This window comes from Leptospira stimsonii (genome assembly GCF_003545885.1).
Classification (GTDB): Bacteria; Spirochaetota; Leptospiria; order Leptospirales; family Leptospiraceae; genus Leptospira; species Leptospira stimsonii.
The window spans coordinates 115,344-173,014 of record NZ_QHCT01000004.1 but is presented as its reverse complement, the minus strand read 5'-3'; the positions used below and the strand labels follow the sequence as shown (position 1 = coordinate 173,014).

Here is a 57,671-nt window from a genome sequence, read left to right as displayed (position 1 = left end):
TTCTTCTTATAAAAAAAATAATTTTGTCTTTTGAATGCGCCCGAAATGAAAGTCATTGGAACCGTATAGTGTATGGGAAATATATTCATTACTCCGGTTGCGAAAGTTGAAGACCGCCTCGCCGTTGAAGGGAAGACAAATGTAGAAACATTTTTGATCCCGGAAAGATATTGGAAAAGACTGAACGCAGAGGAGAAAGTTTTTCTCCGAAAGAAAATCCCGGTCTTGATGAGAAGATATGGAAAGTATCTTCTCTCTTTAAAGAGGATCAATCCGGAAGTCGGCAAAACGATGTATCAAAAAAATCAAGGCACTCTGAAACGGATCAACGTAAGAATGGATTTTGGGACATGGGCCGTTCTGAGTTCTTATGCAACAGCCCATGGTGTCTCCCGTTGTTTTCTCGTAAATTATATGCTTTGGCTGGAAGAAATTGGAGTTGGAGAATCTATCAGTGAAACTTTAAATGTGGGAACTCCACCATTTTACGATTATTACCGCAATATCTTGACCTTAGATTTAGTCTCAAACACGATTTCGAGAGAATTTATTTTCGCTCCGAATCCAATTTACGCAAAAGACCGCATTCAATATTACTAAGATTCTTCGATTCCCGCGAGAACGGTTTCCGGATTCTCCTAACAACGCATGGGAGAAGGGCCGAAGTTTCCCAAAACCTCCATTGACTTTTTCTCAAATCATAGATCGAATGGACTTTCCAATCCAGTCGAAGAAGAAAAAGGAAAAACAAAAAATGTTCAAACGAAAACTTCCGATGACTCCCTTCCTTGTCCTTTTGCTCCTCACATTTTTTACCGGAACCGTATCCGCATTCGATCACACGCATTCCAAATTTTCGAACGAACTTAAAAAATACGTTCAAAACGGAATGGTCGATTATTCATCCTGGAAAACAAATCGTTCCGCATTGGATTCTTATTTACAGAATTTGAGCGCGGTCGACGAAAAGGAATATTCTTCTTTTTCGAATTCGGAGCGACTGAGCTTTCTTATCAACGCGTATAACGCGTTTACGATTCGTTTGATTCTCGATCATTATCCGCTGAAAAGTATCAAGGATCTCGGTGGGATTTTTTCCGGACCCTGGAAAATTGAATTCTTTACTCTCCTAGGAACCAAGAAGAATCTGGACTGGATCGAGCACGAAAAACTCAGAAAGGATTTTCAGGAACCCAGAATTCATTTTGCGATCAACTGCGCCTCGAAAGGATGTCCTCCGATTCTGAACGAGGCTTATCAAGCGGCAAAACTAGAAGAACAAATGAGTTCCGTTGCAAAAAAATTTCTCTCCGATTCTAAATACAATCGATACGATTCATCGAAAAAAATTCTTTACCTTTCCAAGATTTTCCAGTGGTTTCAGGCGGACTTTACCCGTAAAAGTGGGAGCCTAATTTCCTTCTTCAACGCAAATTCCGGACTTCCCCCGGTCCCGGCCTCCGCGGAGATCCAACATCTGGATTACGATTGGAATCTGAATCAAAGGAAATAATCCGGTCGGTTCTGAAAAAAAAACTGCAAATCTGAAAAAAAGGCGAATTCACTCTGTTAACTTATGACAGAGAAGGCTGGAGCGGTCGCGGAATTTACTTGAAATTGGGTTTCCCATCTTCAACGTAGTTCCAATGACCTCCCGGAAAGATTTTATGGATGCTCTCTATCGAGAGTATAGTGGAAAGATTTTTGATTTCCTCTATAAATATTCCTCCGGGAATCCTGAAGTGGCTATGGATCTCATGCAGGATACGTTCCTGAATTTTTTCAGGAAGTATTCGGATTCGGACCTGGATAAGGAACAAGCGATTCGTTTGCTCTATACGATCGCTCGAAACCGTTCCATCAATCATTCGCGGAAATTTTCGACCGTAAAGGAAAGCGGGAATTCCGAGATGCAGGACTTTCAGGAAAAGAAGCTTTCCTTCGTTAGAAAAGCCGAGCTCAAAGATCTGGAAGAACGCCTCCTGGTTTGTTTGGATGAACTGGAAGAAGACGAAAGATATGCTCTGATCCTTCGGTTTATGGAAGATTATAATTTGTCTACGATTGCTGAAATTATGGACATTTCGGTTTCGACCGCTTCGCGGTTGGTCGTGAAAGCGACTGCGAAGGTGACTGAAATCGCGGAAAAAAAGAATTTGAAGCCCTGATTGAATCATATAAAAAAAGTTGGAAGCATCGGGAATGGAAAGGGAAGAGAAGATAAAAGAAATTCTGCTGGAAGGCAAGCAGAACGAACTAAGTCCATCCGTGGAATGGCTCGGCAAAGGTCTGAGTAGTTCTTGGGTTGAGTATTCTCCCAAACAATCAGACTTTGAGTCGCTCTATACCCGTGCCCAGACATCGAAAGTGGTTCCCATCTCCCGCTTTGCAAAAAATAAAATCGTAATTTCACTTTCTGCCGCGGCTATTTTTTTAATGGCAATTACATTAGGATATTATTCTATTCTTAAGGATAGCCCTCCTCTAAGCTTGGAAAAAGGGGGAGTCGAGATTTCTCAGGTAGAAGGAGAAGCCTATTTAACTTCTACCGATCCGAAAGATAAAATTCTTCTCAAGCCGGGAGTTCGAATCCAAGAAGGGCAAAGAGTTGTCACCTCTTCAAAGGCGTTTTTGAATCTGAAAGTATCCGAGGGAATTGCGGTCCGTGTGCTCGGGGATTCTCAAGTTTCATTCCGCAAGATCGATCTTTCAACTCATTATAAAATCGGAATCGATTTGGAAAAAGGCGAACTTTTAGCTCATATTCATAAGAATCTGAAGAAGGAAGAATTTTCCGTACGTTCCGAAACTGTCAGTGCCGAGGTTCGTGGGACCAGTTTTAGTTTTCAAAATCTTCCCGGCGAAGGAACCAAGATTCAAGTTTTAGAAGGTAGAGTCGCCGTCAGCGCGAGAGCGGATTCTCAAAAGACCGCGCCGGAAGGGGAGCAGGTTTTAGAACCGAACCAGGCGATTTTTGTGAGTCCAAAAGGTTTTGTTCGGAGTCTTCTCAAGGAATCCGAAAAGGATCTCTTAAATTCCGAATTCGATAAGTTGCCAATCGAAAGCATTCCTCGGGATAAGAATAAGGGATATTCCAGTAAACAGGAACTCCTGACGGAATTTCAAAGAATGGAACGGATTGTCCTCTTGGATGGAAAAACAATCGAGGGTGTCATCGTTGACATGGACGAAAAAGCGATGTATGTTCAAACTCTCGAAAAGGAAATTACGATTCCTCGAGAGTCCGTATCCGAAGTGATTCAAGTCCACTAAACGAAATTCTCTTTGACAGGGGGCCGCTAAATCGGGAAATTTAGTCCTCGAGGACCCCGCATGACACAAGACGACCCCGGTAAAAAGAGGATTTTTAGCAACTACATCATCGACCGGGATTTCCAACTCAAATTCTTACTGAATTATTCTTTACTCATTCTTTTCGGACTTCTTTTGACCGTCGGCTTTCTCTATTGGTTGAATTATACAAAATTTGACAAGGGTGTTGTATTCCGTTTGAGAAACGATCCCGTCAAAGTTTATCAAAAAGGTTTCGAAGAACTAAACGGAGTCGAAAGAGAAAAGTTCGTAGAAAGAGAAATCTTTCTTCCGGACTACGATCACAGGCTGGATATGTTTACGATCCAAGTGAACGGGATTCTTCTTTTATCGGGTTTGTTTCTGGGAATGACCGCAATTTTTACCGTAGTCTATTCGCATAAGATGGCCGGTCCGGTTTACAATATCAAAAATCATCTCAAAAGATTAGCGGATGGAGAGAATCTCAAAAAGATCAAAATCCGTAAAGGGGATGAATTTCAGGAGCTCGCCGACCTTCTCAATCAGGTTATAGAAAAGAGGATCAACAATCCAAAGAGTTAAACTTTTCACGAACGCGAAAGAATTTACATGTTCCATGAGATTCTTTCCGTTTGAACATAGGCACTTTTGGAAATTAATTGTAGATTTTTTCCCAAACCTATGTAAACCTTCTCGGTATGATTCGTAGCGTTTTACTTCCTTTTTCTTTGATTCTTCTTTTTCCGCATTTCGTTTTTGCGGAGGAAGAAGTTGCGATCGCTCTCTTTGTAACGGGAAAGGTTCAATATACTCTCAGCGGAAAGACGGAAGCCCTCAAAAAGAATGTTGTTCTCACAAAGACCGCAAAGGTGGAAACCGGAGACGGGAAGGCGGATCTTCAATTGGGCGCAAATGCTGTGGTTCGTCTCGCTCCTTTCACCAAGATAGAAATTTCGGAACTCTATTCCGATGGAACCAAAAATAAAACCAAGGTCAATCTGGTTTCCGGTAAACTTTTTGCCAACGTTCAAAAATCGAATAAAAAGGAAGACTTGGAAGTCTCTTCCGTTTCCTATACCGCCGGTGTTCGTGGAACTCAGTTCGTTATCAGTGAAGATCAGGAAACTGCTCCGAAAAACGAGGACTCTTCAATCCCGAACGGGGTTTTCGTAAACGAAGGTCAGGTTGCGGTCAATTCTTCCTCCGGCGGCGAGTTGGACTTGAAAGCGGGAGAACAGGCCTCCTGGAACGGAAAGGAATTACTTCTCGAACCTCTCAAAGAATTCATGAAGGAGAAGATGAAAATCATTCAGACTTTTAAGACGATCAAGGCTGAGAATTATCAGATGCTCAAAGATCAGAAATTGAAGAATAAAGAACTTCTCGAAAACTTTCCAAAACCATAATATTCTTTTATTGGAATGTTCTCGCCGCGTTCTGCGAACGCGGCGTTGTCGTTACAAACGCCTTCCACCCCTTTCAAATCCAAGTTCCCACAGACGAACCGAATTCTTCTATGATAATTCAAGGATTTTCGGAGATGAACTTTTTGATCGCCTCGGCTAATTCTTCGCCTTTGTCTTCCTGCAAAAAATGTCCTGCTTTTGTGATCGTAATGTGTTTTTGACCTTTGGTTCCCGGAACGAGTCTTCGAAAGAAAACGTCCGCTCCTTTGGTAATCGGATCGCTGTCGCTAAAGGTCAAAAGAAACGGCTTCTTCCAAACTTTTAAAATTTCCCAGGCTTTTCGATTCGCTTCGGAGGCGGGATCATCCGGAGTGATAGGAACCAATGCCGGAAATTTGCGAGCTCCCGCCTTATATTTTTCTTCGGGAAAAGGCGCGTCATAGCCGGCGACGATTTCTTTGGAAAGATCGGATACACATCCGTTTTTTACGATCGATCCGATCGAAAGTCGTTTTACGTTCTGAGAAAAATGCCTCCACTTCAAAAAGTCTTCCTTCGGTGGAATGTCCCCCGTGGGAAGAAACGTATTTGCCGCGACTACTCTGGAAAATCGATCCGGATTCTCGGCTACAAGTCGAAGTCCTAAGAGTCCGCCCCAGTCTTGACAAAAGAGGGTCATATTCTTGAGGTCGAGCCCGAGAAAGAATTCCTTTAACCAATCCATATGACTTTGATAAGAATAGAATTCGGGGTCGCTCGGTTTGTCGGATTTTCCAAAACCGATGAGGTCGGGTGCAATGACTCGATAGCCCGCGGCGGCCAAAGGGGGGATCATTTTACGATAGAGAAAAGACCAGGATGGTTCTCCATGAAGTAAAAGTATGGTCTCACTCGCGTCCTTTTTTCCTTCGTCTACATAGTGCATCCTCAGGTTTTGAATTTGATAGTAGTTCGGCTGAAACTTGTAACCTGGAAGATTGTCGAAGGCTGAATCCGGTGTTCTTAAAATTTCCATGGGGTTTTAGAATGCGCGAGATATTCTTTCCGGGAAGCATTTTTCTCTGCCTTTCGTTCCTCGTTTTTGGAAAAAGGGGTTGCCTGCCGGTTTTTGGTCACCGACACTTTTTCGGTTTGAAGATGAGATTCCATTCTGGATTTCAAATCTTCTTCTCTTCGGTTCAGAATTTTGTAAAAGAGAGGTCTTTCCGACTTTTGTAAGAAGGCTTTGAGAAATCCTTTGTAGGATGTCTTACAACTTCGGAGTATTCGAGAGACACCTTTCGTTCGTTTTTAATGTGACATAAGATACATTATCGGAAGTAATACATTCTGTCTACTTTATGTATTTGGCTCCCCTCGACCGAATCTTTTATACTTTTCGGCGCTGAAAACCCCGAGGTACTAAAAACCTCGGAGATATTCCAATCAAAACCTCAAAATGGAATTTCTCACTGGGAAGAGATTTTTCCAAAAAATTTACGAAGTCTTCGGTAAAACGATATAGCGCAGTCTTGGAAAATGAACGTGAACCAATCCGGTTTTCGGTGTGTCGTTTGCGAGAACAATCGTCTCGTCATCCAAGTGGACCAACTTTCCGAAAATTCGTTCGTGATCGTAATTTTCCGGATGAACGATCACTTCCTGCCCGGCTTTGAGGTCGTATGGTTCGGGTACGACATTCGCGGAAACGATCGGGTTTGGAGAACTTGCAGACGCCGTTTTGAGCGCGTCTTCCGCGGTTAACAAAACGGATTCTCCGGCGCCGAATGTTTTCATTCTTGCAAACCATTCATGCAGGTTTTCATGACCGGGGACGAGAGGTTTGAATTTACGAATCGTATTTAAGAACCAAAAAATTTGATAGATCGCGAAGTCTCCTCGGGCCGGAATCTCTCCGCCGAAAAACTGTTTTTTCGCCAAGGCCTTTGCGAACTCGGGAAGAATTTTGGAAAGGCTGAGGTGGAGATACGGAACCAGCTTCTCCATATTCTCCCTCGTTAATTTTTCTTGAGGTTGCATCGCCGCACGATCGTCGACGAGTTCTTGCGGAAGTTTTTGCGCATAGGATCCCATCACGAATTTCGCCACTTTCAAGAATATGTCTGCGTCTACTAATTCGGCAAAAAGGTTAGCCGATGCCGCGTCCGCGTTTTCACGCGAGATCGGAGGCTCCGGAAAAATTCCATTGAGTTTTTCAATGATCAATCGTGAATCGCAATAAAGATCGGATCCGATCTGCAACACGGGCGCCCTTCTATATCCTCCGGTCAAAATCGTTTGATCCGGTTTAGGCAACGTTACGGGCGTGATTACGGATAACCAACTCGCTTTCTTGTATCCTAAAAAGAGTCGAACTCTTTCGGAATAAGGAGAAGCCGGATAATGATGAAGAATGATTTCTTTTTCTTTGGTCATTCTTCAGAGGATAGGAAATTGCTTTCTTTCGGACAAATCAATTTCTCTTTCGAAGCCGTTTTAACGTTGGAAAAGATAGGTCAAAAATTCTTATTTTCGCTTCTTTCTCATAGGTTTTAAATCGAATGAAAGACCTATTTTATCTTTTAGGCGTTCCACAGCTCGGTTCATTTTGATGTCCTTCGACGGAAATTTCGAGTTTCTTTTTTCAGTTTGTCACGGAGGAATGCTGAAAATTCTTCCCATCCTTTTTTCCGTATCAGTCCATATCCTATCACTCTTTTTTTAAAACGAACAAGGTATTAGAATGAAATATGCAGTCATTACGGGCGGAACGGAAGGAATCGGTAAGGCGACCGTCTTCGGACTCGCGAGCAAAGGTTGGGCGATTACGATGGTTGTTAGAAACTCCGATAAGGCCGGAAAGATGATCGAAGAGGTTCAAGCCAAAACGGGAAACAAAAACGTCGACTTCGTTCTCTGCGATCTTTCCTCTCTTTCACAGGTAGCAAAGGTCGGTAAAGAATTGTCGAAAAAACTCCCGAAGATCGACGCATTGATCAACAACGCAGGTTTGATCTCTCCGGTAAGAACGCTTTCCGTAGACGGTTTCGAATCGAACTTTGCAGTCAATCATCTCGCTCACGTTCTACTTACGAACCTTCTCCTCGAGAATCTGATCGCCGCTGACCAGGGAAGAATCATCGCCGTTAGTTCCAAACTCTATAAGAACGCAAAGCCGGACGTTCAAGATTTTCAAAAGGAAAAGTCGTATTCTTGGATGACCGCCTATTCCGATTCCAAATTGTTTAATATTTTCTTTATTCAAGAACTCTCTGAAAAACTAAAGGGCACAAAGGTTACGGCTAACGCGCTTCATCCCGGCGTAGTCAGCACCGAACTTGCAAGAGAAATAAAGGGACCGATCGGATTTATCTATTCCGGTATTCAGAAATTGTTCTTTCTGTCCCCGGAAAAAGGCGCCGAGACCTCGATCTATCTCGCGGATTCCCCCGAGGTTTCAGGGATTACCGGTCAATACTTTGATAGTAAGAAGCGACAAAATTTGACCGGTCCGGCGTTGAATTCTTCCCTTAAATCGAAACTGCTGGAGGAAACGAACCGAATTCTCTCCAAAACATATTAGATTATTCTAAAATGTTCCTCGAAGAGAAAGTCGAACGGAGCGAGGGGGTGAAGGTCTTGTATGTATATCGTTGTATCCACCTTCTTCCGGTCCTTCCGCTTCGTGTTTCAGGCGGGAAGCATAGTAGTAATCGATATCGCTTAAAAAATCCTTTCAGAAAGGGCTAACGATGGGAAGATTGCATGCCCGAAAAAACTATAAAATATCAGGGATCCTTATCGCCTACTACCCCTCACGACCACGTTAGTCGTTTTTAAGTTGGAAAATATTTTTAGATCATTGAGTTCGAGAGAATCAATGTACAAACTCCAATGGAAGTTCTTTGGATCTCTCTAGATTTTAATCAATCCGGAGCGAAGAGAGCGAGCGATTGAAAACGGCGTTCACGAAACTCAGTCGATTCCGAGCATTCTATAAACTTTCGTTATATCTATGGAATTGCGAACGTGGTCCGCGAGCCTATCCAGAGCCTTTTCAACACCGTATTGATTTTGAATTTCGACTAACGCTTGTTTCCCCTTACGAATTCGAATCTTATCTATAAATTTTCTTCGGAACTCGTCTTCGTCAAAAACCCCGTGAATATAAGTTCCCCAAATTCTTCCGTTTTTGTGGCCGTGACCAAGAGAATCCTCCGTTTCTTTTGAGAACAATTCGATCGTTTGTTCGAACGCTTTCGATCTACCATGGTGAATTTCGTATCCGCGTACGAGATCGCCCGTCGGTAGATGAGTTGCGGCAACTTGTCTAAGAGATTTAGATAACTCTAATACAGTTGAAATGTCCAGAAGTCCTAATCCTTCGGAGATTCCTCCATCGGTTTCGATTCGATGTGGATCGGCGATCGTTCTTCCCAGCATCTGATAACCGCCGCAGATCCCCACGATTTCCGTTTTTTCATTCCGTGATAGAATACGAATTCTTTCTGCTAAACCGACATCACGAAGATGTTCGAGATCGGCGATGACGTTTTTACTTCCCGGGAGTAGGATCACATCCGGTTCACCGAGATCCGTCAGGCTTCGAACGATCCGAACTCGAACATCCGGCTCCGCCCTGAGCGCGTCCATGTCCGTATGATTGGAAATATGCGGTAAGTCGATTAGGGCCACATCGATCCTATCTCCGAGGTCGGAGCGATCGTCTAACGCACCGGATTTGAATTCGAGGGAGTCTTCTTCCGGAAGCTCCAAATTCTGAAGATGTGGCACGATTCCAAAAACCGGTTTTCTCGTGTATTCCTCGAGATATTCGGTTCCGGTCTTGAGGAGTTCTTTAACACCTCGAAAACGATTGATCACGAAGCCTGAGATAAGTTTTCTTTCCCATTCTGCGAGAGTCTCCATGGTTCCTATAATGGAGCCGAATAAACCTCCGTGATCGATGTTCCCGATCAATAAAACTTTCGCTACGGCATACTCCGCCATTCTCATGTTTACGATGTCGTTCTTTTTTAGATTCACTTCGGAGACACTTCCCGCTCCTTCTATTATAATTACGTTATATTCGGAAGCAAGGGAGTCGTAGGCTTTTTTTACTTCGGCGAAGGCGGTCGTTTTGTATTTGGAATAGTCTCGGAAATCCATGGAGGCGACTGGTTTGCCGTTGATGACAACCTGGGCATCTTTCTCACTCGACGGCTTGAGCAGGATCGGATTCATCCGAATGTCGGGAAGAATTTTTGAGGCCTGAGCCTGTAACGCTTGAGCTCTTCCGATCTCCCCTCCTCCCGGAGTTACGAAAGAATTGAGGGCCATGTTCTGGGCTTTAAAGGGCGCTACCTTAAAACCGTCTTGAACTAAAATGCGACAGAGAGCGCTCGTAAGAATACTTTTTCCCACGTTAGACGCCGTCCCTTGAAACATCAAGGCCGGCGTTTTTCGGCGAACTTTCGGACTTTCCCTTTTGTTAGAGTTTAGTAAGCTCAAGGCGCCGATCAGTTTCTCGTTTTCTTCCGGAGATTTGATTGCAATTCTGAAAAAACGATTGGAAAGTCCGTTGAAGTCTTCGTAAGGACGGATCCCGATTCTATGTTCTTTCAATAAGAATTCAGAGACGGCATTTCCCGTTTTTTCATTCCTTGTCTTTATGAGAAGAAAGTTTGCCTCTCCAGGAAATACTTTCAAAAAATCTAAATTAGAAAGATTTAAAAATAGATTCTCTCTCCAAAGAGTTGTCAATCGCCTCGAATTTTGAAAAAATTCCTCGTCATCGATCGCTTTTTCGAAGACGGACGCCGCCAATGTGTTGACGTTCCAAGCGGGAAGCCTACGCGATATTTGGGAAATAATTTCTGGAGATGCGAAACAAACTCCGATCCTAAGTCCGGGAATTGCGAGAATGTTTGTCAGAGACCAAATGAGAATCACGTTTTTCGGAAGTCTCTTCCGAAAAGAAAGTCCTTCTTCGCAAAAGTCGATCGAAGATTCATCGATCGCAAAGATAGAATTCGGGAATTCCTCGGTTAAAGATAAAATTTCGGTTGGGACCAGGCTTACCCCGGTCGGGTTGTTCGGATGACCGAAAAAGAGGAGAGCCTTCCGTTTGGGATCTTTGTTCAGAACGGTCCGGATAGAATCCGCATCGAGGCGGAACGAATCTTCTTCTTTGAGTCGTATTTCTTGAACGGGGATTTTAGCGACGTCCAAAGCCTTTTTATATTCTCCATAGGAAGGCACGGGTAGAACTGCAAAATCGAATTCGGAAACGAAGGGGATTTGACGGATCAGTTCGGAGGCTCCGTTTCCGAATACAATCTGATCAGGATAGATTCCAAATTTAGAATATAGTTTCGCCTTAAGTGAAGGATATTCCGGGTCGGGATAAACGACGAGTTCGCTGATCTTGGAATGAATCAAGGGGCGTAACCATTCCGGAAAACCGATTGGGTTGACGTTTGTAGAAAAATCCAAAATCTCTTCGGGGTTATAGCCGGTAATCTTCACAGGTTCATTTAAATTTACATCGTGCTGGAAAGGTCGCATATGCATTCTTATCTTGGAGCCGAATCTATTTCGAAACGCATCCGTTTCCGTGCACTCAAAAAAGATTCTTTCGGCATAGGAAACGATCGTTTTCTTGTCTTTTTTGAAAGAATCAAGTTAGTCGCCCGGATTTTGTTTCCAAATTCGTTCTTTCCGATTCTCTCGTAGAAACGGTGTAAGGTGAACGGGAAATATATTTATTTCTTAAAAGAATCTACCTGAGAGAATGTAAAGCCGCGTTTTCCTTTTTCGCAATATCCGGAGCCATGGAAATCGGACGTGTGTTTGACGGCGGCGGATCCCCGGACCGATTGGAACCGCCTTCCCCGGACTACGAAAGGAGAGGTCTTGGTTCCAATGAAAACAGACCGCAAATCCAGCGGTGAAAGAATCGATTCTATGGAATGGATTCTATTCATCCGAAATCGAAAATGCGAAGATCTTTTTTTTTCGAGTTGTTCCGATTCGATTTGTATCCTATGATAAAGGTTGGTTCCAAATATTGGACACGGAACGATAGGATCGAAACGAAAGATAAAACGATCGAATCGAGATTTCCGGAAAGGCGTTTGAAGATTGAGTATTTGTTCGGGCTTCTACGATAGTCGACGATCGTAAGAATCCTGCTTGACCTCGACCACAAGAAGTTTATACATTCCGCATGTTTCTTCTCGCACAAGCTCGTCCCGTTTTAGTCTGGCCCGAATTCTCCTGGATCCCGGTCATCAACGGAACCATCTTCGTCGTGCTTCTGGTACTTGCGGGATATTGGCTTGAAAAAAGGTTTCGCCGCTCAAACGAGCTTCGAGCCATGTATCGAGCGAGAATTCTCAAAAAACTTCCTCTCACCTATCTCAACGGAAGAGACGTTATACACATCCATACTTTTTTAGACCAGGCAAACGTTTCGGATCTGAGGAGGATGGTAGAATCCCCTTCTTGGTTTCAGGATGTTTTGCTCCCGGAACTCGCGATCTATCTCGCGCACTTAGGAGAACTTCCCGCTTGGAGGGACGTTCTGATCTTCAAGAGGTTGCAACACCTTGTTCACGATTTGGGTCCTCATCCGAAAAAGATCGTTCCGGTCGTATTCTTAACGGATGGAGAAGAAGCATTCCCCGGTTTGATATATTCCGGTCCGATCGTCCCGGAGTCGGTTCAAAAAACCTTTCATGCAAAGGTCTTTACGAAAAAAATCTACCACTCGTTTCCGATCGGAGCCGGAGAAAAAATCCATGTTCTTTTTTCCGGAGACGATCGAGAATGGATTCGTTTCGACGCGACGATTCTCAATGTCAAAGGAAACGATATCGGAATCCAAATTCTTACGGCGCCGGAAAAAGACGCCGAAAAAACGAAAACCTGGGGCGGGGTTCATATGGCGGGTGCAACCGGCCAGGATGATCAACCTCTTCCCGACGAATTTAGAGAGAGCCTTCATCAGATTCTAAGATATTCCGGAATGAGTGCATCGGCGACTGCGGATATTCAAAAAAGGGTCAACGCTTTCAAAGAACATCCGGGTCTCGTTCGGAAGGATCACAAGCCGGAAGATATTCAGACGTTTTTACAATTGTATGCTTCTTGTTATGCGAAGTATCGTTCTGACATTTCACCGATTCCAAAACCGGTTCTTTTGTTCCTTCATTTTTTCTTTTTGGATGAGAATCTACTTTCTCCTTCCAGAATCGTTCAACTCTACTCGACCTTGGAAAAATTGAGAAATCGTTCCGAAGAACCGTATCCGTCTAACCACAATCTTGCGATCTATCTTTTACCGGAATGGTTGGGTCTGATTCTTTCCGGAAAAAAAACTCCATCCCGAAATCATCTCGCCCAATCTTACGAACAAGTCAAAGCTTCTCTCGTTCGTAAAACCGGTAAGGACGACTCCGCCGATCAAAGCGGGATCGAGGACCTCCTACATCTTCTGGACTGGGAGTTGAGCAATCTTTTATACAACGGGATCATCGGGGTTTCCACAAATCCAACGCTTGCCTATCCGATTCTTTCCGAGGATCAGATGTACGGAGAGACGGATGCGTTTTTGATGACTCCGGAAAAACTCAAGGCAGTCGTAGATCACGTTCATAAGATAGACAGACATCTTTTTCACAGACAGATCACCTTCGAACCGGAGCAAACTCCGGGAAAACCCGAACTTGCTATGAAGGAAATTTTTCCGGATTGTATCATTCTTCCCGTGTTCGGAAACAGAGGAGTCCTCTGGCAAGAGGTGACTTCCGGTTTGAGTTCGAGAGGAAGACTAGTGTTCCCGCAGATTCTCAACGAAAACATGACCTTAGCGATCACGAGAACCTTGGGAGAATTCCGCTGGGAAATTGAAAGAACGGTTCGAGGAAGGAAGTGGAAGGATTCTTCTCCTCCTTCGTTGACCTCCGAGTATTTTTTATATCTGGAGAATTATCGTAAGTCGCCGGCTCTCACACCGGACGCGAAAAAAGGAATCGATCAGCAATTGATGAAGTATAAGAAGAATCTAAAGGACATCTTCGGTTCCGATTATTCATATTGGATTTTATTCGAGTCTTCCGGGAAGCTCCGACTCAATCGCGTTTGCAGAGACATTCTAAACCGTTATGTGCCCTTTGCTCCGGAGATTCGGACGAATCTTCGAAAAGATCCGGTTCTCCGGGAATCTATGGATTCCTTTGAGGCGAGAAAACGTAGACTCGTTTCCGGAATCAAAAAAAGATACAACCCGTATTTTCAAGCCGGCAATGTTCCCGTGGAAGTTCAGGAAACGATCAAGTTATTCGAAGAAATGTAAGAATATTATAATAATCTTTCAAAAGCCGAGGTTCTATAATCCTTCGTGACGAAGAATTTCGCGCTACAAACGGGACAAGCGTAGTTCCCGGAGCTCTGAATTTTCAAAAGATGAAAGCAGATGGGACAATTCACCAGAACCGGAGATCCTTCCGAAAAACCTTGGTCCTGAGCGTCGTCCTTTGCTATAAGATGCGACTTTGCCGATTCTCTGTCTTGAAAAACGGGAATGGAAGTTTTGCCGTCCGAAGAAAGATCGATTCCGTCCTGAACCGTACAAATGGCGAATTTAGAATCCGGAAAACGTTCCGGAAGTCGGTTTAAAATCGAGGCTCCTTCGAGGGTCGCTGAGTTCAAGCCGGAAGCGTCCAGTAAAATTCTTCTTGGGGCTTCGGAAAGTTCTTCCAACTTGGAGAATAGGGCTTCTCCGAGTTTAAAGTCCAAATCCCCTTGGAGGTTGATGATAATTTCTTTCAAAGTGTACCGATCTAAAACCGATTTATTCTCCTATTGGAGTGGGGCAAGAAAAGAATTTCTGCAACACATTTTTCGAATCGGTCAAAAATCGGCGTTCGTTATTTCAAAAAGATTGGACTTTTAGGAACAAGAGGATTTTATTTCCTACATGCTCGGTCAATGGAATCGGAGAATGTGGATTTTCCCTTTGGATCTTTTGTTCATGGGAATTTCTTTCTTTTTGGCACATTGGATCCGCTTCGAATCCTTCGTCTTTTTAGTTCCACCCGAAAGATTTATAACTTCTCTCGTCATCGTAATTCTTGTACGCGCGGGAGTTTTTATCCTTTCGGATATTTACAGATCGATCTGGGCGTACGCCTCGATTCACGATCTGGTGGAAATCATCAAGGTGACTTTGCTCTCTTCCTTGATTTCGACCACCGCACTTCTCTTTTACAATCGTTTCGAACAACTCTCCAGAATGGTTCCCGTTCTGGATACGTTACTCCTTCTCAGCTTTTTGTGTATTCGTAGTTTTTCTTGGAGAGTGTTTCGAGATCAGTACATTCTTAAAAAATCAAAGGAAGAAGGAGTTCCTACTCTGATTCTAGGAGCCGGAAAAGTGGGCGCCACACTCCTCTCCGAAATCAGAAGACACAACGAACTCAAACTCAATCCGGTCGGTTTTTTGGACGATAACGTCCAGAAAATCGGGGCTCATATCCAAGGTGTTCCGATTCTTGCGAAGATAGAACAAGCCGAACAAATGATCAGCCAGTTCGGGGTCAAACAAGTCATCATCGCCATTTCCAATCCGGATGGAAAGTTGATCAGCCGTTTGATCCGTTCCTTCGAAAACTCGGACGTGAAGTTCAAAATTCTTCCTTCACTGGGTTCTTTGTTTTTTGATTCTCCCAAGTTGAATCAACTTCGGGAAGTTCAGGTCGAAGACCTTTTGGGTCGTCCGGTCGTCGATCTCGAAATCGAATCCATTCGTTCTTATCTAAAAGGTAAATCCATTCTTGTCACCGGAGCCGGCGGTTCGATCGGTAGCGAACTCTGCAGACAAGTCGCGGTGTTCGAACCTTCTCGGATTCTTCTTTTGGATTCCGCAGAAACTCCGTTATACGAAATCGAGTACGAACTCAAGAAAAAATTACAAGGTCAGAACATCGAACTCGTTCCGATCGTAGCCGATATCAAAAATCTTTCTCGTGTGAGTTCCATCTTTGAAAGACATTCTCCGCAAGTTGTCTTTCATTCCGCCGCTTACAAACACGTTCCGATGATGGAAGTCAATCCGACCGAAGCTGTCATGAACAATATTCTCGGAACAAAAAACATCGCTGACATCTCTCGTCTTTCCGGAGTCGAACGTTTTGTTTTGATCTCGACGGACAAGGCGGTCAACCCCGTGAACATCATGGGAGCTTCCAAACGCGCCGCGGAATTATATCTGCAACACGTTTCTCGCGAAACGAGAACCAAGTTTATCACGGTTCGATTCGGGAACGTGCTCGGTTCCAACGGTTCCGTGATTCCAAGATTCAGAGAACAGATCGCAAACGGCGGACCGGTGACGGTAACTCATCCCGACGTGATTCGTTATTTTATGACGATTCCGGAAGCGACGCAACTCGTACTCCAAGCCGGAAGTATGGGAGAATGCGGAGAGATCTTTATCTTAGAAATGGGCGAGCCCGTAAAAATTCTCAACCTCGCGGAAGAGATGATTCGTCTTTGCGGACTCAGGCCTCATGTCGATATTCCGATCCAGTTTACCGGACTGAGACCAGGAGAAAAATTGTTCGAAGAACTTCTTCTCGATTTGGAAGGAATCAAAAAAACGCATCATCCAAAAATCAAAATCGCATCTCCTCTGGAGAATCAGGAACCCACTACCTTCGTCGCCAGATTCAACGAACTTCTCAATGCGGGAAGAACCAACAAGGACAAGGAAATTTTTCTCGCCTTCAAGGCTCTGGTTCCGGAATACAAAATTCACGGCGACTATCTCAGCGAAGCGAACGTGGAAGGTCCGGACCGCAATTTTAAGAATGGATAAGGGAAATCTAAAAGAAGAAGTTCTGAGTCTCAGAAAGTTCAAGCGACAACTGTTCGATCTCTACTGGGACGGATTCGGTACTTTCTTTTTGCACGCCCTTCCTCATCCCAAACTCGTGATCGGCAAACGAGGATTAGTCGGAGACGAAAAAGAATCCGGGATTGTCCTTGTCTTTAGTCCCAAAGGCGGCGTTCGAAACCTCGATCTTCAGGAAGAATGGATCTACGCGGAACTTCAATTCGGATACAACTGGGAAGAAGTGTTTATTCCCTGGGACTGCGTCCTTCGTTATTTTGATAAAACGCAAACAACGCTAACAAATATGAAAGTTTTTACGACCGAACCGGAAGAACTAAAACATTTCCCTCAGGTCGAAAAGACGGTTTTAACAGAGAAAAAAGAGGGTGATACGAAGGACGACAAGTCCAACGTAATTCAAGTGGACTTTGGGAGTAAATCGAAACAATGAGCCAGAATAAATTCAAATGGTTTGTACTTGGGGACTTGGACGGATTTTTCGGTCTGATGATCGACAATCTGATTCAGATTCTTGTTCTTTCTTTTTTGCTGACCACACTCTGTGGTGTCCCGGGTGACTTTGTATATAAGGTCATTCTTCCGGGAACGGCAATTTCTCTTTTGCTCGGAAATCTGTTCTATTCCTGGCAGGCGCATCGCCTTGCCGAGAAAGAGAACCGAAACGACGTCACCGCTCTTCCTTACGGGATCAACACCGTTTCCTTGTTCGCTTTCGTCTTCTTTATTATACTTCCCGTATATAAGAAAACGGGCGATTACAAAATCGCTTGGCAGGTCGGGCTCGTAGCGAGTCTTCTTTCCGGATTGATCGAAATGTTCGGTTCGTTCGTCGCCGAAAAGATTCGGAAGGTAACTCCGAGAGCCGCACTTCTTTCCTCTCTTGCGGGAATCGCGATCACCTTTATTTCGATGGACTTTTTGGTTCGTACGTTTCAGAATCCGTTGATCGCGTTTCTTCCATTCGGAATCATTCTTCTTCAGTATTTTGCAAGAGTCGTATTTCCGTTTCGTCTTCCCGGAGGCCTCGTTTCCGTGGTATTAGGAACCATTCTCGCTTGGTCACAAGGAGTTTGGGGAAATCCGATGATGGACGGCGCTCTTCTGAAAGCTTCCACCAGTCAGATCGGATTCTACTTGCCGGTATTATCGATCACAGATTTGTTTTCCGCGTTTCAACTCGCGGATATTCGCGAGTATCTCGCGGTGATCATTCCGATGGGAATTTTTAACGTGATCGGATCTTTGCAAAACATAGAATCGGCGGAAGCGTCCGGAGATACATTCAACACAAGAGATTCTCTTTTGGCGAACGGGATCGGAACGGTCGTGGGTTCCTTTTTCGGATCTCCGTTTCCGACGACGATTTATATCGGACATCCCGGTTGGAAAGCGCTCGGTGCGAGAGCGGGTTATTCGACTTTGAACGGAATCTTTATGACGTTAGTCGCTCTTTTCGGGCTTCTCGCGTTTATCCAAGCACTCATCCCCGTGGAAGCCGGAATGGCGATCGTTCTTTGGATCGGAATCGTGATCGGTTCCCAGGCCTTCGAGGCGACACCGAGTCGACACGCTCCAGCGGTCGTGATCGGAATTCTTCCCGCGCTCGCAGGTTGGGGAGTTCTTCTCGTTCAATCCACATTCAACTACGCGGATCGATCGATCGCAGGAATCTTAGAAAACGCGGGTGTAAAAGAGAGCGCGCATCTTTGGATGTCCGATGTTCCTTTGGGACTTCCCTTTCTTCCGTATCCACTCGGCGGACTTCTGAGTCTTTCTCAAGGATTCTTAATCTCTTCTATGATCTGGGCTTCCATCGCGGTCTTTGTGATCGATAGAGATTTTAAGAAGGCTTTGATCACTTGTTTGATCGCGTCCGTTCTTGCGGCTACGGGTTTCATCCACGGCTTCTCCTTAAGAGGAAACGACATTCTCAGTCAGTTCGAGCCAGGGTTTAATTCTTTTGTGACTGCGTATATTCTGCTCGGATTCTTATTTCTTCTCGCTTCTTTTTTTAGAAAGGAGCCGAGAAAGGTTTAAAAACGATTCTCCTTGTTTTGCGTTCCAAAATCGCGTCGCGGGAAAATCGAACGCCAAGAAGAATTTTACGGGAATTGCGACTAACGAAAGTTCACTCTGGGAATTTTGGATCAGAAGAAGTTTCCGATTTACCGAAACGGATCGGAACTTTTCCGGAAGAAGGTTTTTGTTTTTTTGTTAAAAAGAAAGAATCCTGCTTCCGGAACCTTTTTCAAAGGGATCGAAAGTCACTTTGAAACGGTCTAATTTGCGAACTCGCAAAATTGTCTTTATGAGACGTCGAGCGACTTTACAAAAACGAAGGGGCGAAGAATTCCGAATTGAATCTGGTAAAGAAGAATCGAACGAAAATCCGATCTACAAAACCTGCGACCCGTGAAAAAATAGAAATCGTTCTTAGACCGACTGATAGTATATAAAAAGAAGATGAATAGGAGAAACCAAAATGTGGTTTAAACGAATTGGGTTGTTTTTGCTGACCAATATCTTGGTTGTGGTTACGATTTCGATCGTAACGAGCGTGCTCGGAATTGGACCGTATCTCAACGCAAACGGACTGAATTACGGATCCTTGATGGTGTTTGCCCTACTCTGGGGTATGGGCGGATCTTTTATTTCCCTCCTCCTCTCAAAGTTCATGGCGAAGACCATGATGGGCGTCCAAGTGATCAACCGTCAGTCCGCAACCGGAGTGGAAAGAGAATTGTATTCCAAAGTAGAAAGACTCGCAAGAGCCGCGAATATTCCGATGCCCGAGGTGGGAATTTATCATTCTCCCGAAGTCAACGCGTTTGCGACCGGACCTTCCAAGTCGAGTTCTCTGGTTGCCGTTTCTAGCGGGCTCTTACAAGTGATGGACAGTTCCGAAGTGGAAGGAGTTCTCGCTCACGAACTCGCACACGTCGCGAACGGAGACATGGTGACTATGACTCTTGTGCAGGGAGTAGTTAACGCATTCGTAATATTCTTCTCGAGAATCGTAGGTTACGCATTGAGCACTCTTGTAAAGGACGAAGACGCGCAATATACAGTACGTCTGGTTGCGAACATAGTGTTGAGCATTCTGTTCAGCATTCTCGGATCGATCGTGGTCGCGTATTTTTCGAGAACAAGAGAATACCGTGCGGACGCGGGCGGCGCGAAGATCGCAGGACGTCAGAATATGGTGGCCGCTCTTGAAAAATTAAAACGTACTTTCGAAGCACCGGAAGATCCGAGAGGCGGAGAAGCTCTTGCAACTATGAAGATTTCGGGGCACAGTAAGTGGTTTGCTCTTTTTTCCACTCACCCACCGTTAGAAGCGAGAATCGCCGCTCTGAAAAATTCCGGATATTGATTCCGAAAATTTTTTGAATTCCAAAATAAGCCCGGTTTTGCCGGGCTTTTCTTTCTTGGGAATAAAAAAGAATTGTTTGAAATGTCTCCGGTTTTTTGAATAGAACCCGTAAATTAAAAATCCTGGGACGTAAAACCTAGATGTCTATTGTTAAATCCAAAATCAGAACCATACCTGACTATCCAAAACCGGGAATCTTGTTTCGCGATATTACTTCACTCCTTCTCGATCCGGAAGGACTTGCCCTAACGATCGGAACCTTCGTAAACAGATACCAAGGAAAAGGAATCACGAAAGTCGCCGGTATCGAAGCGAGAGGGTTTCTCACCGGAGCGCCCGTCGCTTTTCAACTTGGGGTCGGTTTTATTCCCATCCGTAAAAAAGGAAAACTTCCCTCCGAAACCGTTTCGGAAGAATACGATCTGGAATACGGAAAAGACGTAATCGAAATCCACAGAGATGCGGTTCAACCCGGAGATAAAATTCTCGTGATGGACGATTTGATCGCCACCGGCGGAACGATGGTCGCCGCGGTAAAACTACTCCGAAAACTCGGAGCCGAAGTCTACGAAGCGGGAGTGATCATCGATCTTCCGGATCTGGGCGGAGGAAAAAAACTCAAAGAAGAATTGCAAGTCCCCGTATTTGCGATCTGCGAGTTCGAAGGACATTAGAAAATTCTAAAATTTGAATATTCTTTTTGGAGGGCCCATTGACGGCTAATCTATCCGGTTTTTTAAGAATTGGGGTCAAGAGAAGTCGCCAACTTCTTCTTGTTTCGGCGATTTTGTTTTTTCAAACGAAAACAAACGCGGTCGAGGGTCCTCTTCCCTTTGACGAACTCCGTAAAGGGGTCGTACAAATTCGAGTTTATTCCCAAGCGGTAAATCCGTTTTCGCCTTGGACAACGGACGCGGTTCGCGCGAGCTCCGGAACCGGTTTTTTGATCGGGAATAAAAGAATCATCACGAATGCGCACGTAATCTCGAACGCAAAGTTCGTTCAGGTTCAGAGATACAACCAAACCGAATGGTATGGAGTGAAAATTCTCCATATCGCGCATGACTGTGATTTGGCGGTTCTCGAAGCGGAAAGTCCCGAATTCTATAAAGACTCGAGAGATCTTCAACTCGGAGAAATTCCAGAACTCAATTCTCCCTTGATCGTGGTCGGTTATCCGATCGGTGGAAATAAGGTTTCCGTGACGAGGGGAATCGTTTCAAGAAAGGATCAATCCGTTTATTCTCATTCTGCGGTGGACAGTCATTTGGTTCTTCAAGTCGACGCGGCGATCAATCCGGGAAACTCCGGAGGACCTGCAATCCAAGACGACAAAGTTGTTGGGATCGCCTTCCAAGTCGCGACTAAGGGTGAGAATATCGGTTACCTCATTCCAACCAACGTTATACGCCATTTCCTAACCGATATCGAAGACGGAAAATACGACGGATATGTGGAACTCGGGGTCCGAACTCTCAATTCGTTCAACGTTTCTTTGCGAAAGGCAAAGGGGATTCCGGATTCCTTGGAAGGAGTTTTTGTTTCTAAGGTTTTAAAAAACGGCTCCGCAGAAAAGTATCTGAAAGAAGGAGACTTTCTCGTGGAGATCGACGGAAATCCGATCGGTAAAAACGGTACCGTGATGCAGGACCGGGACGCGCGAGTGGACTTTGTCGAAATCGTCGACAACAAACACGCGGGAGATAAGATTACTTTCAAATTCTATAGAAACGGAAAGGAAATGAACGTTTCTTTTCCGGCGATTCGTATGCCCGACTTTGACTTTATGAGAAATCAATACGATAAACCGTATGATTTCTCGATGATCGGAGGACTTCTTTTTCAGGAAATGTCTCGAGATCTGATTACGAGTTGGAGTCGAGGTGGAAACACTTCCGGAGGAAGCCAACTCTTATACAGATTTTTTTATTTCATCGAGGACGGTCTCAACAGAACCAAAAAGACGGACGTCGTTCTGTATAGAAAATTATCACATCCGGTCAATTCTTCCTCCGATTACTTCGTCAATTTGGTTTTGGAATCCGTAAACGGAATTCCAGTGACTCAATTGGAAGACCTCAAAAAGATTTTGAGCGAATCAAAGGAAAAGTATCTTCGACTGAAGTTTTTGGACGTTCAAGTTCCCTTGATTCTCAATCGAGAAGAAGCGGAAAAGGCGGACGAAAAAATCCGTAAGACATACGGCCTGGAATAAGAACATGAAAAATAGAATCTTAAAGTTCGTCGTCTTCGGCGCAGTGTTTTCTCTTTCGTTTGCAAGTTTCGCGGAAAATTCTTTTGGAAAGAATGGAACTTCGATTCTTGTAAAAAAGAATCGTTCCGGTTCCAAGGAAGTTTCCAAAAAAGGAAATACGAGTCCCCTGACTCCCCCTTTGTCGAAAGGATCGGAAGAATATCAGAAAAGTATCATACAAGTCAAAGTGACCTTTCAGGAACCGGAATACCATCAGCCTTGGAAGAAAAAAAGTCCACGCGTGAGAAGAGGTGTGGGTTTGGTCACGGAAGGAAATCGAATTCTAATCCCTTATACGTTGCTTCCGGATGCGACCTTGATCGAGGTCAAAAAATATTCTTCTTATTCCGAAATCAAAGCGGTCGTTTTTCGCAAAGATCCGGAATCCAATTTGGCGCTTTTGAGAGTGGAGAAAAAGAACTTCTTCGACGATCTGGCGCCTCTTCCGCTTTCGCCGATCGTCGTTTTTCCGAAACAAGCGAGTGTCTATCAATTGGATAACTCCGGTTCGATTCAATCCACGTCTGCGACTCTTTTGAGCATGGACATGGACCAAATGCCTCTCGGTCAAATCGAACTTCCGGTCGTCGATATTAGTTCCAGTGAAGGCCTGAACGGATTCGGAGAAATCGTAATCGAATCGGGAAGAGTGGTAGGACTTTTGTATGACTTTACGACCGGGAAAAACGCGGGAAGAATCATTCCTTCCTTTATCATTCAAAAATTCTTAAATACTCCCGGGATCGACCTCTTTGCTCACAAGGGATTTCGGTTCCGTCCCATCACCGATACGACCGTAAAAAAATACTACGGGATGGAAGAATCCGATTCCGGAATTTTAGTCGCGGACGTCATTCCCGGTTCTTCCGCGAGCGGAGTTTTGAAACTCGAAGACATCATCTTGGAATTCGGCGGTAAAAAAGTGGATTCCAAAGGATACATCGAACACCCGTTATACGGGAAACAAGTTCTTTCCTTTTTGGCGCACGCGGGTGATTCGTTCGGATATTCTTTGGGAAAAGAAATCCCGATTCTTATCCTAAGAGATAAGAAAAAGATTTCCTTGAATATGAAACTCAAACCCTTTCCACATGAAGCGGTGAGAATTCCATTTAAGAATACGCCGATGAAAAACGACTTCGCTGTGGAAGGCGGGTTCGTTTTTCTCGAACTCTCCGAAGCCTTGCTTGAGGAATGGGGTAAGGACTGGAGATCAAGGGTCGACAGAAAACTCCTTTATCTCTTCGACTATGCGAAGTTTCACGAAAAGGAAGGAGACGTAGGAAAGATCGTTCTTCTTTCTCAGGTTCTTCCGGACGAATCGAACAACGGTTTTCACGATCTAAGTTTTAAAATCGTGGAGAAATTGGACGGTAAAGAAGTGAAGTCGGTGAACGAGCTAAAACAAAATCTCAAGGAAGGGAAAGGGAATTTTGCCCTGATTTCTTTGGACGACGGAACCGAGATCGCTCTGGAAAGAAATAAACTCAAGGAGATCAACGATCGGATCTACAAGAGTTATAAGATTCGAATGCCGGAGAATTGAAAAGGAACTCCGATTCCGCGGCGTGGAACGCGCCGCAAGCGGTGTGTCTCTGTCGTGTGAGCTCCTACACAACGAATTCTTCTTGGTAAGACTTACGACTGCGTAAAACTAGAATTCTCCGTAATTATCTTTGATGCGGACTTTAAGTCCGTTTCAATTCTTTTTTGCAAAAGCGTTCCTTTGTCGGAAAAATCTTCTTTCTAAAAAGATTTCGTATTTACCGTTTGATCCAAAAATTTCCGAAAAACATACCTTCGGAGTTTTTAAAATTATTTCCAAACTTCGTAATTGAGAGTTTTGGAAATAAAAATCAGCTTAAACAAAAACAAAAATAGAATGCTTCCCGTTACGAGCCAATAGAAACGATCGCGGATCGTTTCGTCTTCCAGTTTCCAAAAGATTAAGAAAGCGATGGAGACCGTAAACATTCTCGAAACGTTTTCGTATGAAGACCAATAAAGAACATAACCGGCGGAAAAGATCGAAAACATCACTAAAAAGAAAGAAAGCCGGTTACCCGGAGCCTTCCTCCAATCTCCGCTCATAAGAACAAAAAAACCCGAAAGAAACAAAAGAAAAAGTGGAACTCGCGAAAACTTTTTTCCAAACAAGATGAGTTTGGTTTCAAAGTCGGGAGCTTCTAAAAAGGAAAACGGTGAAGGGTCGTTGATTTCCTTCCAATATCCAACAAAGCCGTCTAACGGAGCAAAGAAATCCGTAAATCGAGTCGGAGTCCATTCCGGAATCTGAATTCTTAAAAAAATTCCCCAGAGGACCGGGAGTGCAAGCGTGGACAGAACCCAAAGGGAAGTTTTCCATTTTTTTTCCGATAAACATTGAAGTCCCAAGGGAAAAAGTAAGAAGAATGACTGTTCTTTTGTGAGAATCGCAAACGCGCCGACAAAGGAAAACAAAATCCACTTTTCCTTTTTATAAAGCCAATACACAAAGACGAGGAGACTTGTAAGGACCGCGTCGCTTACCAAGAGCGCATAACTTCCCAAAAGAAACGGTGAAAACAAATACAAACTGGAGTCGATCCGATATTGTTTCCCGCAGAGATCACGGAGTAAAAACCATGAAGATAAAATCAGACTCAAGTTTACGAAGAACATTCCGAAAACGGCTCCCCAGGGACCGAACCAACCGAAGGGAGAAATCAAAAAAGGATAACCGATTCTTGGAGCGCGAATATTCGTTTCGAAACCTTTCGGCCATTCCAAATTGAATTCGCTTAACATTCTCGAATAAAAGTAAAAGATTTGTCCGTCGTATCCTGCCCCGAGATCTCCCGGTTGACTTTGAAAGACGACTGCTCCTTTCGGTGTTTGTTCCGGATTCTGAACTGCGAATTGGATCCCGAAGTTGATCTGAGAGCTCGGATTCCATTCGTATTTTCTCCAAATCAAGAGGGATGAGCTGAAATAGAGAATGAAAAATAACGGGAGAATGAATTTCGGATTCTCAAATAAGGATCGAATCCGCAAAAAAAACGAATTCAGATTTGTATTCACTACTTTTTCCGTTCGGAAGGTTTGAGGAATTCTAAGATCGCATCCGCATACAATTCGGAACTTTTATGCGCAGAGTTGTAAGTCAAATGATGCGGATCTAGAAAGAATTTTTTGTCAGGCATAGAATCTTTTAGATCGTAAAATCCGAAGTTCGTATCTTTTTGAGATTCGAAAAAATTCAAATAACCGCTATACCAATTTCCATTTTTGTAATACTTACTCTCGATCGGATTTTCGGGTGAATTGATAACTACGAGTTTTTTGCCCTTCGCTTTGAACTTTGCGATCGCTTTTTCCAAAAACGTAAATTCGGACCAGGTAAAAAATTCAGAAGATCCGAGGATCTCTTTATTCCTTTGGACTTTCTTGAGTCGGTTTAGGGCGCCTTCGTTTTCCGGATTGTAGTAAAGACGTCTTTCGTAATCTTTCAGATATTCTTCGTCCGACATATTCTCCACTCGATCGTCGTCCAAGCCGTGGATTCTTTCGTAAGAGATTCCAGTCCTGATTTCTCTTCTACAGAAATTTTGCGGAAGGCGAATTCCATACGTGGCAGGGGTTCCGAAAATTCTTGCGTCGACTTCTTCGGAACTGGTTGTCGGTGATACGGTGAATCGTAGGGTTACGGATTCCTGTTTTTTTCCGAACTCGTCTTCGAATTCCAAAAGGAGAGGTTTCCAACCGGGTTTTGCAAAGGTTTCATCGAGTAAGGGATATTTCAGGGGAATTCCGTTTTCTGTGATCTCCTCGATTGAGACGCGGACGCCGGGTTTTTGTGTGAAGATATCTTCCGAAAGTTTTCCGTCCTTGAGTTCGCATTCGATCGTAAACTTTGGAGGCGTCCAACCGCGAAGAAAGATCCCTTCCTTCGGCATCGCTCCGGTATAATAGTGATACGAACGCATCGTCCTCGTATGGTGTTCCAAGTATTCCATCCAAGGATCATAAAGAAAACTTCGATAACGATTGAGAAGAATTCCGGCTTTTGCGAGTTGAGCAAAAAAATCTCCTTTGGAATAACTTTTCCAGTGATCCGCCAAAAATTCTCCCGGAAAAATAAACCGATTCTGATGACGAACTTTGTAGTCTTTGATTCTTGCGTTTTCGTCAAAGCCTACGAGACCGGATTCATTTTTTTGAATATAATCTAATTGTAAATCGGCGGGATTAAAAACGTAAACCACCAGCTCCGGATTTTTAGAGAGAATATCGTCCGCGTAATAATATAAATCCGTTGGGGACATCGCGGGATGAGAGTAGAATTCCGCGCGGAAGTTCGAGGAATCGATCTTGGAAGAATTGAGTTTTTCTGCAATCTCATCGGGATAAGAAGAATACAACGCTACGCTACTTCCCGCGATCAAAATCCCCTTTTCGCTCGGCTCAAAACGGATGTTTCTTCTTTTGTGAAGAAAGTTGTACCAAGGAGAAGTATCCCATTCGAGTTCGTTCGGAAATTCAAAAAGCGCGATCGGAAAGATCACTCTATCTAAAAAAACGAATCCTAAAAGAAGAAGAAGGGAGATCCAAAAAGTTTTGAATTTTACTTTTGATTCGGAATTCATTTTACCTTGGAATTGCAGTCGGAACAGGTTCCATAGAGAATGATCTCATGGGTGTCCACCGTAAATCCTTTAGGGCTTTTGTCGAGAGGAAACGGACAGATTTCAATATCGAATACACGATCACATTGTTTACAATGGAAGTGATGGTGATGATGTAGATGACTCGCCTCGAACCGGGAAGATTCTCCGGGTAAGTGGATCTCATTGATCGCACCGGTTTCCATGAGATGATTGACTGCTCTGTAAACGGTGGCGATTCCAAGGTTGTCCAGATTCTTACGGGAAAGATCGAAAATTTCTTTGATGGAAAGGGGACCCTTAGCGGCTTCCAGAACCTTTAAGATTTCCCCTTTCTGTTTCGTGTTTCTAAGGGCGGCTTTTCCTGCTTCTACTTTCATCCAAAAAGGTCCGGTCTTCCGAGAATTCCTCTTCGATATCGATTTCCCAGTTGGGAAACGGATCCGAAAAAGAACTCCATCTTTTTTGACCAAGGAGCATTTCTTCATCGGTCAAAAGACAGTTGTTCAATAATTCTCGGATCCCATCCTCATTCATGTCAACTCCAATTAGCACGATCTCTTGTCTGCGATCGCCGAAACGTTCCTCCCATTCGGATTCGATTTCCTCCAAATCTTCGAGTTCAGTTGGCCATTCGGACCTTGGAATTGCGGCCCACCATCTTCCGATGTTTTCGGTTCTACAGGAGGGACCAGCCTGAGACCAACCTCCGACCCAATCCATACGGGATGCAAGCCAGAAGAAACCTTTCGAGCGGATCACTCCAGGCCATTCTTTCGATATGGTTTCATAGAATCTTTCCGGATGGAACGGTTTTCTCGCGCGATAGACAATGCTGGAAATTCCGTATTCTTCCGTTTCCGGTTTGTGTTCGCCGCGAAGCTCTTTGAGCCAACCCGGAGCGTTTGAAGCGTTTTCGAAATCGAAAAGTCCTGTGTTCAATATTTTCTGAAGCGGAACCTTTCCTTCCTGGATTGCATGGATATGGGCTTCGGGATTCAATTTTCGGAGAATCGAGCGAAGGCGTAGGAGCTCCTCTTCGGATATCAGATCGATTTTATTGATGAGAATCACATTTGCGAATTCCACTTGCTCAATGAGTAGATCCACGATGGTTCTTTCGTCGTCTTCCTCGGAGTTGAGATCTCGATCTTTGAGATCTTCTGAAGAAGAGAAATCGCTCAAAAAATTCTTAGCGTCAACGATCGTGATCATCGTATCCAACTGTGCAATCTGAGAAAGGGAATTTCCTTCCTCGTCTTCAAAGGTAAAGGTTTCTGCAATCGGAAGCGGTTCTGCGATCCCGGTGGATTCGATCAAGAGGTAATCGAATTTTTTTTCTCGGGCAAGCTTTCCTACTTCCTGAAGAAGGTCTTCTCTGAGCGTACAACAAATACAACCGTTGCTCATCGTCACGAGTTTTTCTTCCGACCTTTTGAGGTCGGCCCCTCCCGAACGGATCAATCCCGCGTCGATATTGACCTCGCTGAGATCGTTTACGATGACTGCGATTTTCAGTCCGTCCCTGTTGTGAAGAATATGGTTGAGGACGGTTGTCTTGCCTGCTCCTAGGAAACCGGAGAGTACACTTACCGGAAGTTTGGAACGAGAATGAGTAGGAGAATGATTCATTGTATTTCCTTTTTTCCTCAGGCTCGATTTACATTTATCATTGTCAATAATGAAAAATCATTATCAATAATAATTGTGCGAGCTCCTACATTTTCTTTTCCGGAAAAGTCGTTCTCTCTGAAAATAAGTTTGATTCTCAGTATCAAATAAAAAGAATTGTCACAGTATTGTCAGGAGATACGCAATGAATTTAGCCACTTTACTTCGAGAAGGAACCTCCGAGGAACACAGATCCGCCGAAAGTTCCGCTTTCATCCGCTGTTTTATGAAAGGAATTTTAGAGAGAGGAACGTATTCGAGACATCTGGAAGCCTTCTACTTTGTTTACGAAGCCTTAGAAAGAGAATTAGAGCTTTCTTCCAAGGATCCGGTGCTTGGATCGATCTATTTCCCCGAACTCAATCGGAGAGACACAATTCTCAAAGACCTTCAGTATTTTTTTGGATCTTGGAAACCGGAGGAGCACAAGCCGACGCCTGCGACGCAGGTTTACGTAGATAGAATCCGGAAGATTTCAGGGACACAACCAACTCTCCTTGTCGCCCATTCTTACGTGCGTTATTTGGGAGATCTTTCCGGAGGGCAAATTCTAAAAAAAGTCGCGGCCCGCGCACTTTCCCTTCCGCAAGGAGAAGGAATTTCCTTTTACGAGTTTCCGCAAATCACGGATATCAACGGTTTTAAACAAAATTACAGAGCCGCGTTAGACGGTCTTGCGATTGAAGATTCCGAAAAACAGGATATTCTTTCCGAATCAAAACAGGTCTTCCTTTTGAATCAGGGGATCTTTTCCGAATTGGAAAAGGATCTCATCGCGGCAATCGGTAAGGAAACGTATGACTCCGTCCTCTCCAAAGGATAAAAAAAAAGGATCGGTTTATTTTTTACCGGGGGCGATCTTTTTGGCGATGCTTCCGGTAACGATGATCGTTCCGGTATTTAAGGAAATTGTAAAGGATCGATTTCAATCGGGCAACAGCGAAGTTGCCTGGTTCTTGAGTGTTGCGATGCTCGGATCCTTTTTCTTTTCTCCGATCGCGGGTTTTCTCTCGGATCGATTCGGAACGAGAAAAAAGATCATCATTCTTTTTTGTTTTCTGGATGCTCTCCTTTTGAGTCTTCTTCCCTACGCGGAAAGTCTTCCCGTCCTTTTGGGTCTTCGATTTTTGGAAGGTGGTGCACACGTTTTTGTCATCGGTTTGCTTTTGGCATCCGTTGCCGATTTTGAACACGGAAGTTCCACCTTACAGCTCAAAGGTGGAACTCTAATGGGTATTTCCGGGATGCTTCTTTCTCTTGGAGGGGCGGTCGGAATCTCACTCGGATTTTTAGGAAAGGAAAATCCCTATCTTCCTTTTTATACTGGTTCAACGATCCTTTTGTTTCTTGCATTCATCGTTTATCGTTTTGTTCCGGAAGTGGAAACCTTAGCTTCTAAAAAACAGTTTACTTGGAAAGAATCCGGACTTGTTTTTCTTTCCCGCCCTCTCCTTTTGTTTCCGATGGCGTTTCAATTTTTAGATCGATTCACATCCGGTTATTTTATGAGTTCTCTCAATCTTCGACTTCGAGAAGAATTCTTTCTCAATCCCTCCGAGACGGGACGACTGCTTTCTCTCGTTTTTCTTCCGATGGCTCTTTTATCCTATCCTGCGATTCGACTTTCCAAAAAGACGGGAAAGTATTTCCCGGTAGCAATCGGTTCTCTGATCTATGGGATCGCCTTGACTCTTTCAGGAACGTTTCATTCCATCGGGTGGATCACGATTTCGCTTCTTTTTTGCGGTTTGGGAGCAGGTCTTATGTTTGCGACGTCTCTTCGATTGGCATCTTCTCTTTGTAATCGGGAAAACAATGGAATCGTAATGTCCGCCCTGACCGGAATCGGATCTCTCGGTTTTTTTCTTGGTCCCATTTCTTCCGTAGGTTTGGATCGAATTTCCGATTCGATTTCTTTTTTTCGAAGTTCTTCTTTGACCGCGGTCGTATTCGGTTTGGCTCAGGTTCTCCTCGTGGTCGCAAGCATTCCTTTTTACAGAATTTTAAATAAAAAAGAATATTAGAATATATTAAAGAAATAGAAGTTCGTAGAGCCTGAATCGATCGGAAAGGGCAAGTTCGCGTTTTCAATGCGTGTCCGTTTCAGGGAGCGTTTGCCAAATTTTTACGATTTCCTTGTTTGATCTCTTCTATTCGTAAGAATGGAGTATAAAACCTCGGAAAAAAATGTCTCCAATCGATCGATGAGCACGTTCCCAAGGAAACGTTTTGATTGGATCCGAAGCCGGTGAGCTTTGGTATAGAAATCATCTTGCGTGCAACGAGACAAGAGGAAGATTCTTCTTAAAAACCTCTGAATGAGCATCGAAACAAAATGCTTCTTGTTTTTTTACTCTGGCGGATCGACGATTTCGCACCCAAGCAAAAAATCATCGGGAATTAAGCGTGGAACGTTTTCGGCTTCGGAAGTTTTGGTTGTTTAAAAAAGTTTTCGTTAAAAAATAAAAATTGAGGAAAGGAATCGTAAATTAAGAATTATGAATATTCGGAAGAAGGAAACTATTTTACTAGGCGTTCGATCTCTTTTTTATATTTTCAGATCTGAGTGGATTCTTCTTGCGTTTGGGGAATCGGTCGACTCCGAAGAAGTTTTAAAATTGCGCTGAAAATCCGCCGTAGAAAAATCTCGGTCTTGTAGGATTGTAAGCGAGTTCGTATTCGTTCAAGAGATTGTCCACACCGACGAACAAAGCAAAGTGTTTCTCGAAAAATTTCTGTTCCATTCTTATATTGATGATCGTAAAGGGCTTTCCGTAGGTTACGGGCGGGTTTTCGTTCAACTTCACTTCCGTAGGAATAAAATCTTGCCCCGCCGCGGAAAGACTGCTCGTCGAACTGTAAAACGGTCGTTTGTCTAAGTGTTTTCCTCGAAGATTGAATTGAAATCCTCCGGGAGAATTGTAGATAAAATTCGCCGAGACTTGATGAAGCGCTCTTCCTTCCAGCGGACGATCCGTTGTCAGATCTCTCGTATCGGTTTGATTGTAGCCGAGTTCCAGAGTGTAGTGTTTTAGAAAACGATATTGGACTCCGAGTTCTCCACCTCGCGTATATGCTTTCGCGATATTCTGTAATTGAAACTGAGAATATTCCCTTCCCTGATTGGAATCGAACTTATATTGGATCAGATTGATGACGTCGTTTCGATACAAACTCAAGGAGAATGTGAGAAAAGAAAACGGACTGTATTCGAGATCGGAATTGACCGTGATCGATTTCTCCGGTTTGAGATTCGGATTTCCGTCGACCACGTAACCCACGGCGGGGTTTTCAAAACGAAGATATAATTCTTGGAAGCTCGGTGGACGAAAGCCTCTTCCATAACTCGCCCTCCATACTAAGTTTTGAAGAATGTCATAACGTGCGGCGAGTTTTGGAGTTGTCTGATTTCCGAACTGAGAATCGTCGTCGTATCGAACTCCGGGAACGATTCGAATTCTGGGAGAACGGGAAACGGTCCATTCGTTCTGAATGAAGGCGGCTCTTCGTGTACGATAGACAAACCGATTCTGTAAACGATCGGATTCCAATTCGTTGGCAAAGGATTCCACGCCTGCGGTAATAAAATGTCTTTCCGCGGCTTCCCAGTCGAGTTGAACGGTTCCTTGCGAAGTCAATTCCGCGTTGAGTTGTTTTACGTCCAGCTCGTCCGAGCCTCTCTGATTGTTATAGTATTTGTTTTCCCATTTCGAAATATTTCCTCGGAAGGAAATTAGATTCTTTCTACCGAAGCCGTATTCCAATGCGCCCGTCGCGAGAAAGTCGTGGGTCTTGTTGTTGCGATCAAAGACCGCTTTGGACTGTGTGACGTCGACTCCGTTTTGATCTCGGTGTTGATAGAGGATCCTTGTCTTCGCTTTGAACTTTCCATCCGGGTTGAAGATCAAATTCATACCCGTGTTCAAATCCTGATACGCGTTTCCGGTCGTCGCTTGAGAATCGGGAACCAATCGATAACCGGGGTTTTTGTTGTAACCGGCGGAAACGTTTCCGCTAACGAGCTCGTTTCGAAAACCCAAATTCGCCGTCGTATTGAATTCGCCTTCGGTGTTGAAGTTCTTTCGATTTCCGTTTCCGTAGGTCGTTCGCATCTCGTAGCTGAGTTTTTTATCACCTTCTTTTGTGATGAGATTGATGACTCCTCCGATCGCATCGGCTCCGTAAAGAGCGGATGACGCACCTTTTACGATTTCGATTCTTTCCAAGTTCTGGACTTTAAAACGGCTCAAGTCGACTGCGTTGTTGAGTCTTCCCGAAATTCTTTCTCCGTCGATAAGAATCAGGACATACTGTGAATCCATGCCCAACATTCGAACTCGAGATCCTCCGAAAAAGGGGACCACGTCGATCCCCAATTGAGTTTCTAAAACCTCCGCGGCGTTTCTCGCGCCGCTCGCTTCGATCTTTTTACGAGAGATTACTTCCGTCGCAACGGTAGAATCCTTAAGTCTTCTTTCGCCGCGAGAACCTGTGACGACGATTTGAGAATCATCCTGTACGTTTTCCTTTTGAGAATCCGAACTGTTCGTATCGGTCTTCACATTGGTCGTGTTCGACGAATCTTTCTCAGGAACGGAAGTTTCTTTTTTTGTTTTATCGTCTTGCGCTTGAAGAGGAAATAAAAAAAGAATTAGGAACAAAAAAGAAATTCCACAGTGTTTAAAAAGTTTGCGGATCAAGGACATGATGTGGATCAGTAAGGAATCTGTTTCCATCGAACGGTCGGGTAAGCGGCGGTCCCTTCGGAGCTATAATAGCCGGTGACTTGGAAAAGATAGTATTGGTTTCCCGTGCTGGATCGTATTACGAAAATCTTATAGTTCGGTTGTAAAAATGCGAGAGTATAATTAAACCATTTGTTGAGGACGTCGCTTCCCACGTAATCGGTCTGAACTCCTCCGGAAGCGAGCTCGGAGACGTTCGTGTCCGCTGAAAAATTCGCGTTCGCACAACCCAAAGCCGTCGAAGAACTTCCCGAGGCCACGTTAAAATCCGTAAGGACTGGATTGGTCATACAAGCACCGCCGCTTCCCGAAGGATTCGTCGCGCCGCTGTTCGTCTGAAGTTTGAATCTCTGAAATCCGACATCCCAACCGCCCGCGGAATCGGGAACGGACGCCTGCGCTAAGTTTGCAAAATTAAATTTGACCCAAACGTCATACGAGACCGCTCTCACCTTCGTGGTATAAGATCCGTCTCCGTTGGATTCCGTTGAAAGAATTTTGGATGTCGCCGCTTCTTCCAATTGTTTTTGAAGAGCCAACAAGGCTTGTCTGAAAGCGAGTTCGTTTTCATCGATCGCCGAATGTTGTCTCGCACAGGAAACAAAGAGAAAAATCCCGAACCCCAGACAGATTTGTTTCCAAAGAGGTTTGAAGTTCGAGATTCTTTTCATTACAAATACCAAGAAGAGTTTAGTTCTTGAGGGTGATTTGAAACGTAGTAGTCGGAGGTTCTGCTGTTCTGCTCGCTAAATAGAAAACGAAATAGTAGTCTCCACCTTTCGTTGCGTTGAGCGTGTAGACGAAAGGCCCGTCTCCCGCCGCAGTGCCGTATTGCCCTTCACTCGGAGTCGTATAAGTGGCACGTGTAGAATCATACGCGGAGTCCAGTAATGGGCAGGAAGCCGTGTTATAGACAAGAGGGGCGTTGGTGTTTCCAGCCGTACCTTCGTCAAAGTCCGCTACGTTTCTTCCCCGGAACGTGATCTGATCTCCCGCTTTAACGTTGGAAAATTTGACCGCCGCGATCGAATGATTCACAAAGGGAACCTTTCCGTAGACAAGAGTTTGGACCGAAGTGGTCGCGGTCATTGCCGGAAGACCCGCTACTCTTCCTCCGACGGTTGCAGAGCAATTGTAGCCGTTGGCGGCAAGTCCCAAGAGCAGAAGTGTAGCCGGGTCAACATCCTCTTTGTCGTCTTTCTTACAATGAGCGAGTGTGCCTAGGATAAGGCCGATAATAACGGTCGTTTTTGCAATCTTTTGGATGGTTTTCATGAATTCTCCTTCTTATTTTTGGTACCATTCTTAAAATATGAAGATGAGAGTCAAACTCAATATCATTCAAAAAAGGGAATCTGGGTAAGAATTGGATCGAATGAGCGATTCCGCGTGACGTGCACTTTCTTTGAGAATTGTAAAGGAGAATAGAATTTGGTTTCTCTTTCTTTGAACCCGGTTCTCAATCGTCAAAGAATGACTCCGAGGAACTTGACTTTTAGCGTTCAATCCATTCTATTTTTGCTCATTCTTACGCTTTCTCTCTCTTGTGCGATTTTAGATAAGAATCCGATTTCCGGAGCGATTCCTGTTTTTTCGAGAGAAGGGAAAATTCTTCGATATTATCCCTATCAGGTTCGCTGGATCGGTTTTGACGAAAGTGAATTTCCGGACACGGCGCGTCTGAGTGAATTTCGAAATTTGGTTTCTCTGGAAATTTTGCATCCGGAGTTCGAAAATTTGGAAGAATTGAGCGCTTTGAAAACGGTTGGTTTTTTGAACGTCAACGGGACCAAAGTAAAGGATCTGCGTCCACTTTCCAAACTCCCCCTCCTCCATAGCCTTTATTTGAACGAAACTTCCGTGGATGAAAAAGATCTGGCCGCTTATCCGGGCGTAGGAGCTCTAACAAAATTGGGTTTGTACAAAACCAAGATCAGGGATCTTTCCTTTATCGGTCCGGAATGTAAGCTCAGGCAATTGGATATCCGCGGAACGGAAGTCTCTTCTTTGGAGCCGATCGCGGGGTGTAAGAATCTTCTCGAGCTCAGGATCGGAAACACAAAGATCAAAGAAATCAAATATATCTACGAAATGACCGACCTTCGTTATCTCGAATGGTCCGGTTTGGATATCTCTAAAGAAGAATTAGACTGGATTCGGATTCAACTTCCTTATCTAAAGATAGTTCCGATCTATTCCAGTAATTTATAATATTCTTTTTTTATTAATAAGATAATGGGTTTGATTCTCCGGGGTTCGTATAAAGAAGAATATCCCCTTTGTTCACAGGAATCCCTTCCGAAGTGACTTGTCCCGTTGTTTCGATCGTTTCCAAGGCTCTTACCGGATAACGTTTTCCGTCTTCTTTTTCTAAAACGATCGAAGCATTTTTACGAACACGGGACAAACGAAGTCCCCAGACTTCGAGAATTTTTCCACCACTTTCCAAAACGAGTGCACTGATTCGGTTCGGATCGGAAGAGATCGCCTTTCTATATTCTCCGGAGGGAGTTCCTGGGATAAAATCCGGTTGGATGGAAATCGAATTCGGTTTTTTCGATTCCAGTTCGAAAACGAGATGATCACAGTCGTAGGCTCGCACGAGTGCCCAACGATTTCCCGATTCTCTGTTCGTAAAAACTCTGCAAGATTCCGGTGCGAGACGGAATCCCGTTTTTGTCGGTTTCGCGATTCCCTCGATTCTCGTTTCTTCCCGATTTTTGCTTAGGGTCACGCTCAGTTGTGTGAAGATAAATTTCGGATTCTTTTTTGTTGTGTTTGCGTCCAGAAACAACTGTCTTACGAAATAGCCCTCTTCCAATTTCTGAATTTTGGAATAGTATTCTCCCGAGGCGATTTTTAAGAATTCGATCGGATTCTTTTCGATTCGATTCTCACTCGAGGAACAGGAGGAAATCGTGAGGATCCAAATTCCTAACAGAATCGAACATTTCGGCCGTTTTAGAAAGGAATCGAGAGGAAATATTTTATCCAATGTTGGTTGCTCCTGATTTGAGGAAGAAAGATCCTGACAAGTTACGGGGGCAAGAGAGAATCTCAATCAAGTTTCCGGTCTCTTCCCTTCGTTATCAAAAAGTATGTCGGGACCCTTTTTTACATCCTCAGGACCGTTCGCTCCGAGTCAACGTTCTAGATTGTATGTCTTTTTTCGTCTAAGAATTTCGATGGAGCGGAAATCTCGAAACAATCTTGGATTTTTTTCGGGTCTTCTTTTCAGTCTTTTTTTTCTAAACGCCTGTTCCTTGGAAGGTGTTTTTCCATCCCTGTTTCCGAACGAAAAACAAAAGTTAGGCGCTCAATATGTCCAGGCTCTGATTCTTACAGCCGTTAGTTGTAGCGGTCCCGGAAAGTTCTGGGTTCGAGACATTACAAAAAATGCATCTTATTGTCTTCAGGCAAGTCTTGTCGGAGAAGGAGATACCGTTTCCGTTTACGCGGAATATGGACAAGAACAGAATCTAGATTACAAAAGTATCGTTCGAGAATTCGATCAGAGAATTTTTCCGAAACTCGGCGCGGCGTTCGGACCACCGTCGGACATGGATCAGAGTGGAAAGGTTCATATTCTTTTTTTGGATATTCGCGATGGAAGTAAACCGGGTGGTTCTTTCGTGGCCGGTTTTTTTGATCCTTATGATTTTCTTTCGGACGATCCTCGATCGAGCGTACGTTCCAACGGTAAGGAAATTCTTTATATCGATTCGGTTCAGTTGAAAGAATTGGCGGAGAAAGATCTGGCCTCGGGAAAGTCGGACACCCTTCTTTCTACGATCGCTCACGAATTCCAACACCTCATTCGATTTCAATATGAACTTCCGGAATATCTTTCCCAAAAGGCTCGAGATGAAACCTGGTTGAACGAAGGCACAAGCGAGGTTGCGAGCGATATCGCCGGTTATTCTCCACAAATGAATCGGATCCAGTGTTATCGAGGAAACGTCGCCGGTGTTTGTGCAAGAGGTGTGAACGGTTCTACCATTTTTGGGTCCTCGAATTTTTCCTCGGTTGTAGATTATTCTTTTGCCTATGCCTTTATGAAATATCTTTATACGGTTTCCGGATCGAATCTTGAGGAAAGAAATTCTTTTTTTAAGAAGACGGTTTCCGGATCTTCGGTTCGAGCCAAGGACGCGCAAAGTTTATCCGAAATATTTCTTACTTCAGCCGGAGTGACTTCACTTTCTGCGTCTCAAAAAAACGATCTCGGAATTTCAGGGGAAACTTCTTTCATCCGTCTCTTTGCCGCCTTTCTCTGGTTGTCTACGGGAGAATCGACTCTTGCGGAAGCGCAGTTGGGAGTGGACTCGGCGGGAGCGGCCGGTTTTAAAACTGGAATGGAATCCGTTCTTTCGGCCTTTCCTTTCCCGCCAACAAATCAGGATGGAGGAGAACTGAGAAAGTTGTATGACACACAACCGCTTCCTTTTATTCTTCCCCTTTCCAATCTCAAACCGGGGCAGTTTCATTTTATCGATCAGAATCGGAGTAATACGGGAACACAACCTGCGGTTGTTCTTTTGAAAAAGACCGTTCCAAGTTTAAGAATTCTTCAAGTAAACGCGGATCCATATCGTCTCGGTCAGGTCTCTCAATCCATAACGAGAACGGAGGACGAAGGAGAACCGCTCCTTCTTCCGGAAACGGACGGCCCGGAGATCATTTGTCCTATTGAGTACTTTCATTCTTCCGATCGAAATCGAACAAACTAACTTTGAATTTGTTTTTGAGAACTTCTTAAGAATGAATCCTATTTTACCGGAAACAAATCTGAAAATGCGCCGCAAATTCTTCCGAAATCCCTAAAAGTGTGGGAACTCAACCATTCTCGGAAAAGGTGTTGCCAGTTGGTTTCAAACAGAAGCCCGTAATTTGTAGGAGCTCCTCGGTTTTCGATCGAATGAGAATCGTATTTCAGAACGGGAATCGGACTGAAAACGTACGGAAACTGTAGGAGCTATTACAAAATTTTCTTTTCCCGTTCGGCTGAGTAGATCGCATTGCTTTGAAAAATTTTTTACAACGAGCCTGTCCAAAAACCTAAAAGTGTGGGAACTCTAACATAAATAGAAACAATGAAGGACGCCCAAAAAGTGAATTTGATTCCATTTTGTGGGATCTCATACTTTTTATTAGAATTTTCTAAAGGGAGGTTTCTCTGTCTTAAGAAGTTTTGGGACAGGCTCAATTTAAAACTTCATTTCATTCCGAATCTTTGTTCCGACAAAGTTTTCCTTAAACAAAAATTCTTGCAAACGGACTTAAAGTCCGTATGAGATAAAATTTTCGGAAAAAACCTGTTTTAAAAAAAAGGAATCATTCCATTCCGGGAATCATTCCGCGAAATTCGGCCATTCTTTCTTCCGCGGCTTTTTGTGCGAGTTCGAGGGAACGAGTCACCGCTTGTTTGATACTTTTTTGAAGGAGTTTTTTATCGTTTTTTGCAAGGAGTTCGTCTTCGATGAGAATATCTTTGATGTTGAGTTTTCCGTCGGAGATACAAGTAACGAGATCGTTTTTGGATTTCGCTTCGAAGGAGAGAGCCATAAGATCCTTTTCGACTTTTTTCATTCTCACGCGCATCTGATTCATCTGCTTCAACGATTCTAACTTGTTTCCAAACATTCTTTGATTCCCTCTGAACCTTTATTATTTTTGAGAAGAATTCGATCACACGAAATTCTTTCGCGTAGGAGCTCCTCTCCCAATCAAAATTCCGCACGCGGAAAAACGATCAACTAGAAAAGAAACTTTAGAATGACAACTCCATTCCCAGAGAAGTGAAGTATTCGGAATAGTATTGAGAATAGGCGGGAAGACGGAACGGTCCTACATCGGTGTAGATCACACCTTTGGAAAGATTGTTTCGAAAGTTCATAAAGAAGATTGCGTTTTGAAAGCTCGTCTTTCCTCGAAAGCCGGCGGAGAAAGAACGAAGAGGCTCATCCGTTTGTGTGTTGATTCCCGTGTTTCTCTGCGAGATGAGATTGTAGTAGTTGTTTCCTAGGAAGAGAGAGTATCTACCCGCAGGATCCAAGAGCATCGTAAAACCCAGCGTTGTCGCGTCCGACTCCGGTGTCATATAAAGACCGTTGTTTTTTGTCGTTGGATCCGCCGAATAACTATAACGAACGTTGAGAATGATTTTTGTAAAATCGATAAACATAGAAAAACGAGCCGCTTCCGGATTGTAGAGGCCCTTGTCTTTTTCCTTATTCAAAACCGAAGTCTGAAACGAAAGCCGTCGGATCGGTTGTATGTTCGCCTGCCATTCGATCACACGACCACCGCTGTTTCCCAGAGCTTGGTTTCTGAGAACGGGATTGTTTCCCATATTCGGATCCGCGTTGAGCGCTTGAGAATTGGATCCTGGAGAAGAATAAAGAAAACGACTGGAAGCCATGCTCGAATTTCCGAAAGAACTTCCCGAGACGATTTTCGCGTTGATGAAGTCATTCGGTTTGAATGAAAAACCGGCCATCGAATAACCCTGATCTTTTTGATCCGCGGTATAAGGCAGTGAGTTTCCGGTTTTGAGAATCGCGTCCACTCCCGGAGCGACGGAATAACTCAGTTCAAAGTTGTCTAACGTAGATTGGTTGACTCCCGTCTTATCGCCGGTTCCAAACGGATCGGATTTTCTTCCACGAAGGGAAGGAGCCAGTTCCGAAAAAGGAGAGGAAGGGCGAATCGAAGAATTCAATTGGACCTTACCCTGTTTCCCACCGAAAAAGCGCGCCCCGGTCCAGTTTATGTTCTGATCACCGAAGAGAGAATCGGGCTGATTCCAAGCAAGCGAATCTTTGGAAGGAAAAGGGCTCCAACCGTTTCCGAGTTTTGCAAAATTCGATCCTCGGTCCTCTTGGATCTCGTAGTTTTTTTCCGAATCACCCAAAAGGTCGATTCTACGGGAACCCAAAATTCGAAACACTTGAATATCTTTGGGTTTTTCATCCCCTTTTACTTTGAGCGTTGGCTGGGATTTCGAAGGTGTTTCGTTTTCTTCCATCGGAATGGAATCGATTTTCGGAAAATTTTCCGGCGTTTTCACCTGCGCTACGGAAAGGAGAACCCCGAGTCCCAACGCGGATAAACCGCTGACAAGCAAGGAGGATTGAATGTTGATCGCCCCGATGAATCTCATTTTCGTATCTTTATTTAGTATCGGTAATCAAAATCGAAGGATCACCTACAAATGCGATTCTGGAATTAGACGAAGAGTTCCGAAAGAATCCATGGAAAAGGCGGACTCTTTTTCTCGGATAGTTTTGGTTCACAATTGAGTTTTCCAAAGTTAGAAATTGTCTAGAGTGGGGAAAAGACAGGGCAAAAATGATTCAAAAAAAACGAGTTTGATTCCTTCCGTCCAGTTTCAAAACCGAGGGCATGCAGGAAAGAAATTTTTTATAGAATTCTGTCTCATCGACCCAAAGGACGCATTTCTATTCGTGTTCTTCTTCTTCTTTTTTCCGATCGATTCTTTCCTCTATCATATGGAACAAACTTCCCTGCGGATATTTTCCGTTTTTACCGAATTTTCCCGCGGGAATACCAAAAACTTCCGGAATCAGTTCCTCAACGTGAGAACAAGTATAGATCTGGAATTTGCCCTTATCGATCGCCTTACGGATGTGAGCCGGGAGATTCAAGTCCCGAATGTTGGAAGTCGGAATATAAACTCTGTATTTGTCTCTCGTATTTCCGACGAGTTGAATCATGTCGTACCAAGCCGCGATCTTTGTGTTCACCGAACCCACGGGAAGAATTTCTCCATATTGAGAAAGGGCTCCCGTCACCGCGATGTTACACGGAATTTCCAAACCGGAAAGCGCCGAAAGGATCGCGAGCAATTCCGCACAACTCGCGGAGTCTCCGTCGATCGGAGAATAGTTTTGTTCAAACAAAATGGAAGCGTCGAGACCAAAGGATTGGATATGAGAGAACATTCCTTTAATATAAGATTGTAATATGAATACGCCTTTATCGTGTAAGTCGCCGGAAAGATTGACTTCCCTTTCGATGTTGATAAAATTTCCCGAACCCAATGCGACTCGCGCGGAAACTTGGTTGACCTGACCGAAATCGGATAAAGAAGAATGCAGAAGTATGACGGATAAGCCGTTGATTCTTCCCGTCTTTTTTCCTTTGAGTTGGATCGAAGTTAGACCTTCTCGAACGCTTTCCTGATATCTTCTTTTGTGAACCGCGATTCTTTTTTCGATCGTTGGAATCGCGGATTCGACTTGGGCGCGGGAGATCGTCTTCTTTTCCTTCTTATAAAGAACGAGAAGTTCGCCCACGAACGTGCGGAGCTCGGCGAAAGAAAGAGAGAGTCTGGCTCGGCTATCGTTCCAGCGAAGTCCGATTTCGAGTAACGCGTCGACCGCGGAGGAATCGAAACTAGGATAACCCGGTTTTTCCCAGGAATGAATGAGTCCTCCGAAGAGCTGAAGATTCTTCTTGCTCTTCATAACAGCTTCGTACGGAAGATGAATCTTAAAAGAAAAACTTTCGTAGAAGTCGGGATCGACTCCGGTGATAAAATCCACTTCCCCTTCTTCTCCCACGAGAATCAGACGAAAGCGCGTGTTTATCGAAGGATGAAACCGATTCATCTCTTTGGAGCCCGTCATTTCAGGAAGAGTCAAGAAGTCGATACTTCCGGTTTGAAGAACTCCTTTTACGAGAAAGTATAAATTCGGATCTTCCGTAAGGGCTCGCATCGGAAGAAGTAAATAACCACCGTCGGCTTCCACCATTTTACCCGCGCGGTATTCCGAGTTTCCGGGAAAACCAGCGAGAGTTAAGAATCCCGGATGGGGATCGCAGACTACTTTGATTCCTTTTTTAAGACCGGAGATATATTCTTGAAGTAAGGTGAGGTTCGCTTCTAAGGCCGGACCCGTTATGAGAATGTTGGAAAGAATCCCGGGATTTTCCAGAGCCTTTGGTAAGGAACTCAGTTCTTCTCTGTGAAACGCCAAAAAATCGGGAAGACCGTTTTTGGGTCTTTGTTTTCCCGCGTGAAGTTTGATTTCTGCCTGAGCGGCGGTTATTCTTTTTATCACTGAGACGATTGTTCCCTACTTCCCTTCGGTTATCAATCATAATCTACCGGAGAATCAGCATCGCATCTCCGTAAGAATAAAATCGGAATTCTTCTTGAATCGCTCTTTGATACGCGCGTAAGATCAATTCTTTTCCCGCAAATGCGGAGACGAGCAAAAGAAGACTCGAGCCGGGTAAATGAAAATTTGTGATCAGACCTTCGCAACTTTGAAGTTCGTCGTTCGGTTGTAAAAAAAGTTCGGTCGCGCCGGCTCCTGAGCGAAACGTTTTTGTTTTCGGATCGTATGTGGATTCCAAGGCTCGAAGCGTCGTGGTTCCGATGGAGATGATTCTTCTTCCTTCTTTTTTTGCGAGATTGAGAAGTGAGGCGCTCGATTCTTCCAGAAAGAATTCTTCCCGATGTAATTTTTTATTTTGAAAATTTTCTTCCGTGAGAGGTTGAAAGGTTCCGTAACCTACGGTGAGTTCTAAGGTGCAGATCTGAATTTTTTTTTCTTTTAGAGTTTGAAACAAGGATTCCGAAAAGTGAAGACCCGCTGTAGGAGCCGCAACCGATCCGGGAGTTTTTGCAAAAAGAGTCTGATAACGAATTTCATCTTCCGAGTTCGCTTCTCTTTTTAGGTAAGGAGGAATCGGAATCTCGCCGATGGATTGAAAGTCTTCTTCTTTTAATTCTTGCTCCGGTTTTAAAAAAACAAATTCTTCTTCTTTCCTTTCCACTTGAAAAAGCCGAAGCCCCGTCTTAACGTCTTGAAGCCGATCTCCCGTTTTTAGTTTTCGAGAATTTCGAATCTTACATCTCCAAAGTCCGTCCTTGGTTTCCAAGAACATCGCTTCGTGGGTTCGAAGTTGGTTTTTGAGATAAACGCGGCGTTTGCTTACTTTGGTATGATTGCCGATCAGCACGTCGCCTTCTTTAAGATAAGAGACGATGTTCTTGAATGCGTCTTCGATGCGGATTTTTTCGGATCCGACTTCGACCACCATGAGTCGACTCTCGTCCCGATTCTTTGCAGGATAACGTGCGATTCTATTCTCGGGGAGTTCAAATTCGAAATCTTTGAGATCGGTAAACAACATTCTATTTGCAGTGGATTTGGAGAATGGTTACGGGTGAATCTTTTTTCTAACAAGACCTTTGTAAATCGTGAGCGGTGATGTAGGAGAATTTTATTGGTTGGCTTTTCGGGTGCGATCCAAAAGTGTTTCAGAATGCAATTGAGAGACCGAAAAACCTGGATTCTTGCCGGAACGATTTTGTTTTTCTCCCTCCTCTTCATCAATGGGATTTCCAAATCGGGAAACCGTTCCGATTTCAGGGATTACTACAACGCGTCCGTTCGTTTTACCGAAAGAAATAATTTATACAATTTAGAACAGATCGACGAGATTCTCGGGAAACTTCAATCAGGAGAAATCAAAGTCGAAGAAGCGTTTACTCCGAAAGTTTTTATGCAACTCAAGGAAATGATGGAAGGGCTGGGTTCTTACATCTACCCTCCTACATTCGCCTTTTTGTTGATTCCGATTTCAATTCTTCCTTACCCGGTTGCGTCCGCCGTTTTTTTGAGTCTGAACTTCTTAGCGCTTCTCGGTTTTTTATACATCCTTTCGATCCGTCTTCCTATCAAAGGCAATTTGATTTTTATCGTGGTTCTTTGTCTTCTCAATCTTCGGTTCTTGGAAAATCATCAGAACAACAATCAAGTCGGTTTTCTTTTGATGTTTTTGATTCTGGCTTCCGTACATACGAAGAAGGATTGGTTGTCCGGTTTATTGCTCGGACTTGCGATCGTGATCAAGTTGACTCCGGGTGCGTTTGTTCTTTTTTTCTTAATGCAAAGACGTTACTGGGCCGTGGTTTATACGTTTGTATTTTCAGTTTTCTGGATTCTTCTTCCTTGTATTTATGCTCCGAGTTTTACGATCGAGATGACCTTGACTTGGAAACAGTTGATCTTGGACAATTATCTCAAGTCTCCTCTCTTTCGCGCTTGGAAGAACAATCAGAGTTTGAACGCGACTCTTGCGAAATACTTTCTCAACTACGCGGACGTTCTCAATCAATCCCAACTCGGATATCCTCTTGCGGAATTATCAGAAAAAGCTGTAAAAGGAATTTATTATATTCTTTCCTTGGGTCTTGTGGTTCCTTTTTTCTGGAAAATTTTTGCGAAACGAAAGGAAGAATTGACGCTCGGTTGTTTGTTCGTCTTTTCGATCATCTTTAGTGGAATTTCTTGGGTGCACGCGTTTGTTTTTCTTTTGTATCCTTCCGCGATTCTTCTTTTCCGCCTTTGGTCTTTTGTGGAAGCGAGCGTATGGCCCGTCTGGAAGACTGTTTCCGATTCTTTCTGGAAAAAATGTCTGGTTTCGATCCAGGTATTGTTTGCAAATGATAAAGTGAGCTTTGCCTTTTTGATCGGTTCGATCGGAATTCTTCTCTCCAATCGGTCCGTGATCGGCGTAGGAACGGAGGAAAAGTTTATGATGGCTTCTTATCTTCTTTACTTTGCGATCTTTCAATACGTTCTTCTTCTATTGATTCCAGAGAAAGAAACTCTAAGGGAAAAATAAAAAAGAATTCTGACAAAGATGACGATCCGAACGAACGAACTCAAATACAAACCGAGGGTGGGTGTGGACGTGCGTCCCCTCGCGTACGGGATTACGGGAAATTCAAGATATCTCGCGGAAGTCTTGCGAAGACTCATCACGAACGATTCTCCTCTGGAATATTATCTTTATTCGAACAAACCGATTCATACAGTATTTTATGATATTCTTTCAAACCAAAACTCCAGGTTTTTTCTTACTGGAAAACTTCCCGGTGTGGCTTGGTTAAACTGGACGATTCCAAGAAGAATCAAAAAAGATCGTCTCGATCTTTTTTGGGGAACTCTTCAATTGTTGCCTATCTCTTGCGGAAGCGCCTTGACCGCGGTCAACTATCACGATCTCAACTTTCGCTCCGCTCCGGAAACGATGACTACGGCAAACTACTGGCAACACCGGATTCTTTCCCCGAGAACTTTGAAAAAAGCGGATCTTGTGTTTTGTCTTTCTGAAAACACACGGAACGATATTCTTAAATTCAAACCCTCTTTGGATTCTAAATTGAAAGTAGTCTATCCGGGTGTGGATTCTTTTCCGGTTCTTCGAGAACCTCTTCGTAAACTTCCTGAAAATTTTTTATTTACCATTGGGACCCTCGAACCTCGCAAGAATTTGGGAACTCTTGTCTCCGCGTATCGTGCTCTTAAAAAAGAAGATCCTTCGTTTCCTTATCCGCTCGTGATCGCGGGTCGTTTAGGATGGAAGTCCGAAGGTCTGACCAAGTTATTAAAAGAAGGAACCTTGGAATCGGAAGGAATTTATTTCGTAGAAAATCCGGCGGACGAACTGCTCGCTTGGTTGTATCGATACTGTGTTTCTTTTTTATTTCCCTCGATTCACGAAGGTTTTGGTCTTCCTTTGTTGGAAGCCCTTCGAGAAGGCAAACTCTGCGTCGCATCGGATATTCCCGTCTTCCATGAAATTTTAGATCGAAAGGTGGACTTGTTTGCGGAACCGCTCGGAGTGGATTCTTGGGTTCGCGCTCTATCCGAACTCAAGAAGAGAAAGTTGGAAAGACCGGAAGTTTGGAACGCTTCCGAATGGACCTGGGACCAGACCGCAAAAAAAATCGAAGACGGTTTGATCGATCTTTGGAAACACAGAAAGGAATTACATCATCAAAGAATATGAAACAAACTGAAAAACGAATCTATTCCGGCTGGGATTCTTTAAACGCAAACGACGCTTCTTTCGGAGTTCCTCTTTATTTAAAGATCAACCCGATTCCTCCCATCTTGATAACTCTGGTGGTCGGCGCCATTCTCTACGGTTGTTATCTGCTTGGCGGTTTGTCCGCTTTGTATCTTCAGAAGTTTACCGATTTTCTGTTGATCCCCAAGGTTTTGAATCTTCCCATCTTGCAGAATCCACTGTTGTATCGAAGTGTAGGATATCTTACGTTCGGATATATCGGTTTTGCCTTTCTTCTCGACTGGATTCGATTTATCAATCGGACCTGTTTTACTCGGGTCGGTCTCAAAGGTGATCTTTTATCCGTGGAAACACGAAGTTTTTTTGGAAAGGACGTGTTTCAGTGGAACCGTAAACAGAGCGGAGTTCAGATCGTTCACAAAACCGGTGTTTTGCGAAGGCTTCTTGGCTTGGAAAGAATTTGGATCGTCGCTCCGGATCTACGTTCGGAAAGCGTCGCTTCTCAGGCCGGAATTCTTTCCCCGTATTTTTTCCGAGGTCCCAATCGAAATCTCATCGCTTCTTTCTTTCAATATTAGAATTGTAGAATGTTATTTTTCTCCGGGACAAAAGGCGCGCTTCAAGATCGGATCTTTTTTTCCCTTCTTCTTTTGTTTGTCTTTTGCGTATTTTTGTTCGATCTGAGGTTTCTTTCCCGGCACTACGACTGGGACGCGATCGTCTACGCGTACAATATCAATTCCGATCTTACTTGGAGAATTTTTTACAATCCGCATCACCTCGGTTTCGAAAGCACCGGTTATCTTTATCTCAAACTCTGGAGAGAATTGTGGGGAAAGGATTCGGTCATGTTCGGACTTCGTCTTCGTATTTTGATTTCGGGGCTCGTCTTTCTCTTTTGTTTTATTTGGATTTATCGAAAGATCTATGCGGACACGTTAGGCGCGATCATATTGGGTTTGGCGATTCACTTCTCACAAGGGTTTTGGTTTTATGCACAACACAACGATACTCCGCTGATTCATTCCTGTTTAACTGCTCTTTTGTATCTTTCCTGCGTTTACTTTGCGAGGAAGGGTCATTCTCCGATTTCCCTTTTGGTTTTGTTCGGAATTCAACTCTGGAGTGTTTACTTTCATCAGTCGGATATTCTATTTTTACCGCTGGTCCCGATCTCCATTCTTCTTTCTAAGACTTGGAAAGGAAAAGAATTCGAACTTTCTTGGAAACTTCGTTTCGCATTTGTCTATTGTTTTACACTCGTAGGAGCTCTTACACTTTCCTATCTCTATGTGGGATTCATTGTTCTCGATAGAAATCTAACGGCGCCTCTGGACAGTGAGAAGAATTTTGCGAATTGGCTCTTTCTGTATGCGACCAAGGACAAATGGGGAAATTCTCCGGAATCAAAAAACTATGTAATGAATTTTTATCGCGGGATCGGAGACGCGTTTCTCAATTTTGAAGGTGTGAAAAACGGATTGCGGGTGCGCTTGAACTCTTGGGAGAATCGGGAAATTCTTCCTTATAACCTCAATCTTATGTTTTGGATTTCCATTCTTCTTCTTTTCCTTACCAATCTAAAAAATGTTTGGAAACGTTTTCGAATCGAGACGATTCTTTTATCCTTTTGGCTTGTTCCTTCGATTCTTTTTTATACTTGGTGGGAAGGTTACTTTTTTGAATTTTGGGTCGGGACGTCGATCGGTATGATTCTTCTCGCCGGATTAACCTTCAAATCTCTGGAATTTCGTCCGTTTCTTTTTGGAAGTCGTGCGGTCTTTCATTCTTATCTTATCATTTGGGTATTGCTTTTATTTCTTGTAAATTTTTCGTTTTCAACCTATCCTCGTTCCGCAAAAAAATCGGTGAGTTATATCGAAGGAATCGAATTCAAACTCGATGCGATTCTTCCTGAAAAAATCTATCCTCCGGAGTCTCCAAAGACCGGTCTTTTTGAATGGTAAAATCAAAGGTTGGAACCCCTTAAATTGATGTTGTAAGGATATTCTATTTTGAAAAACTGCTCTTCAGGTCTTTTAAAATACTGAATCAAGACGAACCATGCTCTTTAATTCCCTTCACTTTTTATTTTTTTTCCCCGTAGTTCTCATTCTCAATCATCTGCTCAAGGGCAAGATTCAAAGAATCTTTCTCTTAGGAGCGAGCTTTTATTTTTACATGTCTTGGAGAAAAGAATTCATCCTTCTTTTGCTCTATTCGATCGTTATCGATTACTTTGCTTCCCTTAAAATTTCCGCTTCTCCTCAGGGTTCTAAGGCGAGAAGAATTTGGCTCGTTCTTTCCTTAATCACGAATCTCGGACTACTCGCCTACTTTAAGTATACGAACTTTCTTTTGGGAGTCGTCAACGACCTGACTCCGATCGCTGGTTTTAAATTCGCTTATTACGATATCATTCTTCCGGTTGGAATTTCCTTTTATACGTTTCAATCGATGAGTTATACGATCGACGTCTATCGAGGTCAGATCGAAGCGAAAAAATCGTTTTTGGATTTCGCATTATACGTTTCTTTCTTTCCTCAGTTAGTCGCCGGTCCTATCGTTCGTGCGCAGACTTTCTTTCGAGATTTGGATATGCCTCTTCCCGTCAACAAAGAGGACATTCAAGTTGCATTCTGTCAGATCCTCATCGGATTTACGAGAAAGATCGTATTCGCGGATAACCTCGCGAAAGTCGTCGATTTTACCTTTAAAAATTACGCGACGCTCAACCCAGTGGAGATTTGGACCGGCGCGCTCGCATTCGGTTGGCAGATCTACTTCGACTTCGCTGGTTATACGGATATCGCGATCGGAGTTGCGAGACTTTTCGGTTATAAGTTCGATCCGAACTTCAACTTTCCGATGGTTGCAAGAAATATAACGGATCACTGGTCTCGTTGGCATATCTCTTTCTCCACTTGGATCCGGGACTACATATTTATTCCGTTAGGCGGATCGAGAGGTTCGGCCCTTTTTACGTATCGAAACATTTTTATCACTTGGTTCTTTGCGGGAGTTTGGCACGGCGCGGCGTATCACTACATCGGCTGGGGCTTGTGGCAGGGAATTATGATCCTTGCAAATAGGGAATACGGAAGAACCAAAGCCGCTACGTTCTTAAATGAAAAAGGCGGAATCGTTTATGATATTGCCGCAAGAATATTCACGATGTTTTGCCTAACGTTCGGATTTATCATGTTCCGCGCGGAGACGATGGAGAAAGCGATCCCGATGATGAAGGCGCTCGTTTTCTGGGTGCCCGGTGGTTTTTCATCGGTGAAAGGTTATACGAATTACACGTACGGAATATTGCTTTTGATTTGTTTTGTCGCCTCTTATCTTTTCGCGAAGAATAACATAGAAAAGATCGTACAAAGCCGTTGGAAGTTTATCCTATTCTTCCTCGCGAACGTATTTATGCTTTTGATTTTCGGAATCACGGAAAGCCAGAGCTTTCTCTACTTTGCGTTTTAGGAAAGTATACCCGCTATGAAAGAATATCTTGCATTTTTGAAAGATTCCAAATTCTGGATTCCGGTTTTGATCCTTATGTTTTTAGAAACAGGGATGCAATTCGGTTGTTACAGACCGTTTCTGAAAAAAAATTCTTATGCCGCCAACGTTTCCAGAATCACGAATCACGTAATCGATAAACAAAAAGAATTCGATCCGGACATACTGATTGTAGGAACTTCGGTCGCCTATCAAGGATTATCTCTTCCGATTCTAAACAAGGAATTGGAACCTCTCGGAAAAAAAATTCAATCCATTGCGATTCCGGGAACCGAGTTGATCGTCCAGGATCTCGCCGTCTTAAAAACTCTTCCTCATTTAAAAAAAGTAAAAACGGTCGTGCACGTTTTTGAAATCACGACTCCTTGGGTCGGTCAAAAAATCTTAAACTTGCACACGCTCGCGATGATCTCCGAGTTCGATCGTTTGCAAGTTTATCCAAGAATTTACGATTTCGGTTACGAAGTCAAAGCGGACGACCTTGCTTACATCACATTAAAATCGATCGCGTATCGAAGAGACATGCAAGATTTGATCCTGAGTCCTTCCAAACGAATCAAGGATATCGGAAAACGTTTTAGAAAGGAGAATCTCGATCCGTGGGACTACGAGAATTCTTACAAAGAAAAGATCAGCATGTATCCGATCAAAGACGTATCTGACTGCGTTGCAAAAACGGATCCGGCGAACGGACAACCGATCCCCGAAGGTTCGGATCGATTTCACAAAAAAGCGATCTTTGATACCTGCGTTCTTTCAAGTAATCCTCTAAACAATGCAGTAGAAGATGACGTCACAAGACAATACTTCGATCGATTGAAGATTCTACACGATGAAATTCGAAGAATCGGAAAGGAAAACGGGCAGGAAATTGAAATTATCGGAGTTGTCGCGCCTTACAGCCAACTCATCCAAGAATGGAGATTGGAAGAACGCAACCAAGTCTGGAAACGAGAATTACAAAGAATCAATCCTACAAAACCGGTTTCTCTTCTCGATTACCAAACGCTTTTGGACGGACCGGACAACGGCGATTATTATTACGACTTGATCCATCTCAATAAGTTAGGGATGGAAAAGTTGAGTCACGCGTTTGCAAAAGATTTAAAAGAGACTCTCATAAAGGAAAAGAAATGATCTTTACTTCCACTCTCTTCCTCCTTTTCTTTTTAGTCGTTTATCTTTGTTATTGGGCTTACAATGGAAGGAAATATAGGGAATGGGTGATCGTAATCGCCTCTCTCGTGTTCTACGCGACTTGGAGTGTTCCCTTTCTATTTCATTTATTAGCGATTCTTTATATAAATTATCTCGCGGTTCGAAGTCTTTTTAAAAACAAGAGCCTCGCAGTTTTGCGCGCGATCGTAATTCTTGATCTGATCAACCTCGCCGTTTTCAAATACTTTTATTTTTTTACGGAGAACTTTTATGCTTGGACGCACTGGGGATTTTTAGATCAGAAAAATTTAGGTTTTCAGATCATTCTTCCTCTTGCGATCAGCTTTTATACGTTTCAGATCATCGCCTTTGTAGTGGACGTATATCGCGGAAAAATAGCGGAAGACACCGGATTTTTTCGATTCGTTTTGTTTATTCTCTTCTTCCCTCAGTTGGTCGCCGGGCCGATCATGAGACACCAGGATTTTTTTCCGATCTTGGACAAGGTAAGAATCAAACCTTCCTTTGTCTATGCCGGACTTTATCTTTTAGGACTCGGAATCGCGAAAAAAATCCTAGTCGCCGATAACATCGCTTCCTTGGTGGATCCCGTTTTTCGAAATCCGTCCGAGTATGATAACTACTCCCTCTTTTTAGCCGCACAAGGGTTTACGTGGCAAGTTTATTGCGACTTTAGCGGTTATACGGACATAGCGCGCGGTTGCGCTTTTCTGATGGGATTCAATATTCCGGTAAACTTTAGAGCGCCTTTTTTCAGCCAGACAATCCAGGATCTCTGGAGACGTTGGCATATTACTCTCGCGACTTGGCTTCGGGACTATATCTACATTCCTTTGGGTGGATCCAGAACCTCGGAGCCCAAGGTTTATTTCAATTTAATCGCCACGTTTACGTTAGGTGGTTTTTGGCACGGAGCCAGCTGGACCTATGTGATCTGGGGTTTTTGGCACGGGGTTTGTTTGGTGATCGATCGAGTGATGGATCGATTGGGAATTCCGAAATTACCGGAGAAAGGTTTTGTCTGGTTTGTGATCCGAGCTTTGTTTATTTATTCCATTTTTATGATCGGTGCGATCTTTTTCCGATCGCAGAACCTCGGAGATAGTTGGTACATTCTTAGCAACGGTTTGTATTGGATCGCCGAACCCGCCAAACACGTGTTAAGAACGGATCTGGTCGCTCCGTTTTTGATCGGAGGTTTCCTTTTACACACTCTGGAATATTTCGAAAAAACTCCGAGATTCTATTATCGACACAAGAAAACGATCGTAATCGTATTTATGATCATTCTCGTTCTTCTCCTATCCAATTACGCAGGTAAAGGACAGGATTTTATCTACTTTCAGTTCTGAGGAAGAATCATGAGTGAAAAGAAAACAAAAATCATCCTTCCTTTTCTCCATAGTAGACTTTTATGGGTTCCCCTCCTTTGTTTTACGTTTACGTTCGGCTTGGATCGATTTCTTTCCTCGGAAATCATCAGACCTTACACAGAGGCAGGTGCGGAATATTACTTTTATGAAATGAAGGACCGCGTTTTATCCGCACTCGTAAAACAAAAAGAATCCGCAAAGCCGGAAGAAAAAACTCTGATCTTTTTTGGCACGTCGCATATGGGAGAATTCTCTTTAGAGACGATTCGCAAAAAAAGAAAAGATCTGATCGTTTACAATTTTTCCGCGCCTTCCGCTCCGTTCTCCTACCATAACTACAATCTGGAAAAGATTCTCTCCTCCGGAATCAAACCGGATTACGCGATTCTCGAATTTTATCCGGATTCTATGACGGATTTTTGCAATAGATATCCATTACGTTATTCTTATGATCTTCCCTATTTTCTGCGTTATGCGAACGAATTTTCCACGAACGACTGGGATACTTTTTTAAGATCGAGAGTATTTAGAACAACTGTGTTTCCCCCTCGGTTTAAGGAAGCGATGCAAAGAATCAAGGATCCGAGTTCAAAGGATATGATGCTCGCGATCAAAAATCTTTTGATGAACGAGTCCGATAAGTTTAACGGAGGAATTCCGAACGTATTGTTGGCGAACACTCCTCCTGAAAAACTCGAAGAAGAAGCGGCGAAATACTACAACGATATCTACCGATATATCAGGATTTCTGACGTACAAAAAAAATTCCTCTTTCACTTTTTGGAAACGGCGGAAAAAAACGGAATCAAAGTGATTCTCTGGTCCCCACTTTTGTATTCAGGACTTGAATCCCGTGTTAAGTCCGCTGAATTCTATCCTTCCTGGGAAAAAATCCGCAAGGAAGTATTAGGATTTAAGAATGTATCTCCTCTTGATATGAACGATTTCCGCGAACAAGTCCAATGTCAGAAGTTTATCGATCCTCATCATTTGAGCGGAGGATGTTATCCGGAGCCGACTGAAATCCTAATCGATCAGTTGGATTCAAACCGTTGAAGGGCGACGCACTTTCGTTGAACGAAGCGCAGGCGAAGGTCGACGATTGGATTCGAAACTTCGGAGTTCGTTATTTTTCAGAACTCACTAACCTTGCGATCTTGATGGAAGAAGTCGGAGAGTTCTCCCGACTGATGGCGAGAAAATACGGGGATCAGTCTTTTAAGAAAGGCGAGGACCCGAATGGAATTTCGAAAGAGATGGGAGATATACTTTTTGTTTTGATCTGCCTCGCGAATCAGATGGGGATTTCTTTGGAAGACGCTCTCAAAGCCACCTTACAAAAGAATACGGAACGGGATAAGGATCGTCACAAAGAAAATCCGAAACTTCAGTCCTGATCATTCTTTTTTTACCGCTAAGTGTAATTCTTTCAAACCCGCGTTTTTTAGACTATCGACGATAAAGACAAACCTTCCGTAATCGGCTTCCTCGTCCCCGTAAACCCAAAGGACGGATTCTTTGAATTCTTCTTTGGAGACGATTTGTTTCCATTCTTCTTTCGAAAAATCTTTACCCTCGTAACGAAGAATACCTTCTTTCAGAAGATAGATTTCCTTATTGGAACTGACTCCACCCGCTTCTGCGTTCGATTTCGGAAGACGCAACGGAAGAGAATGAACTTCTTTTTGAAAACTCATAGCGACCATCGCGAAGATCAGAAGAATAAAGACGACATCCAACATACTCGTCATATCGAGAGGTGAATCTTCTCCATCGAGAAGGCTTTTTCTTTTTTTTGTTCCGCTCTTCATTCGAAACGTTCTTCCGTTTCGTTTTGAATCGTTTGTTTGATTTCGATTTCGGTTCTTTGTAAAATCATCTTCAAATACTGAAATCCTAAGATCGAAGGAATGGCTACACAGAGTCCTTGAATGGTCGTGTTGAGGGCGAGGCGGATCCCTTCTGAAAAAATTTCGAGGCTGACCGTTCCCGCGTTTTTCATCTCTTCGAAGGCGACGGAGATGCCGATCACCGTTCCAAGGAGTCCGAGCATCGTTGCGATTCCTGCGAGATTTCGGATCCAAGCGGTCATCGCTTCCGGAATAAAAAATTCTTTCGCAAAAAAATCGTCCGGATCTTCCGAGATCGATCTGATTGATGAAGTGGATCGATCTTGGGTTCCATTCTTTGTTTCTTCTTGAAGATGAAACAGGATTCTTCTTTTGAGAATCGGAAGAAAGGTCCAAACTCTGAGAAAGAGTCCGACATTGATAAAGCTCACAACCAAGATCAGTACGCTGACCCATCCTCCTTTTGCAAACAGAACATCCACGAATAGAACCCCCAAAACTTAGGATCAGATTGTCATTTCGGCTTCGTTTGTCATTCTAATCTTGAATCGTTTCCGAAGGAGGAAAACTCTTCTTGCCAAGCGGAAACACGTTGAAATCATTTCATAAGCCCTATGTCAGAATTCAAAATGCCTGAGACAGATCGAAAGGCCGGCTTTGTTCGAGAGAACTTTAACCGGATCGCTGAAAAATACGATCGATTCAACGATTGGAACAGCTTTCTTCTCCATCGTGTATGGAAAAATCGTCTCGTAAAGGAAGTAGAAAAGAATCTGGGTTCTCATCTCAAGGTTATGGATCTTTGCTGTGGAACGGGTGACATTTCGGTTCGTTTGGAACATTCTCCTTCCGTCGATCACGTGACTTGTGTGGACTTCTCCGAGAACATGCTCGAGATTGCAAAGACTCGTTTGCGAAAAAAAGGAGAAGAAGGAAGAGTCGATTTTCAAGTCGGAGACGCGACACAACTGAAAAATTTTCAGGATTCCCAATTTGACGTCGTTTCGATCGGTTTCGGATTACGTAACGTCGATCATCTTCCGAAAGCGATTCAAGAGATTTATCGGATTTTAAAACCGGGTGGTCTTTTTCTCAATCTGGATGTCGGAAAGGTGAAAAACCCTCTCGTTCGCTGGGCGGCCGATTTTTATTTTTTTAGAATCGTTCCGATCCTCGGTTATATTCTTTGGGGAGGTAAGAACGAGATGTTTGACTATCTTCCCGTTTCTTCCCTTTTCTATCCGAGCCAGGAAAAACTCAAATCCATCTTAGAAGAAAACGGATTCACCGAAGTGCGGTTTGAAAACTTCGTTTTCGGAAACGCCGTTCTACACATCGCAAGAAAAGCTTCTTAGAATTTAATTCTCCGAGAGTCAGAGTGACGCGTCTTCGGATTGGACGTGAAACGAAATCGATGTTTTAGAAAACCGATTTCTCATTCTATCCAGATCGTGCCGGAAGAATTCCGGAACTTTTTCACCGAACCTTACGTAGCTGAAAAGCGAGGATGACACCGCGTGTCGTTTTGATCTTTGCGAACGGAAGTTCTTTCACAAGTTTTTTTCAAAAAACGAAACACAAGCGATCGAAAAAAGATTTTCAAACTTCAGAGACGCGGATCAACGCACTCGATTTAATCCGTCAAAGTCTTCGGCAAAAATTCCGAACGTATCGATTTGAGTTTCGAAGATCGAAGCGGAAAGAATCTCCGCTCTCAAATATTTGGCTTTGTCCGGAACGTTCAAGCCGACCGCGCTCGGATTCAAATACAAAGGTAATGTTTTCGATTGAATCTCGATCCAATCCGGGCCCAGGAAGGACCAACGAACATAGACCTTATCTTCTTTTGAAATCTTTTGCGAAGCGGGAACAAAAGCGCGTAAATTGATGGGAGCTTTCCCGCCTAAGACCCAAGTAGCCCCGGAAGAGAACTCGTGGAAACGGATTCCGTTTTGGTTGAGGTTTTGTTTTTTCGCCATCAATTGATAGGTCTTCAATTCCGCATAACGGAACTCGGGGCCTCTCAAGTTCGGAGCGATCTGGATGAGGGAAAAAAACAGATAAACCGAACCTAAGATCAAAACGAAAAGATTGAACCCACCTCCAACGCCGCGATGGAGTTGTCTACTCAAGGGCGCGGAGGAAGTGATCAGCCAGAGACAGAAGAAAGCCGTTGCTCCGGAACTACCGGTCCAAGGCATAAAGAAAAATCCGATCGGCAAAAGAAGAATCAGTTGTTTCCAGTGATTTCGATATGCGATCTCCAAACCGATCCAAGCCAGAAAAACGAGAGAGAACAAAATCCCTCCGTCATGAAACAAAAATACGAATGAGGAAAGAAAGAATTCCCGAATTCCACCCGGAGGAACGACGTTCACAGATCTGGAATCGATCCAGTTCAGCGCGAAACTGCCCACTCCATTTCCGAACCAAATGGAGTGTTTGGCCCAATTCCAAGCGGCTCTTGTTTGGATCCAACCTTCTCCCCAATAAAGATCAAGAAAGTGGCTGAAATTGCCCGCGGGACCACGAAAACCCTTGCTCCAGGCCAGATACAATTCCTGCCAAGGTTCGTAAGACCAGGAAAAAGAACCGAGCCAGATCATAAGAACGATCCATCCGAACCAGAGTACTACACAAGCGGGAATGTAGGACCATCTCCACCACTTGTTTCGGATTTTCGGGAAATAATTTATCGAATAAGCGTAGAGCAAGGAAGTAAAAAGTAGAATCCAAGAACCCGCGCTAAAATGTTTTCCTAAAATCACAAAAGGAAGAATCAGACCGAAACTGAGAAGAATCGTTGTCGGCGTCCTCCAACTTCTCGAATGCAGATAATAGAAGAAGTAAGAAAGTAAAAGAGGAAAGAACCAATTCAAAGAACCCGCATCCGCAAGAAAGCCCGAGATAAGATAAGAATCTCCGCTCATCGGAGTAAACGGAAGCGCCGAATGACGGGTCAATCCTTGAATTAAGAACATTAGAATATTCGCAAATACCCCTGCAAAAAGACCCTGTCTCCAGTATTTAACCGGAGAATCGCTTTCGTGCGAAGAGGATTCTTCCGCCAAAAAATACAGGATCGCCAACACCCAGGAACCGAAGAAGTCCAAACTCAAGCCGAACGCGTATCGAGAACTCACTCCGGGAAGATAAACCGTATCCAAAATTCCAAAACCTTTAAATGGAGGAGCGTTGAAATAAACAAAAAACCGCTCTAAAAGAAGAAGCGTTAAAAAAGCAAGAATTCCGGTTTTTGGGTTTTGATAAAAAGGAAGAGAGGACTTATAAGGACGATTGATATAAAAAAAACGGAATATAGGATCTTCTTCGCTTACGGTTTGCGAATGAAACGTAGATATATATTGTCGCAAAAAAATCCCGAAAATCGCACCTGCGAACAAACCGCTCAAAGAACCGAAGACAACCCCCTTTTCATAGAGAAGTCCGGGAAGGATCAGGGCCCCCGCCATCGTGAACATTCTTCCGGGTTTCCGATGATAGAGATTGGGGACGAGTCCGAATAGGAATTGGATCAAACCGATCGCCGCGATTCCGGATCCTTCCGTTTCACGAACGAAGAGAAAACTTCGAAAGAGAATATAAGCTA

49 protein-coding genes (1 of these 49 only partly in view) are annotated in these 57,671 nt (G+C 43.7%); 30 read left to right on the top strand and 19 right to left on the bottom strand.

Annotated features, from left to right (window positions below):
- The first annotated feature begins 72 nt into the window (after window positions 1-72).
- The 6 genes from DLM75_RS15200 (at window position 73) to DLM75_RS15175 (ending at window position 4,700) form a co-directional block, all read left to right on the top strand.
- The gene (locus DLM75_RS15200; protein WP_118969355.1) at window positions 73-600 is read left to right on the top strand and encodes a DUF1564 domain-containing protein; all 528 of its coding nucleotides are present in this window, start codon (window positions 73-75) and stop codon (window positions 598-600) included.
- Between the two features lie 154 nt (window positions 601-754).
- Window positions 755-1,513: a DUF547 domain-containing protein gene (locus DLM75_RS15195; protein WP_241547946.1), complete on the top strand. Its 759-nt coding sequence runs from the start codon at window positions 755-757 to the stop codon at window positions 1,511-1,513.
- A 154-nt stretch (window positions 1,514-1,667) separates the two neighbouring features.
- Window positions 1,668-2,168: an RNA polymerase sigma factor gene (locus DLM75_RS15190; protein WP_167731767.1), complete on the top strand. Its 501-nt coding sequence runs from the start codon at window positions 1,668-1,670 to the stop codon at window positions 2,166-2,168.
- A gap of 19 nt (window positions 2,169-2,187) precedes the next feature.
- Window positions 2,188-3,273 (top strand): FecR family protein, encoded by a 1,086-nt coding sequence (locus tag DLM75_RS15185; RefSeq protein ID WP_118969353.1) that lies wholly within the window; start codon window positions 2,188-2,190, stop codon window positions 3,271-3,273.
- Between the two features lie 60 nt (window positions 3,274-3,333).
- On the top strand, window positions 3,334-3,876 hold the full coding sequence (locus DLM75_RS15180; RefSeq protein WP_118969352.1) for a HAMP domain-containing protein: 543 nt from the start codon (window positions 3,334-3,336) through the stop codon (window positions 3,874-3,876).
- A 116-nt stretch (window positions 3,877-3,992) separates the two neighbouring features.
- Window positions 3,993-4,700: a FecR family protein gene (locus DLM75_RS15175; protein WP_118969351.1), complete on the top strand. Its 708-nt coding sequence runs from the start codon at window positions 3,993-3,995 to the stop codon at window positions 4,698-4,700.
- A 118-nt stretch (window positions 4,701-4,818) separates the two neighbouring features.
- Here DLM75_RS15175 and DLM75_RS15170 read toward each other — a convergent pair whose 3' ends face one another.
- The gene (locus tag DLM75_RS15170) at window positions 4,819-5,715 is read right to left on the bottom strand and encodes a haloalkane dehalogenase (RefSeq protein ID WP_118969350.1); all 897 of its coding nucleotides are present in this window, start codon (window positions 5,713-5,715) and stop codon (window positions 4,819-4,821) included.
- A 461-nt stretch (window positions 5,716-6,176) separates the two neighbouring features.
- The gene (locus DLM75_RS15165) at window positions 6,177-7,115 is read right to left on the bottom strand and encodes a glutathione S-transferase family protein (RefSeq protein WP_118969349.1); all 939 of its coding nucleotides are present in this window, start codon (window positions 7,113-7,115) and stop codon (window positions 6,177-6,179) included.
- A gap of 307 nt (window positions 7,116-7,422) precedes the next feature.
- On the opposite strand from DLM75_RS15165, the gene DLM75_RS15160 reads away from it, so the two are divergent.
- The gene (locus DLM75_RS15160; RefSeq protein WP_118969348.1) at window positions 7,423-8,262 is read left to right on the top strand and encodes an SDR family NAD(P)-dependent oxidoreductase; all 840 of its coding nucleotides are present in this window, start codon (window positions 7,423-7,425) and stop codon (window positions 8,260-8,262) included.
- A 392-nt stretch (window positions 8,263-8,654) separates the two neighbouring features.
- Here DLM75_RS15160 and DLM75_RS15155 read toward each other — a convergent pair whose 3' ends face one another.
- A complete protein-coding gene (locus DLM75_RS15155) occupies window positions 8,655-11,246 on the bottom strand; it encodes a cobyric acid synthase (protein ID WP_118969347.1) in 2,592 nt (863 codons plus the stop codon).
- Between the two features lie 357 nt (window positions 11,247-11,603).
- Here DLM75_RS15155 and DLM75_RS24835 point away from each other — a divergent pair, with 357 nt between their 5' ends.
- Window positions 11,604-11,729, top strand: a complete 126-nt coding sequence (locus tag DLM75_RS24835; RefSeq protein ID WP_277738620.1) for a hypothetical protein — start codon at window positions 11,604-11,606, stop codon at window positions 11,727-11,729.
- 178 nt (window positions 11,730-11,907) lie between these two features.
- Window positions 11,908-14,037: a hypothetical protein gene (locus DLM75_RS15140; RefSeq protein WP_118969344.1), complete on the top strand. Its 2,130-nt coding sequence runs from the start codon at window positions 11,908-11,910 to the stop codon at window positions 14,035-14,037.
- 5 nt (window positions 14,038-14,042) lie between these two features.
- On the opposite strand, the gene DLM75_RS15135 is transcribed toward DLM75_RS15140, so the two are convergent.
- On the bottom strand, window positions 14,043-14,513 hold the full coding sequence (locus DLM75_RS15135; RefSeq protein ID WP_118969343.1) for a hypothetical protein: 471 nt from the start codon (window positions 14,511-14,513) through the stop codon (window positions 14,043-14,045).
- A 148-nt stretch (window positions 14,514-14,661) separates the two neighbouring features.
- On the opposite strand from DLM75_RS15135, the gene DLM75_RS15130 reads away from it, so the two are divergent.
- The 7 genes from DLM75_RS15130 to DLM75_RS15100 all read left to right on the top strand — a co-directional run bounded on the left by DLM75_RS15130 (window position 14,662) and on the right by DLM75_RS15100 (window position 23,772).
- Window positions 14,662-16,560 (top strand): polysaccharide biosynthesis protein, encoded by a 1,899-nt coding sequence (locus DLM75_RS15130; RefSeq protein ID WP_118969342.1) that lies wholly within the window; start codon window positions 14,662-14,664, stop codon window positions 16,558-16,560.
- On the top strand, window positions 16,553-17,029 hold the full coding sequence (locus DLM75_RS15125) for a ClpXP protease specificity-enhancing factor SspB (RefSeq protein ID WP_118969341.1): 477 nt from the start codon (window positions 16,553-16,555) through the stop codon (window positions 17,027-17,029). Before DLM75_RS15130 ends, DLM75_RS15125 begins: the two co-directional genes overlap by 8 nt.
- Window positions 17,026-18,636, top strand: coding sequence for an NCS2 family permease (locus DLM75_RS15120; RefSeq protein ID WP_118969340.1), 1,611 nt, complete (start codon window positions 17,026-17,028; stop codon window positions 18,634-18,636). The genes DLM75_RS15125 and DLM75_RS15120 overlap by 4 nt, the downstream gene beginning before the upstream one ends.
- 445 nt (window positions 18,637-19,081) lie before the next feature.
- Window positions 19,082-19,972 carry a protease HtpX gene (gene htpX / locus DLM75_RS15115; protein ID WP_118969339.1) on the top strand — a complete coding sequence of 297 codons (891 nt, stop codon included), beginning with the start codon at window positions 19,082-19,084 and terminating at the stop codon, window positions 19,970-19,972.
- A gap of 140 nt (window positions 19,973-20,112) precedes the next feature.
- Entirely contained in the window at window positions 20,113-20,646 is a 534-nt protein-coding gene (locus DLM75_RS15110; RefSeq protein ID WP_118969338.1) for an adenine phosphoribosyltransferase, read from the top strand.
- A gap of 110 nt (window positions 20,647-20,756) precedes the next feature.
- Window positions 20,757-22,187 carry a S1C family serine protease gene (locus DLM75_RS15105; protein ID WP_429945486.1) on the top strand — a complete coding sequence of 477 codons (1,431 nt, stop codon included), beginning with the start codon at window positions 20,757-20,759 and terminating at the stop codon, window positions 22,185-22,187.
- A 4-nt stretch (window positions 22,188-22,191) separates the two neighbouring features.
- Window positions 22,192-23,772 carry a PDZ domain-containing protein gene (locus tag DLM75_RS15100; protein ID WP_158586480.1) on the top strand — a complete coding sequence of 527 codons (1,581 nt, stop codon included), beginning with the start codon at window positions 22,192-22,194 and terminating at the stop codon, window positions 23,770-23,772.
- 269 nt (window positions 23,773-24,041) lie between these two features.
- Here the strand turns inward: DLM75_RS15100 and DLM75_RS15095 are convergent, their stop codons facing one another.
- From DLM75_RS15095 to zigA, 4 genes are read right to left on the bottom strand one after another with little or no spacing between them, the layout of a single operon-like run.
- Window positions 24,042-25,274, bottom strand: a complete 1,233-nt coding sequence (locus tag DLM75_RS15095; protein ID WP_118969613.1) for an AZOBR_p60025 family cell surface glycopolymer formation protein — start codon at window positions 25,272-25,274, stop codon at window positions 24,042-24,044.
- Window positions 25,275-25,285: 11 nt separating this feature from the next.
- The gene (locus DLM75_RS15090) at window positions 25,286-26,851 is read right to left on the bottom strand and encodes a hypothetical protein (RefSeq protein WP_118969336.1); all 1,566 of its coding nucleotides are present in this window, start codon (window positions 26,849-26,851) and stop codon (window positions 25,286-25,288) included.
- Entirely contained in the window at window positions 26,848-27,249 is a 402-nt protein-coding gene (locus tag DLM75_RS15085) for a Fur family transcriptional regulator (RefSeq protein ID WP_118969335.1), read from the bottom strand. Before DLM75_RS15085 ends, DLM75_RS15090 begins: the two co-directional genes overlap by 4 nt.
- Window positions 27,218-28,501, bottom strand: a complete 1,284-nt coding sequence (gene zigA / locus DLM75_RS15080; RefSeq protein ID WP_118969334.1) for a zinc metallochaperone GTPase ZigA — start codon at window positions 28,499-28,501, stop codon at window positions 27,218-27,220. The genes DLM75_RS15085 and zigA overlap by 32 nt, the downstream gene beginning before the upstream one ends.
- 184 nt (window positions 28,502-28,685) lie before the next feature.
- Here zigA and DLM75_RS15075 point away from each other — a divergent pair, with 184 nt between their 5' ends.
- Together DLM75_RS15075 and DLM75_RS15070 are read left to right on the top strand one after the other, a co-directional pair.
- Window positions 28,686-29,363, top strand: a complete 678-nt coding sequence (locus DLM75_RS15075) for a biliverdin-producing heme oxygenase (RefSeq protein ID WP_118969333.1) — start codon at window positions 28,686-28,688, stop codon at window positions 29,361-29,363.
- Window positions 29,338-30,564: an MFS transporter gene (locus tag DLM75_RS15070; RefSeq protein WP_118969332.1), complete on the top strand. Its 1,227-nt coding sequence runs from the start codon at window positions 29,338-29,340 to the stop codon at window positions 30,562-30,564. The genes DLM75_RS15075 and DLM75_RS15070 overlap by 26 nt, the downstream gene beginning before the upstream one ends.
- A gap of 588 nt (window positions 30,565-31,152) precedes the next feature.
- Here the strand turns inward: DLM75_RS15070 and DLM75_RS15065 are convergent.
- The 3 genes from DLM75_RS15065 to DLM75_RS15055 are packed head-to-tail and all read right to left on the bottom strand — an operon-like array spanning window position 31,153 to window position 34,560.
- Complete coding sequence (locus DLM75_RS15065; protein WP_118969331.1) at window positions 31,153-33,276, bottom strand: TonB-dependent receptor plug domain-containing protein; 2,124 nt, start codon at window positions 33,274-33,276, stop codon at window positions 31,153-31,155.
- The gene (locus DLM75_RS15060; protein ID WP_118969330.1) at window positions 33,255-33,956 is read right to left on the bottom strand and encodes an HmuY family protein; all 702 of its coding nucleotides are present in this window, start codon (window positions 33,954-33,956) and stop codon (window positions 33,255-33,257) included. Before DLM75_RS15060 ends, DLM75_RS15065 begins: the two co-directional genes overlap by 22 nt.
- 19 nt (window positions 33,957-33,975) lie before the next feature.
- Window positions 33,976-34,560 (bottom strand): LIC20153 family lipoprotein, encoded by a 585-nt coding sequence (locus DLM75_RS15055; RefSeq protein ID WP_118969329.1) that lies wholly within the window; start codon window positions 34,558-34,560, stop codon window positions 33,976-33,978.
- Between the two features lie 198 nt (window positions 34,561-34,758).
- Between DLM75_RS15055 and DLM75_RS15050 the strand changes: the two genes are divergently transcribed.
- Window positions 34,759-35,496 carry a leucine-rich repeat domain-containing protein gene (locus DLM75_RS15050; RefSeq protein ID WP_429945485.1) on the top strand — a complete coding sequence of 246 codons (738 nt, stop codon included), beginning with the start codon at window positions 34,759-34,761 and terminating at the stop codon, window positions 35,494-35,496.
- 13 nt (window positions 35,497-35,509) lie between these two features.
- Here DLM75_RS15050 and DLM75_RS15045 read toward each other — a convergent pair whose 3' ends face one another.
- Window positions 35,510-36,172 carry a hypothetical protein gene (locus DLM75_RS15045; protein ID WP_429945484.1) on the bottom strand — a complete coding sequence of 221 codons (663 nt, stop codon included), beginning with the start codon at window positions 36,170-36,172 and terminating at the stop codon, window positions 35,510-35,512.
- A gap of 298 nt (window positions 36,173-36,470) precedes the next feature.
- On the opposite strand from DLM75_RS15045, the gene DLM75_RS15040 reads away from it, so the two are divergent.
- Window positions 36,471-38,015, top strand: a complete 1,545-nt coding sequence (locus tag DLM75_RS15040) for a peptidase M30 (protein WP_147456644.1) — start codon at window positions 36,471-36,473, stop codon at window positions 38,013-38,015.
- A 604-nt stretch (window positions 38,016-38,619) separates the two neighbouring features.
- Here DLM75_RS15040 and DLM75_RS15030 read toward each other — a convergent pair.
- From DLM75_RS15030 to queA, 4 genes are all read right to left on the bottom strand, one after another.
- The gene (locus DLM75_RS15030; RefSeq protein WP_118969326.1) at window positions 38,620-38,928 is read right to left on the bottom strand and encodes a YbaB/EbfC family nucleoid-associated protein; all 309 of its coding nucleotides are present in this window, start codon (window positions 38,926-38,928) and stop codon (window positions 38,620-38,622) included.
- A 127-nt stretch (window positions 38,929-39,055) separates the two neighbouring features.
- A complete protein-coding gene (locus tag DLM75_RS15025) occupies window positions 39,056-40,447 on the bottom strand; it encodes a hypothetical protein (protein ID WP_118969325.1) in 1,392 nt (463 codons plus the stop codon).
- Window positions 40,448-40,745: 298 nt separating this feature from the next.
- Complete coding sequence (locus DLM75_RS15020; protein ID WP_118969324.1) at window positions 40,746-42,371, bottom strand: AAA family ATPase; 1,626 nt, start codon at window positions 42,369-42,371, stop codon at window positions 40,746-40,748.
- A gap of 43 nt (window positions 42,372-42,414) precedes the next feature.
- Window positions 42,415-43,452, bottom strand: coding sequence for a tRNA preQ1(34) S-adenosylmethionine ribosyltransferase-isomerase QueA (queA, locus tag DLM75_RS15015; RefSeq protein WP_118969323.1), 1,038 nt, complete (start codon window positions 43,450-43,452; stop codon window positions 42,415-42,417).
- Between the two features lie 132 nt (window positions 43,453-43,584).
- Here queA and DLM75_RS15010 point away from each other — a divergent pair, with 132 nt between their 5' ends.
- The 9 genes from DLM75_RS15010 (at window position 43,585) to DLM75_RS14970 (ending at window position 53,608) form a co-directional block, all read left to right on the top strand.
- Entirely contained in the window at window positions 43,585-44,949 is a 1,365-nt protein-coding gene (locus DLM75_RS15010) for a glycosyltransferase family 87 protein (RefSeq protein ID WP_118969610.1), read from the top strand.
- Window positions 44,950-44,967: 18 nt separating this feature from the next.
- The gene (locus DLM75_RS15005) at window positions 44,968-46,119 is read left to right on the top strand and encodes a glycosyltransferase family 4 protein (RefSeq protein ID WP_118969322.1); all 1,152 of its coding nucleotides are present in this window, start codon (window positions 44,968-44,970) and stop codon (window positions 46,117-46,119) included.
- The gene (locus DLM75_RS15000) at window positions 46,116-46,718 is read left to right on the top strand and encodes an LIC20162 family protein (RefSeq protein ID WP_118969321.1); all 603 of its coding nucleotides are present in this window, start codon (window positions 46,116-46,118) and stop codon (window positions 46,716-46,718) included. Before DLM75_RS15005 ends, DLM75_RS15000 begins: the two co-directional genes overlap by 4 nt.
- A 9-nt stretch (window positions 46,719-46,727) precedes the next feature.
- The gene (locus DLM75_RS14995; RefSeq protein ID WP_118969320.1) at window positions 46,728-48,107 is read left to right on the top strand and encodes a hypothetical protein; all 1,380 of its coding nucleotides are present in this window, start codon (window positions 46,728-46,730) and stop codon (window positions 48,105-48,107) included.
- Window positions 48,108-48,204: 97 nt separating this feature from the next.
- Window positions 48,205-49,620, top strand: a complete 1,416-nt coding sequence (locus tag DLM75_RS14990) for an MBOAT family O-acyltransferase (protein ID WP_118969319.1) — start codon at window positions 48,205-48,207, stop codon at window positions 49,618-49,620.
- A 15-nt stretch (window positions 49,621-49,635) separates the two neighbouring features.
- Window positions 49,636-50,796, top strand: a complete 1,161-nt coding sequence (locus tag DLM75_RS14985; protein ID WP_118969318.1) for an SGNH/GDSL hydrolase family protein — start codon at window positions 49,636-49,638, stop codon at window positions 50,794-50,796.
- A complete protein-coding gene (locus tag DLM75_RS14980; protein ID WP_118969317.1) occupies window positions 50,793-52,190 on the top strand; it encodes an MBOAT family O-acyltransferase in 1,398 nt (465 codons plus the stop codon). The genes DLM75_RS14985 and DLM75_RS14980 overlap by 4 nt, the downstream gene beginning before the upstream one ends.
- Before the next feature lie 9 nt (window positions 52,191-52,199).
- Window positions 52,200-53,267, top strand: a complete 1,068-nt coding sequence (locus DLM75_RS14975) for a DUF1574 domain-containing protein (protein WP_118969316.1) — start codon at window positions 52,200-52,202, stop codon at window positions 53,265-53,267.
- Window positions 53,264-53,608, top strand: coding sequence for a nucleotide pyrophosphohydrolase (locus DLM75_RS14970; RefSeq protein ID WP_118969315.1), 345 nt, complete (start codon window positions 53,264-53,266; stop codon window positions 53,606-53,608). The genes DLM75_RS14975 and DLM75_RS14970 overlap by 4 nt, the downstream gene beginning before the upstream one ends.
- Here the strand turns inward: DLM75_RS14970 and DLM75_RS14965 are convergent, their stop codons facing one another.
- On the bottom strand, window positions 53,609-54,022 hold the full coding sequence (locus DLM75_RS14965) for an ExbD/TolR family protein (RefSeq protein WP_118969314.1): 414 nt from the start codon (window positions 54,020-54,022) through the stop codon (window positions 53,609-53,611).
- Window positions 54,019-54,543, bottom strand: a complete 525-nt coding sequence (locus tag DLM75_RS14960; RefSeq protein ID WP_118969609.1) for a MotA/TolQ/ExbB proton channel family protein — start codon at window positions 54,541-54,543, stop codon at window positions 54,019-54,021. Before DLM75_RS14960 ends, DLM75_RS14965 begins: the two co-directional genes overlap by 4 nt.
- 132 nt (window positions 54,544-54,675) lie before the next feature.
- Between DLM75_RS14960 and DLM75_RS14955 the strand changes: the two genes are divergently transcribed.
- The gene (locus DLM75_RS14955; RefSeq protein WP_118969313.1) at window positions 54,676-55,416 is read left to right on the top strand and encodes a ubiquinone/menaquinone biosynthesis methyltransferase; all 741 of its coding nucleotides are present in this window, start codon (window positions 54,676-54,678) and stop codon (window positions 55,414-55,416) included.
- Between the two features lie 264 nt (window positions 55,417-55,680).
- Here DLM75_RS14955 and DLM75_RS14950 read toward each other — a convergent pair whose 3' ends face one another.
- A protein-coding gene (locus DLM75_RS14950; RefSeq protein ID WP_118969312.1) for a hypothetical protein crosses the window boundary here: on the bottom strand, window positions 55,681-57,671 show its 3' portion. It continues 73 nt past the right edge of the window; 1,991 of the gene's 2,064 nt are visible here — the last part of the coding sequence; the start codon falls outside the window, past its right edge — the gene reads right to left on this strand; the stop codon is at window positions 55,681-55,683.

Bases quoted from the DNA above. Each gene is read 5' to 3' on its own strand.
- DLM75_RS15200 (WP_118969355.1), top strand. From the start codon at position 73: ATGGGAAATATATTCATTACTCCGGTTGCGAAAGTTGAAGACCGCCTC.
- DLM75_RS15195 (WP_241547946.1), top strand. From the start codon at position 755: ATGTTCAAACGAAAACTTCCGATGACTCCCTTCCTTGTCCTTTTGCTC.
- DLM75_RS15190 (WP_167731767.1), top strand. From the start codon at position 1,668: ATGGATGCTCTCTATCGAGAGTATAGTGGAAAGATTTTTGATTTCCTC.
- DLM75_RS15180 (WP_118969352.1), top strand. From the start codon at position 3,334: ATGACACAAGACGACCCCGGTAAAAAGAGGATTTTTAGCAACTACATC.
- DLM75_RS15175 (WP_118969351.1), top strand. From the start codon at position 3,993: ATGATTCGTAGCGTTTTACTTCCTTTTTCTTTGATTCTTCTTTTTCCG.
- DLM75_RS15170 (WP_118969350.1), bottom strand. From the start codon at position 5,715: ATGGAAATTTTAAGAACACCGGATTCAGCCTTCGACAATCTTCCAGGT.
- DLM75_RS15165 (WP_118969349.1), bottom strand. From the start codon at position 7,115: ATGACCAAAGAAAAAGAAATCATTCTTCATCATTATCCGGCTTCTCCT.
- DLM75_RS15160 (WP_118969348.1), top strand. From the start codon at position 7,423: ATGAAATATGCAGTCATTACGGGCGGAACGGAAGGAATCGGTAAGGCG.
- DLM75_RS15155 (WP_118969347.1), bottom strand. From the start codon at position 11,246: ATGCGACCTTTCCAGCACGATGTAAATTTAAATGAACCTGTGAAGATT.
- DLM75_RS24835 (WP_277738620.1), top strand. From the start codon at position 11,604: ATGAAAACAGACCGCAAATCCAGCGGTGAAAGAATCGATTCTATGGAA.
- DLM75_RS15140 (WP_118969344.1), top strand. From the start codon at position 11,908: ATGTTTCTTCTCGCACAAGCTCGTCCCGTTTTAGTCTGGCCCGAATTC.
- DLM75_RS15130 (WP_118969342.1), top strand. From the start codon at position 14,662: ATGCTCGGTCAATGGAATCGGAGAATGTGGATTTTCCCTTTGGATCTT.
- DLM75_RS15125 (WP_118969341.1), top strand. From the start codon at position 16,553: ATGGATAAGGGAAATCTAAAAGAAGAAGTTCTGAGTCTCAGAAAGTTC.
- DLM75_RS15120 (WP_118969340.1), top strand. From the start codon at position 17,026: ATGAGCCAGAATAAATTCAAATGGTTTGTACTTGGGGACTTGGACGGA.
- htpX (WP_118969339.1), top strand. From the start codon at position 19,082: ATGTGGTTTAAACGAATTGGGTTGTTTTTGCTGACCAATATCTTGGTT.
- DLM75_RS15110 (WP_118969338.1), top strand. From the start codon at position 20,113: ATGTCTATTGTTAAATCCAAAATCAGAACCATACCTGACTATCCAAAA.
- DLM75_RS15100 (WP_158586480.1), top strand. From the start codon at position 22,192: ATGAAAAATAGAATCTTAAAGTTCGTCGTCTTCGGCGCAGTGTTTTCT.
- DLM75_RS15090 (WP_118969336.1), bottom strand. From the start codon at position 26,851: ATGAATTCCGAATCAAAAGTAAAATTCAAAACTTTTTGGATCTCCCTT.
- DLM75_RS15085 (WP_118969335.1), bottom strand. From the start codon at position 27,249: ATGAAAGTAGAAGCAGGAAAAGCCGCCCTTAGAAACACGAAACAGAAA.
- zigA (WP_118969334.1), bottom strand. From the start codon at position 28,501: ATGAATCATTCTCCTACTCATTCTCGTTCCAAACTTCCGGTAAGTGTA.
- DLM75_RS15075 (WP_118969333.1), top strand. From the start codon at position 28,686: ATGAATTTAGCCACTTTACTTCGAGAAGGAACCTCCGAGGAACACAGA.
- DLM75_RS15070 (WP_118969332.1), top strand. From the start codon at position 29,338: ATGACTCCGTCCTCTCCAAAGGATAAAAAAAAAGGATCGGTTTATTTT.
- DLM75_RS15065 (WP_118969331.1), bottom strand. From the start codon at position 33,276: ATGGAAACAGATTCCTTACTGATCCACATCATGTCCTTGATCCGCAAA.
- DLM75_RS15060 (WP_118969330.1), bottom strand. From the start codon at position 33,956: ATGAAAAGAATCTCGAACTTCAAACCTCTTTGGAAACAAATCTGTCTG.
- DLM75_RS15055 (WP_118969329.1), bottom strand. From the start codon at position 34,560: ATGAAAACCATCCAAAAGATTGCAAAAACGACCGTTATTATCGGCCTT.
- DLM75_RS15050 (WP_429945485.1), top strand. From the start codon at position 34,759: ATGACTCCGAGGAACTTGACTTTTAGCGTTCAATCCATTCTATTTTTG.
- DLM75_RS15040 (WP_147456644.1), top strand. From the start codon at position 36,471: ATGGAGCGGAAATCTCGAAACAATCTTGGATTTTTTTCGGGTCTTCTT.
- DLM75_RS15030 (WP_118969326.1), bottom strand. From the start codon at position 38,928: ATGTTTGGAAACAAGTTAGAATCGTTGAAGCAGATGAATCAGATGCGC.
- DLM75_RS15025 (WP_118969325.1), bottom strand. From the start codon at position 40,447: ATGAGATTCATCGGGGCGATCAACATTCAATCCTCCTTGCTTGTCAGC.
- queA (WP_118969323.1), bottom strand. From the start codon at position 43,452: ATGTTGTTTACCGATCTCAAAGATTTCGAATTTGAACTCCCCGAGAAT.
- DLM75_RS15010 (WP_118969610.1), top strand. From the start codon at position 43,585: ATGCAATTGAGAGACCGAAAAACCTGGATTCTTGCCGGAACGATTTTG.
- DLM75_RS15005 (WP_118969322.1), top strand. From the start codon at position 44,968: ATGACGATCCGAACGAACGAACTCAAATACAAACCGAGGGTGGGTGTG.
- DLM75_RS15000 (WP_118969321.1), top strand. From the start codon at position 46,116: ATGAAACAAACTGAAAAACGAATCTATTCCGGCTGGGATTCTTTAAAC.
- DLM75_RS14995 (WP_118969320.1), top strand. From the start codon at position 46,728: ATGTTATTTTTCTCCGGGACAAAAGGCGCGCTTCAAGATCGGATCTTT.
- DLM75_RS14990 (WP_118969319.1), top strand. From the start codon at position 48,205: ATGCTCTTTAATTCCCTTCACTTTTTATTTTTTTTCCCCGTAGTTCTC.
- DLM75_RS14985 (WP_118969318.1), top strand. From the start codon at position 49,636: ATGAAAGAATATCTTGCATTTTTGAAAGATTCCAAATTCTGGATTCCG.
- DLM75_RS14980 (WP_118969317.1), top strand. From the start codon at position 50,793: ATGATCTTTACTTCCACTCTCTTCCTCCTTTTCTTTTTAGTCGTTTAT.
- DLM75_RS14975 (WP_118969316.1), top strand. From the start codon at position 52,200: ATGAGTGAAAAGAAAACAAAAATCATCCTTCCTTTTCTCCATAGTAGA.
- DLM75_RS14965 (WP_118969314.1), bottom strand. From the start codon at position 54,022: ATGAAGAGCGGAACAAAAAAAAGAAAAAGCCTTCTCGATGGAGAAGAT.
- DLM75_RS14955 (WP_118969313.1), top strand. From the start codon at position 54,676: ATGTCAGAATTCAAAATGCCTGAGACAGATCGAAAGGCCGGCTTTGTT.